The organism is Qipengyuania marisflavi, assembly GCF_005884405.1.
Lineage (GTDB): Bacteria > Pseudomonadota > Alphaproteobacteria > Sphingomonadales > Sphingomonadaceae > Qipengyuania > Qipengyuania marisflavi.
In genome coordinates this window covers 1-56299 of sequence record NZ_VCAO01000010.1, presented here as the reverse complement: position 1 = coordinate 56299, position 56299 = coordinate 1, and the positions used below count along the sequence as shown (strand labels likewise).

At 61.8% G+C, this 56299-nt stretch carries 54 protein-coding genes and 1 tRNA gene (1 of these 55 cut by a window edge); 22 read left to right on the top strand and 33 right to left on the bottom strand.

Annotated elements, in window-relative coordinates; all coding sequences use genetic code 11:
• Positions 1–168, bottom strand: the 5' portion of a protein-coding gene (locus FEV51_RS12360; RefSeq protein WP_138619388.1) for an S-(hydroxymethyl)glutathione dehydrogenase/class III alcohol dehydrogenase. Its footprint begins 939 nt before the window's first position; only the first 168 of its 1107 coding nucleotides appear in the window; it begins with the start codon at positions 166–168; the stop codon falls past the left edge of the window.
• A 100-nt stretch (positions 169–268) separates the two neighbouring features.
• Here FEV51_RS12360 and FEV51_RS12355 point away from each other — a divergent pair, with 100 nt between their 5' ends.
• From FEV51_RS12355 to FEV51_RS12345, 3 genes are all read left to right on the top strand, one after another.
• Complete coding sequence (locus FEV51_RS12355) at positions 269–640, top strand: hypothetical protein (RefSeq protein WP_138619386.1); 372 nt, start codon at positions 269–271, stop codon at positions 638–640.
• Between the two features lie 70 nt (positions 641–710).
• The gene (locus FEV51_RS12350; protein WP_138619384.1) at positions 711–1187 is read left to right on the top strand and encodes a hypothetical protein; all 477 of its coding nucleotides are present in this window, start codon (positions 711–713) and stop codon (positions 1185–1187) included.
• Positions 1188–1257: 70 nt separating this feature from the next.
• Entirely contained in the window at positions 1258–1929 is a 672-nt protein-coding gene (locus FEV51_RS12345; protein WP_138619382.1) for a glutathione S-transferase family protein, read from the top strand.
• A gap of 4 nt (positions 1930–1933) precedes the next feature.
• On the opposite strand, the gene mutM is transcribed toward FEV51_RS12345, so the two are convergent.
• Entirely contained in the window at positions 1934–2749 is an 816-nt protein-coding gene (gene mutM / locus FEV51_RS12340) for a bifunctional DNA-formamidopyrimidine glycosylase/DNA-(apurinic or apyrimidinic site) lyase (RefSeq protein WP_138619380.1), read from the bottom strand.
• A gap of 56 nt (positions 2750–2805) precedes the next feature.
• Here mutM and FEV51_RS12335 point away from each other — a divergent pair, with 56 nt between their 5' ends.
• Genes FEV51_RS12335 through FEV51_RS12325 form a run of 3 tightly spaced genes read left to right on the top strand, consistent with a single transcriptional unit; the run spans position 2806 to position 6234 of the window.
• Entirely contained in the window at positions 2806–3537 is a 732-nt protein-coding gene (locus FEV51_RS12335) for a class I SAM-dependent methyltransferase (protein WP_138619378.1), read from the top strand.
• Between the two features lies 1 nt (position 3538).
• Positions 3539–5095 (top strand): 2-polyprenylphenol 6-hydroxylase, encoded by a 1557-nt coding sequence (gene ubiB, locus FEV51_RS12330; protein WP_138619376.1) that lies wholly within the window; start codon positions 3539–3541, stop codon positions 5093–5095.
• A complete protein-coding gene (locus tag FEV51_RS12325; RefSeq protein WP_246034562.1) occupies positions 5083–6234 on the top strand; it encodes a hypothetical protein in 1152 nt (383 codons plus the stop codon). Before ubiB ends, FEV51_RS12325 begins: the two co-directional genes overlap by 13 nt.
• Here FEV51_RS12325 and FEV51_RS12320 read toward each other — a convergent pair.
• Complete coding sequence (locus tag FEV51_RS12320; RefSeq protein ID WP_138619375.1) at positions 6200–6589, bottom strand: hypothetical protein; 390 nt, start codon at positions 6587–6589, stop codon at positions 6200–6202. The two genes, FEV51_RS12325 and FEV51_RS12320, sit on opposite strands and share 35 nt — an antisense overlap.
• Before the next feature lie 123 nt (positions 6590–6712).
• Between FEV51_RS12320 and FEV51_RS12315 the strand changes: the two genes are divergently transcribed.
• Positions 6713–8467 carry a bifunctional phosphopantothenoylcysteine decarboxylase/phosphopantothenate synthase gene (locus FEV51_RS12315; protein ID WP_138619373.1) on the top strand — a complete coding sequence of 585 codons (1755 nt, stop codon included), beginning with the start codon at positions 6713–6715 and terminating at the stop codon, positions 8465–8467.
• Positions 8460–8921 (top strand): dUTP diphosphatase, encoded by a 462-nt coding sequence (gene dut / locus FEV51_RS12310; RefSeq protein ID WP_138619371.1) that lies wholly within the window; start codon positions 8460–8462, stop codon positions 8919–8921. The genes FEV51_RS12315 and dut overlap by 8 nt, the downstream gene beginning before the upstream one ends.
• A 22-nt stretch (positions 8922–8943) precedes the next feature.
• Here the strand turns inward: dut and FEV51_RS12305 are convergent, their stop codons facing one another.
• Positions 8944–9474 carry a hypothetical protein gene (locus FEV51_RS12305; protein WP_138619369.1) on the bottom strand — a complete coding sequence of 177 codons (531 nt, stop codon included), beginning with the start codon at positions 9472–9474 and terminating at the stop codon, positions 8944–8946.
• Positions 9475–9623: 149 nt separating this feature from the next.
• On the opposite strand from FEV51_RS12305, the gene FEV51_RS12300 reads away from it, so the two are divergent.
• On the top strand, positions 9624–10661 hold the full coding sequence (locus FEV51_RS12300) for a winged helix-turn-helix domain-containing protein (RefSeq protein WP_138619367.1): 1038 nt from the start codon (positions 9624–9626) through the stop codon (positions 10659–10661).
• Between the two features lie 60 nt (positions 10662–10721).
• Here FEV51_RS12300 and FEV51_RS12295 read toward each other — a convergent pair whose 3' ends face one another.
• The 4 genes from FEV51_RS12295 to secB form a co-directional block, all read right to left on the bottom strand.
• The gene (locus FEV51_RS12295) at positions 10722–11450 is read right to left on the bottom strand and encodes a DUF4136 domain-containing protein (RefSeq protein ID WP_138619365.1); all 729 of its coding nucleotides are present in this window, start codon (positions 11448–11450) and stop codon (positions 10722–10724) included.
• A gap of 155 nt (positions 11451–11605) precedes the next feature.
• Positions 11606–12661 (bottom strand): tryptophan--tRNA ligase, encoded by a 1056-nt coding sequence (gene trpS / locus FEV51_RS12290; RefSeq protein ID WP_138619363.1) that lies wholly within the window; start codon positions 12659–12661, stop codon positions 11606–11608.
• A gap of 18 nt (positions 12662–12679) precedes the next feature.
• Positions 12680–14290 carry a murein biosynthesis integral membrane protein MurJ gene (gene murJ, locus FEV51_RS12285; RefSeq protein ID WP_138619361.1) on the bottom strand — a complete coding sequence of 537 codons (1611 nt, stop codon included), beginning with the start codon at positions 14288–14290 and terminating at the stop codon, positions 12680–12682.
• Between the two features lie 26 nt (positions 14291–14316).
• Positions 14317–14862 (bottom strand): protein-export chaperone SecB, encoded by a 546-nt coding sequence (gene secB / locus FEV51_RS12280; RefSeq protein ID WP_138619359.1) that lies wholly within the window; start codon positions 14860–14862, stop codon positions 14317–14319.
• Between the two features lie 281 nt (positions 14863–15143).
• On the opposite strand from secB, the gene FEV51_RS12275 reads away from it, so the two are divergent.
• The 3 genes from FEV51_RS12275 to FEV51_RS12265 all read left to right on the top strand — a co-directional run bounded on the left by FEV51_RS12275 (position 15144) and on the right by FEV51_RS12265 (position 17631).
• Positions 15144–15803 (top strand): Tim44/TimA family putative adaptor protein, encoded by a 660-nt coding sequence (locus tag FEV51_RS12275; protein ID WP_171033133.1) that lies wholly within the window; start codon positions 15144–15146, stop codon positions 15801–15803.
• 23 nt (positions 15804–15826) lie between these two features.
• Positions 15827–17023, top strand: coding sequence for a murein transglycosylase A (mltA, locus tag FEV51_RS12270; RefSeq protein WP_138619358.1), 1197 nt, complete (start codon positions 15827–15829; stop codon positions 17021–17023).
• A gap of 191 nt (positions 17024–17214) precedes the next feature.
• The gene (locus tag FEV51_RS12265; protein ID WP_342773754.1) at positions 17215–17631 is read left to right on the top strand and encodes a Smr/MutS family protein; all 417 of its coding nucleotides are present in this window, start codon (positions 17215–17217) and stop codon (positions 17629–17631) included.
• On the opposite strand, the gene FEV51_RS12260 is transcribed toward FEV51_RS12265, so the two are convergent.
• From FEV51_RS12260 to ahpC, 5 genes are all read right to left on the bottom strand, one after another.
• Positions 17632–19164, bottom strand: a complete 1533-nt coding sequence (locus FEV51_RS12260; protein ID WP_138619354.1) for a catalase — start codon at positions 19162–19164, stop codon at positions 17632–17634. It abuts the gene before it with no gap.
• 87 nt (positions 19165–19251) lie between these two features.
• Positions 19252–19893, bottom strand: coding sequence for a Pr6Pr family membrane protein (locus FEV51_RS12255; RefSeq protein WP_138619352.1), 642 nt, complete (start codon positions 19891–19893; stop codon positions 19252–19254).
• Positions 19894–19983: 90 nt separating this feature from the next.
• Entirely contained in the window at positions 19984–22173 is a 2190-nt protein-coding gene (katG, locus tag FEV51_RS12250; protein ID WP_138619350.1) for a catalase/peroxidase HPI, read from the bottom strand.
• Positions 22174–22299: 126 nt separating this feature from the next.
• Entirely contained in the window at positions 22300–23889 is a 1590-nt protein-coding gene (ahpF, locus tag FEV51_RS12245; RefSeq protein WP_138619348.1) for an alkyl hydroperoxide reductase subunit F, read from the bottom strand.
• A 134-nt stretch (positions 23890–24023) separates the two neighbouring features.
• Positions 24024–24590, bottom strand: coding sequence for an alkyl hydroperoxide reductase subunit C (gene ahpC, locus FEV51_RS12240; RefSeq protein WP_138619346.1), 567 nt, complete (start codon positions 24588–24590; stop codon positions 24024–24026).
• Between the two features lie 253 nt (positions 24591–24843).
• Here ahpC and FEV51_RS12235 point away from each other — a divergent pair, with 253 nt between their 5' ends.
• Complete coding sequence (locus FEV51_RS12235) at positions 24844–25218, top strand: hypothetical protein (protein WP_138619344.1); 375 nt, start codon at positions 24844–24846, stop codon at positions 25216–25218.
• A 31-nt stretch (positions 25219–25249) separates the two neighbouring features.
• On the opposite strand, the gene aroC is transcribed toward FEV51_RS12235, so the two are convergent.
• Positions 25250–26332 (bottom strand): chorismate synthase, encoded by a 1083-nt coding sequence (gene aroC / locus FEV51_RS12230; protein WP_138619342.1) that lies wholly within the window; start codon positions 26330–26332, stop codon positions 25250–25252.
• 278 nt (positions 26333–26610) lie between these two features.
• On the opposite strand from aroC, the gene ruvA reads away from it, so the two are divergent.
• Both ruvA and FEV51_RS12220 read left to right on the top strand, forming a co-directional pair.
• Complete coding sequence (gene ruvA / locus FEV51_RS12225) at positions 26611–27213, top strand: Holliday junction branch migration protein RuvA (protein ID WP_138619340.1); 603 nt, start codon at positions 26611–26613, stop codon at positions 27211–27213.
• A gap of 5 nt (positions 27214–27218) precedes the next feature.
• Positions 27219–27764, top strand: a complete 546-nt coding sequence (locus tag FEV51_RS12220; protein WP_138619338.1) for a DsrE family protein — start codon at positions 27219–27221, stop codon at positions 27762–27764.
• Positions 27765–27805: 41 nt separating this feature from the next.
• Here the strand turns inward: FEV51_RS12220 and FEV51_RS12215 are convergent, their stop codons facing one another.
• A complete protein-coding gene (locus FEV51_RS12215; RefSeq protein WP_138619336.1) occupies positions 27806–28141 on the bottom strand; it encodes a GIY-YIG nuclease family protein in 336 nt (111 codons plus the stop codon).
• A 62-nt stretch (positions 28142–28203) separates the two neighbouring features.
• Here FEV51_RS12215 and ruvB point away from each other — a divergent pair, with 62 nt between their 5' ends.
• A complete protein-coding gene (gene ruvB, locus FEV51_RS12210) occupies positions 28204–29250 on the top strand; it encodes a Holliday junction branch migration DNA helicase RuvB (protein WP_138619334.1) in 1047 nt (348 codons plus the stop codon).
• A gap of 591 nt (positions 29251–29841) precedes the next feature.
• Here ruvB and FEV51_RS12205 read toward each other — a convergent pair.
• Together FEV51_RS12205 and acnA are read right to left on the bottom strand one after the other, a co-directional pair.
• On the bottom strand, positions 29842–30570 hold the full coding sequence (locus tag FEV51_RS12205; protein ID WP_222927462.1) for a hypothetical protein: 729 nt from the start codon (positions 30568–30570) through the stop codon (positions 29842–29844).
• Between the two features lie 127 nt (positions 30571–30697).
• Positions 30698–33370: an aconitate hydratase AcnA gene (acnA, locus tag FEV51_RS12195; RefSeq protein ID WP_138619328.1), complete on the bottom strand. Its 2673-nt coding sequence runs from the start codon at positions 33368–33370 to the stop codon at positions 30698–30700.
• Positions 33371–33580: 210 nt separating this feature from the next.
• Between acnA and FEV51_RS13195 the strand changes: the two genes are divergently transcribed.
• Complete coding sequence (locus tag FEV51_RS13195; protein ID WP_171033131.1) at positions 33581–33739, top strand: hypothetical protein; 159 nt, start codon at positions 33581–33583, stop codon at positions 33737–33739.
• Between the two features lie 19 nt (positions 33740–33758).
• Here the strand turns inward: FEV51_RS13195 and FEV51_RS12190 are convergent, their stop codons facing one another.
• Complete coding sequence (locus FEV51_RS12190) at positions 33759–34646, bottom strand: DMT family transporter (RefSeq protein ID WP_246034560.1); 888 nt, start codon at positions 34644–34646, stop codon at positions 33759–33761.
• Between the two features lie 170 nt (positions 34647–34816).
• Here FEV51_RS12190 and FEV51_RS12185 point away from each other — a divergent pair, with 170 nt between their 5' ends.
• Positions 34817–36244, top strand: a complete 1428-nt coding sequence (locus FEV51_RS12185; RefSeq protein WP_138619404.1) for a L,D-transpeptidase family protein — start codon at positions 34817–34819, stop codon at positions 36242–36244.
• Positions 36245–36295: 51 nt separating this feature from the next.
• Here FEV51_RS12185 and FEV51_RS12180 read toward each other — a convergent pair whose 3' ends face one another.
• Genes FEV51_RS12180 through ispG form a run of 4 tightly spaced genes read right to left on the bottom strand, consistent with a single transcriptional unit; the run spans position 36296 to position 40186 of the window.
• Complete coding sequence (locus FEV51_RS12180) at positions 36296–37003, bottom strand: murein L,D-transpeptidase catalytic domain-containing protein (protein WP_138619326.1); 708 nt, start codon at positions 37001–37003, stop codon at positions 36296–36298.
• A 42-nt stretch (positions 37004–37045) separates the two neighbouring features.
• Positions 37046–37567: a thioredoxin family protein gene (locus FEV51_RS12175; protein ID WP_138619324.1), complete on the bottom strand. Its 522-nt coding sequence runs from the start codon at positions 37565–37567 to the stop codon at positions 37046–37048.
• Positions 37568–37569: 2 nt separating this feature from the next.
• Positions 37570–39021 carry an NAD(P)-binding protein gene (locus tag FEV51_RS12170; RefSeq protein WP_138619322.1) on the bottom strand — a complete coding sequence of 484 codons (1452 nt, stop codon included), beginning with the start codon at positions 39019–39021 and terminating at the stop codon, positions 37570–37572.
• A gap of 37 nt (positions 39022–39058) precedes the next feature.
• On the bottom strand, positions 39059–40186 hold the full coding sequence (gene ispG / locus FEV51_RS12165; RefSeq protein WP_138619320.1) for a flavodoxin-dependent (E)-4-hydroxy-3-methylbut-2-enyl-diphosphate synthase: 1128 nt from the start codon (positions 40184–40186) through the stop codon (positions 39059–39061).
• Positions 40187–40432: 246 nt separating this feature from the next.
• Between ispG and FEV51_RS12160 the strand changes: the two genes are divergently transcribed.
• On the top strand, positions 40433–41443 hold the full coding sequence (locus FEV51_RS12160) for a zinc transporter ZntB (RefSeq protein ID WP_138619318.1): 1011 nt from the start codon (positions 40433–40435) through the stop codon (positions 41441–41443).
• A 7-nt stretch (positions 41444–41450) separates the two neighbouring features.
• Here the strand turns inward: FEV51_RS12160 and FEV51_RS12155 are convergent, their stop codons facing one another.
• Positions 41451–42413 (bottom strand): SDR family NAD(P)-dependent oxidoreductase, encoded by a 963-nt coding sequence (locus FEV51_RS12155; protein ID WP_138619316.1) that lies wholly within the window; start codon positions 42411–42413, stop codon positions 41451–41453.
• Between the two features lie 151 nt (positions 42414–42564).
• Positions 42565–43824: a mechanosensitive ion channel gene (locus tag FEV51_RS12150; RefSeq protein WP_138619314.1), complete on the bottom strand. Its 1260-nt coding sequence runs from the start codon at positions 43822–43824 to the stop codon at positions 42565–42567.
• A gap of 108 nt (positions 43825–43932) precedes the next feature.
• Here FEV51_RS12150 and FEV51_RS12145 point away from each other — a divergent pair, with 108 nt between their 5' ends.
• Positions 43933–44934, top strand: coding sequence for an isoaspartyl peptidase/L-asparaginase family protein (locus FEV51_RS12145; protein ID WP_138619312.1), 1002 nt, complete (start codon positions 43933–43935; stop codon positions 44932–44934).
• A 6-nt stretch (positions 44935–44940) separates the two neighbouring features.
• Here the strand turns inward: FEV51_RS12145 and bla are convergent, their stop codons facing one another.
• Positions 44941–45867 carry a class A beta-lactamase gene (bla, locus tag FEV51_RS12140; protein ID WP_138619310.1) on the bottom strand — a complete coding sequence of 309 codons (927 nt, stop codon included), beginning with the start codon at positions 45865–45867 and terminating at the stop codon, positions 44941–44943.
• A 2-nt stretch (positions 45868–45869) separates the two neighbouring features.
• Positions 45870–46763, bottom strand: coding sequence for a prephenate dehydratase (locus FEV51_RS12135; RefSeq protein ID WP_138619308.1), 894 nt, complete (start codon positions 46761–46763; stop codon positions 45870–45872).
• A gap of 131 nt (positions 46764–46894) precedes the next feature.
• On the opposite strand from FEV51_RS12135, the gene FEV51_RS12130 reads away from it, so the two are divergent.
• On the top strand, positions 46895–47557 hold the full coding sequence (locus FEV51_RS12130; RefSeq protein ID WP_138619306.1) for a c-type cytochrome: 663 nt from the start codon (positions 46895–46897) through the stop codon (positions 47555–47557).
• Positions 47558–47622: 65 nt separating this feature from the next.
• On the opposite strand, the gene FEV51_RS12125 is transcribed toward FEV51_RS12130, so the two are convergent.
• Positions 47623–48294, bottom strand: a complete 672-nt coding sequence (locus FEV51_RS12125) for an RlmE family RNA methyltransferase (protein ID WP_138619304.1) — start codon at positions 48292–48294, stop codon at positions 47623–47625.
• Positions 48295–49491, bottom strand: a complete 1197-nt coding sequence (locus tag FEV51_RS12120) for a Ppx/GppA phosphatase family protein (RefSeq protein ID WP_138619302.1) — start codon at positions 49489–49491, stop codon at positions 48295–48297.
• A gap of 213 nt (positions 49492–49704) precedes the next feature.
• Here FEV51_RS12120 and FEV51_RS12115 point away from each other — a divergent pair.
• Positions 49705–49778, top strand: a tRNA-Gln gene (locus tag FEV51_RS12115).
• Positions 49779–49840: 62 nt separating this feature from the next.
• Here FEV51_RS12115 and FEV51_RS12110 read toward each other — a convergent pair.
• The 5 genes from FEV51_RS12110 to FEV51_RS12090 all read right to left on the bottom strand — a co-directional run.
• Complete coding sequence (locus FEV51_RS12110; protein ID WP_138619300.1) at positions 49841–50929, bottom strand: hypothetical protein; 1089 nt, start codon at positions 50927–50929, stop codon at positions 49841–49843.
• Positions 50930–50940: 11 nt separating this feature from the next.
• The gene (locus tag FEV51_RS12105; RefSeq protein ID WP_138619298.1) at positions 50941–54180 is read right to left on the bottom strand and encodes a type I restriction endonuclease subunit R; all 3240 of its coding nucleotides are present in this window, start codon (positions 54178–54180) and stop codon (positions 50941–50943) included.
• Positions 54177–55442, bottom strand: coding sequence for a restriction endonuclease subunit S domain-containing protein (locus tag FEV51_RS12100; protein ID WP_138619296.1), 1266 nt, complete (start codon positions 55440–55442; stop codon positions 54177–54179). Before FEV51_RS12100 ends, FEV51_RS12105 begins: the two co-directional genes overlap by 4 nt.
• Positions 55439–55996: a hypothetical protein gene (locus tag FEV51_RS12095; protein ID WP_138619294.1), complete on the bottom strand. Its 558-nt coding sequence runs from the start codon at positions 55994–55996 to the stop codon at positions 55439–55441. The genes FEV51_RS12100 and FEV51_RS12095 overlap by 4 nt, the downstream gene beginning before the upstream one ends.
• 48 nt (positions 55997–56044) lie before the next feature.
• Positions 56045–56299 (bottom strand): IS3 family transposase (locus tag FEV51_RS12090; RefSeq protein ID WP_171033042.1); only part of this gene is annotated, 255 nt, incomplete at its 5' end.

Sequence of the window (56299 nt, the reverse complement as noted above, 5' to 3'; positions counted from 1 at the left end):
GAACAGCCCCTCGCTGTCCAGACCGTCCCGCGTATAGGCATCGGTGTGGCAAATGCCGGTGGCCATGATTTCGACCAGCACTTCGCCCGTTTTGGGGCCTTCGAGGTCAAGCTCGACGATTTCAAGCGGCTGCTTGGCTGCAAATGCGACTGCGGCGCGGGTCTTCATAAGCTTGGCATCTCCCTGATAGAGCGCCTGCGTAGGCGAGCGCGCACAGCGCCGCAAGTTCGTCGCTTGCGGTTAAGGCAGGGCGATATACAGAAGCGGGATGACCATGCTTCTTGCCCTCTCGCTGCTCGCCGTTCAGGCCGATGCGCCCGCTCCGCCGCCCGCCGTCACGATGGCGCCGGCACCCTTGCCGATCCAGCAGCAAACCGCGCTGCGCTGTTCGGTCGCGATTGCGATGGCTGCGGAACGGCAGCGTATGGGAAACGGGGCAGACCCCAGCTGGCCCGATCTGCGCGAACGCGGGCGCGAGTTTTTTGTCCAGTCGCTGGCCAAGCTGATGGATGAAACCGGCATGACCCGTGAAGGGCTGGCGCTGCAGGCTGGGCCGGTGGTGGCGGAATTGCAGCAGCCGGGAAAACTGGCCGAAATCATTCCCGCCTGTCTGATGATGCTCGACGCTTCGGGGCTGTAACAGGCCGTTCAGGCAAGTTTCAGGACGGGCTGACTATACAGCTGGCATCGCAGAACTTTTGGGAAATTCCATGCGCAAGCTGATCTTACCTGTCGCCGTCATCACTGCCGCCTTTGCCATGCCTGCCTATGCGCAGGATCAGGGCGCGCAGGATACCGATGCTCAGGCGCCGATGCAGGCTGACGAAACTGCGCCGCTGACCGAAATGGCGCGGCAGATGACCGATCCTGCGCGCCAACAGCAGATGGCGCTGATGGTCCGTGCTTTGTCCGAAGTGCTGCTTGATATGCCGCTCGCCCCGATGATGGAAGCAGTGGCGGAAATGGCGGGCGAGGATCCCGAAGCTGTTGATCCCGACGCCACGCTGCGCACCATGTCGCCCGAGGCAGAGCAGGTGCCCGAACAGATCGAACGCAATGTCCCGCGCGCCATGCAGGCGATGGGCGGGATGGCCGAAGGGTTCGAAGCGATGCTTCCCGCCTTGAAGGAAATGGCCAAGCGGCTGGAAGAAACCATGCCCGCAATGCGCGCCGATCCGTCCGACTGACACAAAATCGTCTGACATCTTCGCACCGCGCGGTTTACGCCGCGCCGCCTGTAAGGCATGAGCGCGCTTCATGTGGCAGCTCCACCAATTTCCCCTGTGCCCTTTCAGCCGCAAGCTGCGCCTGCAGATGGGCGAGAAGTCGGTCGCTTACGAGCTGATCCGCGAAAACCCGTGGGAGGGTAATGATGCCTTCCTGCAGCTGAACCCGGCGGGCCGCACCCCGGTGCTGCACGATCCGGGCCGCCGCGTGGCGCTGTGTGACAGTCAGGCGATCTGCGAGTTTCTGGAAGAGACGGTCGAGCGCAATCCGCTGCTGGGCGGCTCAGCAGTGGCGCGCGCCGAAGTCCGCCGCCTGATCGCGCTGTTCGACGAGAATTTCTACACCGATGTGACTCAGCCGCTGCTGCATGAACGCATGAAAAAGCGGCTGTTCCTGCGCCAGCCGCCCGATTCGCGGGTGCTGCGCGACACAATGCGGATGGCGCATGGCCATCTCGATTATATCGACTGGCTGGTCGACACCCGGCCCTGGATCGGCGGGGCGACACTCAGCCTGGCGGATCTGGCCTGCGCGGCGCAAATTTCAGTGGCCGATTATCTGGGCGGGATCGACTGGAAAGGTCACGAACAGGCGCGCGGCTGGTATGCGGTGATGAAAAGCCGCCCCAGCTTCCGCCCTTTGCTCAGCGAGAAGATGGAAGGCCTGCCGCCGCCGCCGCATTATGCCAAGGTGGACAGCTAGCGCGCTATTTCTGGCAGATCGGGCAGTACCAGCTGCTGCGCCCGCCCTGCACGATGCGCCGCACAACCCCGCCATCATCGCGGTGGCATGGCTCGCCCTCGCGCCCATAGACATCGAATCGCGTGGCGAAATAACCGAGATTACCGTCGGGCTGGGCAAAATCACGCAAGGTTGATCCGCCATCGCGGATCGACTGTTCCAGAACATCGCGGATCGCAGGCACTAGTCGGCGCAACTGGGGCAAGGTCACCTTGCCGCCAGCCCTGCGCGGGTTGATCCCGGCGCGCCACAGCGCCTCGCACACATATATATTGCCCAGCCCCGCGATCACCCGCTGATCAAGCAGCAGCTGCTTGATCGCGGGCACGCGGCCCTTGGTGGCGGCGCGCAGATGTTCGGCGGTCAGCAATTCGCCCAGCGGCTCCGGCCCCAGGGCGGCAAAGGCGGGCCATTGGTCCAGCTCGGGCGTCAGCAGCAGATCGACCGAGCCAAAGCGGCGCGGATCGTTCAGCGCAAAGCGGTGCCCGGCGGTTTCCAGCACCAGATGATCATGCTTGTCGTTATCCTCGGGGTCGATCCGCCAGCGCCCGCTCATGCCCAGATGGAATACCATTACGTGATCGCGGTCGGTATGGATCAGCCCGTATTTCGCGCGCCGCGACAGCCCTGAAACCCTCGCCCCGGTCAGCGCCTGCACCAGCCCGTCAGGGAAGGGTCGCCGCAAATCGGGGCGATTGAGCCGCACGCTGGTAATCCGCTCGCCCGTCATAAAACGGGCAAGGCCGCGGATGGTTGTTTCGACCTCGGGAAGTTCCGGCATGAAAAGGCCGGTATCAGTCTTTGCGCCCTCCCGAAACTCCCCTAAGGCGCTGCACCATGAGCGAAACAGTTTCCTTCGGGTATCAGGACATCGACGCGGCGGAAAAAGCCGGCCGTGTTGGCGAAATCTTTTCCAATGTCGCGGCCAAATACGACATCATGAATGATGCGATGTCTGGCGGGATGCACCGTTTGTGGAAAGACCGTTTCGTGCGGCGGGTCAAGCCGCAGCCGGGCGAAGCCATCCTCGACATGGCGGGCGGCACCGGGGACATCGCCTTTCGTATGGCCGCACACGGCGCCAGCGTGACGGTATCCGACATCAATCAGGAAATGCTCGACGTGGGCATTGAACGCGCGCTGGAGCGCGGGATCGACGGGCTGGTGTGGAGCCGCCAGAATGCCGAGGAGCTGAGCTATTCGCGCGGCACTTTCGACGCCTATACGATTGCCTTCGGCATCCGCAATGTAACGCATATCGCCAAGGCCTTGGCCGAGGCGCACCGCGTGCTGAACTATGGCGGGCGGTTTTACTGCCTGGAATTTTCGACCACCGAATGGCCGGGCTTCAAAGAAGCTTACGACCTCTATTCGCACAAGCTTGTGCCGCAGCTGGGCAAAGCGATTGCGGGCGATGAAGACAGCTATCGCTATCTGATCGAATCGATCCGCCGCTTCCCCGATATGCCCAGTTTCGAGGCGATGATCCGCGAGGCCGGTTTTGAAAACACGCGGGTCGAACCGATCATGGGCGGGCTGGTCGCGATCCACTCGGGGTGGAAGGTCTGACGTGACGCGCCCGATTACGCATATCTGGCGGCTCGGGAAATGGGCGCGCACTGCGGCGCGCCATGGGGCGCTGCGCGGGATTCAGCACGATCCCAACACCCCGCTGCCGGTCAAACGGCTGATCGGGTTTTTCAGTCTGGGCGCGCGCAAATCCAGCGAGCCCGATTATGCCGGCGCATTTCGCGATATCGGCCCCGCTGCGATCAAGCTGGGCCAGACATTGGCCACCCGGCCCGATATTGTGGGCGAAGATGCCGCGCGCAATCTGCTGACCCTGCAGGACAATTTGCCGCCAGTGGATTTCGCGCTGATCCGCCAGAGCATCGAATCCAGCTTTGACCAGCCGCTGGAAAGCCTGTTTTCCGAGATTGACCCGGTGCCGGTCGGCTCCGCCTCCATCGCGCAGGTCCACCGTGCTGTGACGACCGAGGGCCGCGAAGTTGCGATCAAGGTGCTGAGGCCCGGCATTCGCGAAAAATTCGCGCGCGACATCGCGACCTATGAATGGGCCGCCGCGCATGTCGAGGCGATGGGCGGCGAAGCCACGCGGCTGCGCCCGCGCCTGACGATTGCCAATTTCAAGCGCTGGACCTTGCGCGAACTGGACCTGCGGCGCGAGGCGGCGTCAGCCTCAGAACTGGCCGAGGCGATGGTGGGCACCGCCGGTTACTGCGTGCCCGATATCGACTGGGACCGCACCAATGGCCGGGTGATGACCATCGAATGGGTCGACGGGGTCAAGATCAGCAATGTGGACGCGTTGAAAGCCGCCGGGCACGATCTGCCCGCGCTGGCGCAGCGGCTGGTGCTGTCCTTCCTGAAACAGGCCATCGCCGCCGGGTATTTCCACGCCGATATGCACCAGGGCAATCTGTTCGTGCGCGCGGATGGCACCATCGTGGCGATTGATTTCGGGATCATGGGCCGCATCGACCGCCGCGCGCGCATGTGGCTGGCGGAAATTCTCTACGGCCTGACCACGGGCAATTACAAACGCGTCGCGGAAATTCACTTCGAAGCGCAATATGTGCCCAGCTATCACAATGTTGACGAGTTCGCGACGGCCCTGCGCGCGGTGGGTGAGCCGATGCGCGGCAAGCCGGTAAGCGAACTGTCGGTCGGGCAGATGCTTGACGGATTGTTTGCCATCACCCGCGATTTCGACATGCAGACCCAGCCGCATCTGCTGCTGCTGCAAAAGACGATGGTGATGGTCGAAGGCATCGCGACGCAGCTCGATCCGCAAATCAATATGTGGGACGTGTCCGCACCTTATGTGAAAAGCTGGATCCGTGACGAGTTGGGGCCCGAAGCGGCGATTGCCGACCGGATTCGTGAAGACACCGAAACGCTGATGCGGCTGCCGCAATTGATCCGCCGGATCGAAGACACCTATCCCGCCAAGGGCGGGGCGCCCGAACCGCCGCCGCTGCCCGACATCGAATTGATGTGGGACCGCAAGCTGCGCGAGCCGCGCCGCTGGCCGGGCTATCTGCTGGCTGCCGGGGCCGGTGCAGCACTCGTCTGGGGAGCGATGGCGCAGGGATGGATCGGCTGACATCAACAAATGCGGTGCCCGCATGGGACCGCTTTGCGCGCTGGCCGCCGCTGGCCGCGCGACTGGCGCTGGGCGCGCTGGCGCTGCTTTTGGTGCTTGCCGCGCTGACCCCGCTGTCAGCCAGCATGGATGGCACGGCCAGCGAAGTGCCCGAATTCAGCGTTGTGCCAGCGGATGATTCAACGCCCGCTGCCGTTCCCGAACGCGACGAAGACCTCGCCTTTTATGACCGCGTGATCGAGCGCGTTGCTGGCGGCGAGAACTATTACGACTTCGTGGTCGCGGAACAGCGCAGCCGCGATTATCCGGTGCGGCCGGGCATCGCCGTGCGCCTGCCGACGCTCGCTTACATTCACGCATGGCTGGGCAAGCCGGGCATGATTGCGCTGGCGGTGCTGCTGCTGGCGGCAACGATCTGGGCGTGGTGGCAGCGGCTGGGCGAGGAGCCGGGCGGGCAGCGGGTGCGGATTTTGGGCACTGCGCTGATGGCCATGGGCGGCGCGCTTGGGCTCAATCATTATTTTTTCGTGCTGCATGAACTGTGGGCAGGAATGCTGATTGCGCTGGCATTTGGCCTCCATCGTCCCGGTAAATGGCGTGCGGCATTGTTGGCCGCGGCATTGGCGCTGGCGATCCGCGAGCACGCGCTGCCCTTTGCGGGGTTGATGGGCGCAATGGCTGCGTGGCGGCGGGACTGGCGCGAGACTGCTGCTTGGGCGGCGCTGGTCGCAGTGTTCTTCGCGGCGATGGCTTGGCATCTGGCGCTGGTCGCCCCGCAGGTCTCGCCCGCCGATCCCGCCAGCCCGCCGTGGCTGGTACTGCGCGGACTGGGCGGCTGGCTGGGCAATGTCGTGCTGTCGTCGAATTTGCGCTTCCTGCCGCATGAAGTCGCAGGACCGATTGTGGTGTTGATGCTGGCGGGCTGGGCCGGCTGGCGGTCAAGCGCCGGGACCACCGGCACGCTGCTGTATGGCGGCTATGCGCTGGCCTTCATGCTGGCCGGGCGGGCCAACAATTACTACTGGGGCGCTGTGGTCGCACCGGCGATGTTTATCGGGCTGGCATTCGTGCCAATGGCGCTGCGGTCACTGTGGCGCAGTGCCTTCACACCCGCTGCGCAGAACCGCCCCACGCCCTGATCGCCAGCAGCATCACGATGATGTGCAGCGCCTCCACCGTCATCGGCAAATGCCAGCCATCGTAAGTGCCAACCGCCAGCAAATTCACCAGCCGCCCGGTAAAGGCGATGGCGAACAACATCAGCGCCGGGATCAGCACCGCGCCGCGGCGCTTCCACGCGCCCCATGCCATGAACACCGCCGCCACCACGAAAAACGCGGTCATATCGCCGCGCAGCGTCGAACTGCCATGCGTGCTGGCGACATCCAGCCCGAAATCCGCCCCGGCAGAAACAGGGTTAAGAAAGAAACCAATTCCTAACACCATATCCAGTATGGCGAGCAGAAGGATGATTGCGCTTAATATCAGGTGCATTCGCCTGTCCCGGTTATTCCTGTGGCCCCAGCCATAGGTTCCAATCGCGGTGCGGGCAAATTGTCGGTGCAAGTGTGCTGGCATTACATAACGGGGGGCGCTAGCAAGCGCTTTGATGAGACGATGGGATTGCATTCGCCGATCAGCACGGACCACCGTGCAGGAACAAGCCAGCGGCGGGACGGGCGCGTGAGCAGCCCGAAGATCCTGCTTGTCATCGGCGGCGGTATCGCTGCCTACAAATCATGCGAGCTGGTGCGTCTGATCCGCAAGGCCGGGGGCGAGGTTACTTGCGTCCTGACCGAGGGCGGACAGCAATTCGTCACTCCGATGACATTGGCCGCCTTGTCCGAGAACAAGGTCTATACCAGCCTGTTCGACCTGAAGGACGAGGTCGAGATGGGGCATATCCAGCTGTCGCGTCAGGCCGACCTTGTGGTGGTGTGCCCGGCAACCGCCGATTTGCTCGCAAAAATGGCGGCAGGCATCGCCGATGATCTGGCGACCACGCTGATTTTGGCGACTGACAAGCCGGTGATGACTGTGCCCGCCATGAATGTGCGGATGTGGGAAGCCCCGGCGACGCAGCGCAATGCCGACTGGCTGCGTCAGGCCGGCGTCAAGGTGATGGACCCTGATGAAGGCGCAATGGCCTGCGGCGAATATGGCGCTGGCCGCCTGCCCGAATCCGCCGCGATCCTGGCGGCCATCGCGCAGGAACTTGATCTCGACATCGACCTGCCCGAACTGGCCGCTCCCCCTGCGTCTCAGACACAGCAGGCCGCGCTGCCCGATCTGGCCAGCGAAGCGCTGGAGCCGGAGCCTGATTACGAGGAAGAGGAAGAAACCTCCAAATTCGGCCTCGGCAGCCTGCTATCCGCGATTATCCCGCGCAGCACCGCCAAACGCAGCCACGAAATCATCGAAGAAGAGCTCGAAGAAACACCCGAGATTGAAGAGCCCTTCGACGCGGAAAGCTTTGTCGAGGAAGTGGCGTTCAAGCCCGATATGGGCGGTCCGTTGCTGGCCAAGAAAGGCGGCGCTGCCTCTGCCCCGTCAATCGACCCGGAAGCTATCAATCACGAAGTTGCCAGACAGGATGGTCGCGCGCGCCCGCAGCCGATGGCTGATGACGGCGGTGCCGTGCTGGCCGCAGACCCGCTGGATGGGCAGGGTGCGTTCGACCAGAACCCCGAACACCGTCCGCTGTATGGCAAGCATGTGCTGGTTACTGCCGGTCCGACGCATGAACCGATCGATCCGGTGCGCTATATCGCCAACCGGTCGAGCGGGAAGCAGGGCTTTGCCATCGCCGCCGCCGCCGCCGCAGCGGGCGCGCGGGTGACGCTGGTCACCGGGCCGGTGCATCTGCCGACCCCGCCGGGCGTGGACCGCATCGACATCGAAACCGCAGACGATATGGCGACCGAAGTGCGCAATGCGCTGCCCGCCGATATCGCCTTTATGGTTGCCGCTGTGGCCGACTGGAAGAGCCGCCATATCGCTGGCGAAAAGATGAAGAAACGCGGCAGCGCGCCGCCCGCGCTGATCCTGGCAGAGAATCCCGATATTCTTGCCGCTGTGGCTGCGGGGCGGAAACGTCCGGCACTGCTGATCGGCTTTGCGGCGGAAACCGAAAATGTCATCGAAAACGCCAAATCCAAGCGCAAGCGCAAGGGTGCCGACTGGATCATTGCCAACAATGTTGCCGGGGCTGCTGGCGACAGCGTGATGGGCGGGGATCTCAACCAGATCCACATCATCACGTCCTCCGGCGTCGAAAGCCTGGCCGAAATGCCCAAGGAAGATGTCGCTTTCGCGCTAATCGAACGCGCGGCAGAGCTGATTAACGCACCGCCCGAGGACGAGCATGACTGACCCTGTCGGCGTGCGGATCAAGCGCCTGCCACATGGTGAGGGGCTGGATTTGCCCGCCTATGCCACGCACGGCGCCGCCGGAATGGATGTGGTCGCGGCAGAGGATGCCTTGCTCGCGCCGGGCCAGCGGCACGCGGTCGCAACCGGATTGGCGCTGGCGATCCCGCACGGTTACGAAGTGCAGGTCCGCCCGCGTTCAGGCCTCGCGCTCAAGCACGGCATCACGGTGCCCAACACGCCGGGCACCATCGACAGCGATTATCGCGGCGAGCTGAAAGTCATCCTGATCAACCACGGCGATGCCGATTTCGCCATCGCGCGCGGAGACCGGATCGCGCAGCTGGTGCTGGCGCCCGTGGTGCAGGCGGCATGGGAAGAAGTGGCCACGCTGGACGACACCGCCCGCGGCGCAGGCGGCTTCGGCTCGACCGGCGGTCACGCAAAGCTGGTCTGACCCCGCGCCCCCGAGGCCGGTCTCACCACGCTCGCGCGCTGTAGAACAGGATCGCAGGGAGCAGCCACAAGCCTGCGACAAACACCACCGGCCCCCAATCGGGCTGGCCGGTCAATTCGGCAAACAGCCCCACCGCCAGTTCAGCCGCCACGATGCAGCCTGCGATCAGCAGCATAGCGCGCGGGCGGAAACACACGATCACGCTCGCCGCCACTGCTGCGAGGATGATCGCGAAGAAGGCGATATTGATCGGCCCCTCGCGAATGATTCCGACCGACGCATTGATCCAGATCGTCAAAAATGCCGCAAGCGCCGACATCACGAGGCCGGCCATGTGCGTGCCGCTACGGGAGACCTTGACCGCCATTTCGACCCCGCCGCCCAGAGCGCCCAGCAGGACGGCGGCGAACACGAAGTCCCCCGCCGTCCATTCGACTTCGCCGGTCAGCGCCATGGTTATCGCCGGCAGCGTGAGCAGCGCCAGCAGCGCCCCCCATCCGGCGATGCGCCAGCCGTTGAGCAGGCGGGAGCGGGTTGGTATCGGTTCGGTCATGACAAGTGCTTCCTGATGCGGTTTGGATGCCTTCCTTGTGGCCCGCACTCCGGCTGAGCGGCATGAGCAATTCGTGAGCAATCGCTGAAAATCTTCCCTTGCGGCCGGGTGGTGGCATAGGAGCCGGTGCAAAGGGGACGTTACCGGGAATGATCGACAGCACGAACATCTTGCGATTCGGCGAGTTCGAGCTGGACATTGCCAATCGGCAGTTACGCCGCGCGGGCGCCGCCATCGACCTTGGCAGCCGTTATTTTGACGCGCTCCTGCTGTTGGTGAGCGAGGCCGGTTCGCTGGTTTCGAAAACCCGCTTCATGGACGAGGTCTGGCGCGGTATTCCGGTTACCGACGAGGCGCTGACCCAATGCATCCGCACGCTGCGCCGCGCGCTGGGCGATGATGCGGCAAACCCGCGTTTCATCGCGACCGTTCCAAAGCACGGCTATCGGTTTCTAGTGCTGCCCGAGGGCGGAGAAGACCCGATTCCTCAGCCAGTCGCCGCGGCGCGCTGGTCGGGCGATATGCCGGGCGCGATTGCGGGGGCCACCACCCTGGCGGGCGGTGTTGCGGGCGCGCTGGGGGGAATGTTCTACGGGCTTGCCGGTACGGCAGGCGGCGCTGCGGTGGTGCCGGTGCTGGCCGCAATGGTCGCTGCGCTAGGCATATTGGGCGGGGCGGGGGTAGGTCTGGGCCTAGCCACCGCGCGGGTGATGAGGCCACAGGTTGCTGCGCTGCTGGTGGCGGGCGGCGCAGTGGGCGGAATGGCGGTGGGCGCGCTCGGCAATTTACTGGGGCAGGACGGGCTCGGCCTGCTCACCGGGCAGCGTATCGGGCCGGTTACCGGCGTTTTTGAAGGCTTGGTGCTGGGGACCGGCGCGGGTCTGGCCGCGTGGCTGATTATGACCCGCCTGGACCCTCGGCCTGCGGCTCGCCTGCTGGGGATCAGCGCCTGCATCGGCGGCTGCGCGGGACTGTTCCTTCATGCAGCTGGCGGCCGACTGCTTGGTGGGAGCCTGCTGCTGGTTCAGCAATTGCTGCCTGATACGCAGCTCGCACTAGGGCGCGTGGCGACCCTGTTTGGCGAACAGGAGTTCGGCGCGCGCAGCCACGCCATCAGCGCAATCATCGAAGGGGCAGTTTTCACCGCCGCCATCGGCGCGGCACTGCTCTTGCTGAAACGGCGTTAGCGCATACAAAAAGGGCGGCCCACACGGACCGCCCTTTCATTCCGTTCTGTAACCGGCCGCTTAATCGACGCGGCGTACGGTGGTCTTTTCCGGTGCGATCGAGATGCGCAGGGTTTCGCCCGAATTGCCGGGGAAATCGGTGAACATCGCTTCGACCAGATTGGGCACCAGATAGGGCAGGCGGGGCGATGTGGACATGGCCTGCGCCTTACCCTCGAACAGCCGTTGCCCGTCAGCCGCGCGGTCGATCTTCAGATCGACGCCGCTGGTGTAGACCGTGTAGCTGTCGATCTGCGATCCGCCGAACCACGGATCATAGAACCCGTAACCCCAGCGGCTGCCAAACGAACGCGGGCGGTAAAAGCTGGTGCGGCGGCCATAACCGAAGCGCGAACCAAAACGCGATCCGCGATAAGGGCTATAACCGTACCAGGGCGAATAGAATGGGTCATGGAAGCCGGTTGAACGCACGCGCTCCCGGCCGTTGTCGACACCGTAATCGAAGCGGACCAGCATGGTCGCCGCTTCGGCACTGGGTGCCTCGGCATAGCCCAGCCGCGCCATCTGCGCTTCGACCAGATCGGCATATTGCGAGAATTCCAGCCCGCCGGACAGCGACGGATCATCCGCGACAACAAAGAAGCTTTCGCCCTGCGGCGCCGGCAGCTGCGTCTGATAACGCGAGACGTCGGCGTTGAACGGAGTGGCACAGGCGGCAAGGCCTGCAATTAACAGCGGGACAGAGGCCAGCTTGAGCTTGCGCCCCCAATCCTGAGTCAGGATGGTCATGCTCGATTCCTTTCGAAACGAATCTGGTCGAAACGGGTCTGGTCAGCCGGGGTTTCCCCTATCCGGCGTGGCCACGATGCACATTTCCTACGCGCGCGGCAATGAACCGGCTTTGAATATCGCGATTCACAAATGTTACAGTCGCTTGCGCGCGATCAGCCGCGAACCAGCCCCAGCGCATCATAGGTTGCGCGCAATGTCGGTGTCCCGATCTCACGCGCCCGCGCCGCACCGCGCGCCAGAATTGCATCAAGTGCTTCGCGGTCTTCGAGCAATGCGGTCAGCCGCTGCGATATCGGGCGCAGCGTTTCGACCATCAGCTCGCCCAGCGCAGGCTTGAAGCTGCCGAAGCCTTGCCCGCCATATTCGCCCAGCACGTCGTCAATCGAACTGTCGGCCAGCGCGGCGTAGATTGTGACCAGATTGAGCGCTTCGGGGCGGCCGCCCAGCCCTGCCTGCTCGCTGGGTAGTGGTTCGGGATCGGTCTTGGCTTTCTTGACCTTGGCCATCACCGTGTCGGCATCGTCAACCAGATTGATCCGGCTGCGCTCCGACGGGTCCGATTTGCTCATCTTCGCCTGTCCATCCCGCAGCGACATGATCCGCGCGGCTTGCGGCGGGACAATCGGGTCGGGCAGGGTGAACACGGGCGCGTTGTCAGGCGCGAAATCATTGTTGAACTTCTGCGCAATATCGCGGGCCAGCTCCAGATGCTGTTTCTGGTCTTCGCCCACCGGCACATGCGTGGCCTGATACAGCAGCACGTCGGCAGCCTGCAGCACGGGATAGCCGAACAGCGCGACCGACTGGCCTTCGCGGTTCTTGCCTGCCTTGTCCTTCCACTGCGTCATACGGTTGAGCCAGCCCATCCGCGCGGTGCCGCCCAGCAGCCATTGCAGTTCGGCATGGGCAGGAACCTGTGCCTGATTGAACAGCACCGAGCGCTGCGGATCGATCCCGCACGCCACCAGCGCTGCGGTCATTTCCAGCGTGCCGCGGCGCAGCTCTGCCGGATCATGCGGCATGGATATGGCGTGCAGATCGGCCAGGAAGAACAGACATTGGTTTTTGTCTGCGCCATCGCCAGCGGCGGCTTGAGCGCGGTTATCTTCCTCGACTGTATCCTGCATCCGCACCCAGTTGCGGATCGCGCCAAGGTAATTGCCGAGGTGAAGATTACCGGTGGGCTGGATGCCGGAGACAACGCGCATGATGAGATCCGTACTCGCTTATTCAGAAAAATTGGGAGGTGAGCTGTCCGTAATTGTGGCGGGCTTGCGGCGCAGCTGCGCCAGCAGATCCTTGTCGAGCGCGCCCAGCAGATAGGCTGCAGTGAAGAACACTCCGGCGCCCGCAATTACCAGCGCGGCCAGCGACCAGATTCGCTCGATCGCATCACCGGTCCAATATGGGCGCAAGGCCGGGGTAAGGAAATAAAGCACCGCACCCATCACAACCGTCGCCAAGGCCTGGCGCAGGATTTTCCCCGCCAGCGCGCCGGAAAAACGGAACCACCCACGCCATTGCAAAATGGCGAACAATGTCGCCACGTTCAGCGTTGCCGTAATCGCCGTGGCAGCTGCCAGGCCGACGATGCCGTAACGCGGCACGACATAGAAGTTCAGTGCGATGTTGACTGCCAGCGCACCGGCGGCCACGAACACGGGTGTGCGCAAATCCTCGCGGCTGAAGAAGGCGGGCTGAAAGACCTTTATCAGCACATATGCAGGCAGGCCGGCGACCAACGCGATCACGATGCGGCCCATCAACAGCGTGTCGTCCAACGTCATTTTTCCGCCCTGGAATATACCGGTAGTAAACGCTTCGGCACAGATCGACAGCGCTATGGCGCAGGGCAGACACAACAACATGGCGATTTCTATGGCATTGGTCTGCAGCCGCTGCGCCTGGCGGTCATCGCCCGACTGGATGTGGCGAGCCAGCATGGGCAAAATGGCAGTGCCCAATGCGATGCCGAAAATGCCCAGCGGCATCTGGTTCAGCCGGTCGGCGAATTTCAGCAACGACAGCGATCCTTGCGGCAGGCTGGTGGCAAAGAAAGTGTCGACCAGCTGGCTGATCTGATAGATCCCGGCGCCGAATGTCGCAGGCAGGATCAAGACACCCAAACGCTTGACCTGTGGCGTCATGCGCGGCCGCGTTACTTTCAGGCTGACCCCGGCGCGCCTGACCGACCACCACATGTACAACAGCTGGGCAAACCCTGATACCGTCAGCGAAGCAGCCAGCGCCCAGGCAACGATGGTATCATCACCGTTGTCACCGCGCAGATACCAACCCGTCATGATGCCGGCGATCATCACGATGTTCAGCAACACCGGGACAAAAGCACCAGGGGCAAACCGACTGCGGGCATTGAGAACCCCGGACAACATCGCAACCAGGCTGACCAACGCCAGGTAAGGGAAGGTCATGCGGCTGAGATAGACAGACAGTTCGAATTTGCCCGGAACGGTCTGATATTCGCGCGCCAGCAGCCAGACGATCCCGGGCATGAAGATCATGCACAATGCACTGAAACCCAGCAGCACCCAGACAAACACCGACAACACATCACCGGCAAATTCATCCGCGGCTGCCTCGCCGCCGTCAGTCTCTGCGTGCAATCGCCGGGTGTACATCGGCACGAAGGCAACGCTGAACGCGCCTTCGGCAAACAAGCGGCGAAAGGTGTTGGGCAGCGTGAAAGCCAATTGCCAGGCGTCGGCGGCCAATCCCGCGCCCAGCACGCGCGCCAGCAGCATATCCCGGACAAAGCCAAACACCCGGCTGACCAGGGTCAGGCCACCAATGGTGCCGACGTTCTTGACCAGGCTCATGGCCTGAACTCTGCGTCGCTAGCCGCTCAGGCTTCGCCAGCCGGATTGGCCATCGCACCGGCCTGCTGTTCCTGCGCGCGCTGGGCGAGCTGGTTCTGGTACAGAGCGGTAAAGTCGATAGGCTCAAGCATCAGCGGCGGGAAACCGGCATTGCGAACCGCATCGGCGATCACGGCGCGGGCAAATGGGAACAGCAGCCGCGGCGATTCTGCAAACAGGAATGCGTGGGCGTGTTCATCAGGCATATTGCGCAGGCCGATCAGGCCGCAATAGGCCAGCTCGACAAGGTACAGATTGCCCTTTTCCGCCTTGGCGGTGACGACAACTTTCAGCTCGACTTCGTGAATCTCGGGTTCGACCTGAGTCGATGCAATGTTGAACTGCAGGTCGATCTGCGGCTGGTCGGTCCATTGGAACGATGCCGGAGCATTGGGCACTTCGACCGACAGATCCTTGACATATTGCGTGATCATCCCGGCGGCGGGCGAGGTGTCTTCGCCATTGGCGCCCGCTGCGGGGTCCATCACGGGGTCCATGTTCAAATCGGTGAGAATGTCGCCTTCGTCGGCCATGTTCTTTTGCTTTCTGTCAAAGGGGTGGGCGTACCATCCGGGGGGATGGAGCCATCGGGCGCGCGCCTAGCATTGTGCGTGGCCCGTAGCAATCCGCTGCGCACCAACCTGCCCTGCGCGCGCCTGCCGGATGGCGGCAATTTCCGACGCCGCGCGCGCAAGGATCTTCACTGCCGGGCCATTGCCGGTTTGTAATTCCTGCCTATCTAGGGCAGGGGTAACAGGAATTGTCGGGACGTTTTGCCCTGTCCGGCGTTCTTTCGCAAAGCAGGCCATTTATCGTGATAACCGAAATCGTCATCCTCGCCATGATCGCAGCCTTTCTGGGGCTGCGACTCTATTCCGTGCTCGGCCGCCGGTCGGAACATGAAGAAGAAATCGTGCCGCGCGGCTATGAACGCACCGATCCGCCGCAGGAGCGCGCCGGCACCGAACAGCCGCGTATCGCGCCCGCCATTGTCGGCCTGCGTCCCACTGACAACAATGCCTCGGCCAATGAACGCGGGGTTCGCGCCATTGCGACTGCCGATCCGCAGTTCGATCTGCTGGCCTTTGTCGAAGGCGCCAAGGGTGCTTACCGCATGGTGCTGGAGGCGTTCTGGGAAGCCGACCGCGAAACGCTGCGCGAACTGTGCGACGATGATGTTTATGCCAGCTTCATGGCCGCCCTCGATGCGCGTGAGGCTTCGGGTGAAACGCTCGACAACCGGCTGATCCGGATTGAGGATGCCAATATCCATTCTGCTGAACTGGATGGCCGTCTGGCGCGGATTGCCGTGCTGTTTGTGGCGGATATTGCCTCGGTCACTCGCGACAAGGATGGCGCTCTGCTTGCCGGTTCGCTCGACGATGCAATTGAAAGCCGCGATGTCTGGACCTTCTCGCGCAATGTTGACGCGGCGGAGCCGAACTGGGTCCTCGACGAAACCGACGAAGGCTGACGCCAGCGCCGGGGAGGACTTTGATGCGTATCCTTGCAGTTCTCGGGGCTACCCTTCTGCTCAGCGCCTGTGCGGGCATGGTGCCCGAAGCGCGTCCGCCCGAAAGCACCGGCGCGGTCGAGCCACCGCCCGCGCTGCCTGCCGCGCAAGCGCTGGCCGCCGGCGTGACCCGCGGACCCGCAATCAGCGCGCTGGCATTGCGGCACGATGATGCGCTGGGTGCGCTACGCAGTTTTCGCGAATCCTGCCCCAAGCTGCTCGCGCGCGAGGACAAGAGCGGGCTGACACTGCGCAGCGAATGGCAACCCGCTTGCATGGCCGCCGCCAATTGGTCTGACAGCGATGCGCGCGGGTTCTTCGCCGCCCAGTTCGACACTGCGCGTGTGGTTGACGGCAAGGCCTTTGCCACCGGCTATTACGAACCTGAAATTCGCGGGAGTCTGGTGCGCGCGCCCGGCTATGACGTGCCCGTGTACAAAATGCCGCCCGAACTGGTGCGTGGCTGGCCCGCTGACATGCCCGAGGCCGAACGCACCGGACGCGCACCACTTGGCCGCTATGACGCCAGCGGCAATTTCGTACCGTTTTACGAGCGCGCCGAGATCGAACAGGGCGCGCTGGCCAATCGCGGGCTGGAGATTGCCTGGGCCGCTGATCCGGTCGAATTGTTCTTCCTGCAAATCCAGGGCTCGGGCCTGCTGCGGCTGCCCGACGGGTCGCTGACGCGGATTGGTTATGCCGGGCAGAATGGCCGTGAATATGTCGGCATCGGCGGCGTGATGCGCGAACGCGGGCTGCTGGGTGACGGGCCGGGCCAATATGCCGGATCGATGCAGGGTATCATGGCCTATATCCGCGAACATCCGCAGGCTGGGGCTGATCTGATGCGGCTCAACAAGAGCTGGATTTTCTTCCGCCCGCTGACGACCGATGGTCCGCTAGGCGCATTGGAAGTGCCGGTGCGCGGCGAATCTTCGGTGGCGGTCGATCCCAATTTCGTGCCGCTGGGTGCGCCGGTCATGCTCGACATGGACCGGGCCGAGGCGGACGGGTTGTGGATCGCGCAGGATACCGGCGGCGCAATCAAGGGCGCTAACCGGTTCGACACATTCTGGGGCAATGGCGCAGACGCGCGCACCATCGCGGGCGGGATGAGTGCCCGCGGAGAGGCGTTGCTGCTGCTCCCGAAGGGAACGCTGGCGCGGCTCGGCGTGCGATGATGCCCCCGCGCGGGCTGTCCTCTGACGAGGCCGACGCCTGGGCGCGGCTGGCCGCAAGCGTAACCCCGCTGAATCCTCGCCAAACCGCGCAGCGGGACCATCCAAAGGCTGTTGGCGCGCCCCGGAAAAACGCTCCACCCGCCAAACTTTCAAGCCCCGCCCCGACGTCTGCTGAAGAATTGCGCGCGGCTTTGGCAAGACCGCGCACTCCTATCCAGACCCGCCCGGCGGTTATCGCGCCCTTGCCACGAACCAAGCCCGAACCCGGCCTCGATGGGCACTGGGAACGCCGCATCAAGGGCGGCGCGATCTCCCCAGATTTTACGCTCGATCTGCATGGCCTGGGCCTCGATGCCGCATACCAGCGCCTGATGGGCGGCGTAACGCAGGCGCGGGCGATGGGCGCGCGGACAATCCTGCTGGTGACCGGAAAACCCCGCCCAGTCGACGCTGCCGATCGCGGCAGCAAGCGCGGCGCGATCCGCGCCAAGGTGCTGGACTGGCTAGCCGCTTCCAGCCACTCCAGCAGCATCGCCGTCATCCGCAAAGCGCACCGCCACCACGGCGGTGACGGTGCGCTCTATATCGTCCTTAAACGCGGCGGCTGACTATTTGGCGTTCATCGCTTGCTTGATCGATTCCGCTGAGGCCATGCCCGGCGCCTTGGACTTTCCGCCCAGCTTGTCACGAACGCCCTTTTCGACCTTGTCGCCAGTCTTCTGATCGATCGCGCGCCAGTAATCGAAGGCGCGTACCAATACTTTTTCCGACACCCCGTCACACAGATGGCCGACGATGTTTTCGACCAGCCGCTTGCGCTGCGCATCGTCCATCACCTCGCGGATCAGGATACCGGGCTGGCTGACATCATCATCGTCTTCGCGCAGTGTATAGGCCTGCCGCACCATGTCGCCATCACTGTGCCATTGACCTGCATCGTCGGTCAGCGAAGGGTCGGCAGCGGGGCCGCCATAGCTGTTCGGGGCATAGACCGGGTCCACGGCGTTCACTGTCCGGCCAGCGCCATCCTTGCTGTAACTGTGCACCGGAGCCTGCGGAGCGTTCACCGGGATCTGCTTGTAATTGACGCCCAGCCGGTGGCGATGCGCATCGGCATAGGAAAATCCTCGCGCCAGCAGCATCTTGTCCGGGCTCAGGCCGATCCCCGGGACCATATTGTTGGGCTCGAACGCGGCCTGTTCGATCTCGGTATGGAAATCGGTGGGATTGCGGTTCAGCGTCAGCTTGCCGACCTCGATCAGCGGGTAATCCGCATGCGGCCAGGTCTTGGTCAAATCGAAAGGGTTGTAGCGATAGGTCTTGGCGTCCTCAAACGGCATAATCTGCCATTTCAGTGTCCAGCTGGGATGATTGCCCTTGGCGATATTGTCGAACAGGTCGCGGCGGTGAACATCGCCGTCCTGCCCGGCCATCTTGTCAGCTTCGGCCTGCGTGTAATGCGCGTTGCCATCGCCCTGATCTGTGTGGAAGTGGAACTTCACCCAGAACTTCTCGCCCTCGGCGTTCACCAGCATATAGGTGTGGCTGGAATAGCCGTTCATTTCGCGCCAGGTCTTGGGAATACCCCGATCACCCATCAGGTACGTGACCTGATGCGCGCTTTCCGGGCTGAGCGTCCAGAAATCCCACTGCATATCGTGATCGCGCAATCCGTTATCGGCGCGCCGTTTCTGGCTGCGGATAAAGTTCTGGAACTTGATCGGGTCACGGATGAAGAAGATCGGCGTGTTGTTGCCGACCATATCGAAATTGCCATCCTCGGTGTACATCTTGACCGAAAAGCCGCGCGGATCGCGCCAGGTGTCAGGGCTGCCGCGCTCGCCAGCGACGGTTGAAAACCGCATCAGCACATCGGTCTTGGTGCCCTTCTGGAACACCTTGGCCTTGGTGTATTTGCTGACATCCTTGGTTACTTCGAAATGGCCAAAGGCGCCGCTGCCCTTGGCATGGGGCTGGCGTTCGGGAATCCGCTCCCGGTTGAAATTGGCCATCTGCTCCAGCAGGTAGTGGTCGTGCAGGACAATCGGGCCATTGGGGCCGACAGTCAGCGAATGCTCTTCACTGGCGACCGGGATACCCCCGTCAGTGGTGGTCGGGGGAGCCTTGGTCTTGCCGGTCATAGCGAATAATCCTGATGGTTGAGGGAGCTTGCCCTATCAACGCCTCAAAGCGATTGCCGGTTCCTTTGTTGGGGAGGTTTCCGGCGGTCAGTCCGCAACTGCCGTGCCGGTGCCTCGGCTGCGCAATTTCAACAGCCTGCGCACCACCATCAGCACTGCGCCAATCGCCATGAAGCCGACCCCCAGACCGACCAGATTGAGCAGTACCTGCGCCCAGCCAAAGGTGGCGGCGTCGAGGAAGAAATAGGGATAGAACCCGCTCACCTGCGCGGCGGCCAATGCGAAAGCGGAATAGGCAATCGGGGCGATGGTCACCAGCGGCAACGCGCGCCAGCCCGCCGATACTGGCGGGGCAAAGGCCAGCCACCAGCCAACCATCGCCAGCGGCGCGGCGCTGTGCAGGCCCTGATCGGCTACCAGTCCCCAGCCAGTCTGCGGATTATAGACCGCCAGCAGAGCGTGATAGACGAGAGCGACCACCGCAATCGCAGTGGCCAACGCGAACAGCACTGTGGCGACAACGCGGCGTCCCATTGCCACCAGCGCCATCGTGATGCCGACCGCCAGATTGGTCCAGACGGTGAAATATAGCGACAAATTGCCCATCGCCATCAGCACAGACCCATCGGCGCGGGCGCTCAGCCCGATCTGGAGGGTCAATGCGCCCAGCGCGATGGCGGAAACCAGCGCGGCGGCGGCGCGGGCAAGGGTCGGGGTGCCGGTGATCATGGCGCGCGCAATAGGGCACAGCGCGCCGTGCGCCTATACGAAAAAGGGCCGCGGGGATCGCCCGCGGCCCTTGGTTCATTCGGCCAGTGCTCAGCCCATGTCGTAGCGGTCTGCGTCCATCACCTTGGTCCAGGCTTTGACGAAATCGCGCACGAATTTCTCCTCGTGCCCTTTCTCGGCATAGACCTCGGCAACGGCGCGCAGCTGGCTGTTCGATCCGAAAATCAGATCGGTGCGCGTGGCCCGCCATTTTTCCTCGCCGCTGGCGCGGTCGGAGCCGACGAATTCCTCATCGCCGCTGGTGTCCACAACCTCCCAGGCGGTGTCCATGTCGAGCAGATTGACGAAAAAGTCGTTGGTCAGCTGCCCCTTGCGATTGGTGAGCACGCCGTGGGCCGCATCCTGATAGTTCGCACCCAGCACGCGCAGGCCGCCCAGCAGAACCGTCATTTCCGGTGCGGACAGACCCAGCAGGCTGGCCCGGTCGAGCATGATTTCCTCGGTCTTCACGCTCATCTTGGTCTTGAGGTAATTGCGGAAAGCGTCGGCTTCCGGCTCCAGCGGTGCGAAGCTGTCGGCATCGGTGTGCTCGTCGCCCGCATCCCCGCGTCCGCCGGTGAAGGGGACGGGCACACTGAAACCGGCATCCTTGGCTGCTTTCTCAACCGCCGCCGTACCCGCCAGCACAATGGCATCGGCCATCGACATTCCGCCGCGCAGATCATCGATCTTGGCGAGGACACGCTGCAAAGCGGCGGGTTCGTTGACCGCCCAGTCCTTCTGCGGGGCCAGCCGGATACGCGCGCCATTGGCACCGCCGCGGTGGTCCGATTTGCGGAAGGTCATGGCCGAGGCCCAGGCCGTCTTGACCAGCTCACCCACCGGGAAGCCAGCGTCGAGAATCGCTGATTTGAAGCTGGCGATAGCGCTGTCCGACGGGGCGCTGCCTGCCGGGACGGGGTCCTGCCAGATCAGATCTTCCGCCGGAACGTCAGGGCCAAGGTAACGCGCCTTGGGCCCCATGTCGCGGTGCGTCAGCTTGAACCAGGCGCGCGCAAAGGCGTCCTTGAAAGCCTCGTGGTCATTGCGGAAACGCTCTGAAATCTTGGCGTATTCCGGGTCCATCTTCAGCGCCATGTCCGGCGTGGTCATCATGGTCGGGACTTTTTTGGAAGGATCATGCGCGGCAGGCGCCATGTCCTCTTCCTTCTGGTTTACCGGTTGCCACTGCCTGGCCCCTGCCGGGCTGGTCACCAGCTCGTAATCATAGTCCAGCAGCAGGCGGAAATAGTTCTCGCTCCACGATTTGGGGGTGTTGGTCCACGATCCCTCCAGTCCCGAAGTGATTGCATGTTCGCCGCTGCCGCTTTCAAAACCGCTGGTCCAGCCCAGCCCCTGAAACGCGATATCCGCGCCTTCGGGATCGGCACCGATCAGGCTGGCATCGCCTGCACCGTGGCATTTGCCAAAGGTGTGGCCGCCTGCCGTCAGCGCCACGGTCTCCTCGTCATTCATCGCCATCCGGTCGAATGTCATGCGCATATCGCGGGCCGATTGCAGCGGGTCGGGATTGCCGCCCGGCCCTTCGGGATTGACGTAGATCAGGCCCATCTGGATCGCCGCGAGCGGGTTTTCCAGCGCCATCTCCTTGTCGGGCTGGATACGGGTTTCCTCACCCTCCACCCAGTTCTCTTCTGTGCCCCAATAGATATCGGTTTCCGGCTCGAACACATCGGCGCGCCCGCCGCCAAAGCCGAACACAGGTCCGCCCATGCTTTCAATCGCGACATTGCCGGTCAGCACAAACAGATCAGCCCAGCTGATGTGCTTGCCGTATTTCTGCTTGATCGGCCACAGCAGCCGCCGGGCCTTGTCCAGATTGGCATTGTCGGGCCAGCTGTTGAGCGGGGCAAAGCGTTGCTGCCCGCTATTGGCGCCGCCGCGTCCATCAGCCGTGCGATAGGTGCCCGCCGCGTGCCATGCCATGCGGATAAAGAACGGGCCGTAATGGCCGTAATCGGCGGGCCACCACGGCTTGCTGTCGGTCATCAGTGCGGTCAGATCGGCCTTCAGCGCATTGTAATCCAGCGCATTGAACGCCTCGGCATAATCGAAATCGTCGCCCATTGGATCGGGACTGCGCCCGCCGGTCTGCAGAATTTCGAGCTGCAAGGCATCGGGCCACCAATCGCGGCTGGTGCGGCCCAGCAGGCTGCGCGTGCCGCCATCGCCAGTAAAGGGGCAACCGCCCCCGGGTACGCTTCCGGTTGCTACATCCATCGAAATTCTCCTCTCAAAGATCGGGGTTTGTCCCGTTTACGAGAGGATAATGCGCGCTCTCCAGTAATTCGTCCAATCGATTGATTGGGATGAATTGATAGAGCGTGCCGATTATGCGCCGCGGCGTCAGGCGGCCTGCGCGATGTCGCCAGTCGCCTCGTTGCGGATCAGATAATCGAAGGCGGACAGCCCCGCCTTCGAGCCATCACCCATCGCCACCACAATCTGTTTGTACGGCACAGTCGTCACGTCGCCAGCGCCCAGAATGCCGGGCAGATTGGTGCGGCCTTCGCTGTCGGTGACAATCTCGCCATGGGGCGACAGTTCCAGCCCGCTATCGGCCAGCCATTCGGTGTTGGGCACCAGCCCGATCTGGATAAACACGCCCTCCAGCGCGATGCGCCGTTCTTCGCCGCTGGCGCGGTCCTTGACCACCAATCCGTCAACCCGGTCGCCATCGCCGCTGATCTGCGTGGTCTGGCCCGAGGTGATAATCTCGACATTGCCCATGCTTTGCAGCTTGGCCTGCAACACCGCGTCGGCACGCAGATGGTCGTCATATTCGATCAGCGTGACATGGCCGACAATCTTGGCGAGATCGATGGCTGCCTCCACCCCCGAATTGCCGCCGCCGATCACGGCGATGCGTTTGCCCTTGAACAGCGGCCCATCGCAATGCGGGCAATAGGCCACGCCCTTGTTGCGATATTCCGCTTCGCCCGGCACACCCAGATTGCGCCAGCGCGCCCCGGTGGCCAAAATCAGACTGCGCGCCTTGAGCGAAGCACCATTGCCCAGCTCGACCGTGTGCAAACCGCCATCCTGCGCGGCGGGGACCAGCCTGACCGCCTTGGCCAGATTCATCACATCAATGTCATATTGCCCGACATGTCCCGCCAGCTCGCCGGCCAGCTTGGGGCCTTCGGTATAGGCGGTGCCGGGCAGGTTCTCGATCCCCAGCGTGTCATGCAGCTGCCCGCCAAAGCGTTCGGCTGCGATGCCGGTGGTGAAGCCCTTCCGCGCGGTATAGATCGCGGCCGCTGCGCCCGCCGGGCCGCCGCCGATCACCAGCACTTCGAACGCATCCTTCGCGGCGAGCTTTTTGGCTGCCTTGGCATCGGCTCCTTTGTCCAGGCGCGCGAGAATCTCGGCCAGCTCCATCTTGCCGTTGTAGAAGCTCTCGCCGTTCAGGAAGGTCGCGGGCACAGCCATAATACCGCGCGTTTCGACCTCGCCGGGAAAAGTGCCGCCTTCGATCAGCGTGGCAGAGATGCGCGGATTCTCCAGCGCCATCAGCACCAGCGCCTGCACCACATCGGGGCAATTGTGGCAGCTCAGCGAAAAATACATCTCGAACTCGAAATCCCCCTCAAGCCCGCTAACCTGCTCCATCAGATCGGCGTCGACCTTGGGCGGGTGGCCACCGGCCCATAGCAGCGCCAGCACCAGCGAGGTAAACTCATGCCCCATCGGCAAGCCTGCAAACCGCACCCATTTTTCCGCATCGCTGGCGCGGCGGATGATGAAGCTGGGGCGGCGGCTATCCTCCCCGTCAAAGCGCGTGCTGACCATGTCATGCAGCGCGGCGATTTCCACCAGCAGCTCGCGGGTATGGCCCGACTTCGCGCTATCATCCAGTGCGGCGACAAGCTCGATCGGCTCGCGCAGATTTTCCAGATAGGTTTTCAGCTGGGCGGTCATCGCTGCGTCGAGCATGGCGGGCTCCGGTTTCGGGAGTGGGGAAGAGTCAAAAGGCCCGGAGCGGGGGGGGGGATGCCCCGGGCCTTCCAGCGACCCGGGGCAGTGCCCGGGCTCTATTACCGGGACGCCGTAACGCCCCGGATCACAGTTTAGATTTTGCCTACGAGGTCGAGCGATGGGGCCAGCGTGGCTTCGCCTTCTTCCCATGCCGCCGGGCAGACCTGACCGGGATTGGCGCGGACATATTGGGCGGCGCGGATCTTGCGCACCAGTTCATTGGCATTGCGGCCCACACCTTCGCAGGTCTGTTCGACCAGTTGGATCACACCATCGGGATCGACCACGAAAGTCGCGCGGTCGGCCAGGCCGGCCCCGTCACGCAGCACGTCGAAATTGGTGGCGAGCGTGTGGTTCTGATCACCCAGGAAGGCGAACTTGAGCTTGCCGATCTTGTCGCTGGTGTCGTGCCATGCCTTGTGGCTGAAATGGGTGTCGGTCGAAACGCCGTACACTTCCACGTCCAGCTTCTGGAGCATGTCGTAATGCTCGCCCAGATCTTCCAGCTCGGTCGGGCAGACGAAGGTGAAGTCTGCGGGGTAGAAAAAGAACACCGCCCACTTGCCGCGCACATCCTCGTCGGTGACGAGGAAAAAGTCCTTGCCGGCCTGGAAGGCGGTGGCGTTGAACGGTTTGATCTGACTGCCGATGATACCCATGGGTTTGCTCCGTTGTTGGGATGAAACTGATGGGCGTCAGATAGGGTATGTTGCGCCGCACAAAAGCGATTTTGTGCGATTGCGAACATCGAAATTATCAATCAGTGGCGGGGAACTTTTGGAAAGTGGGAGTGCGCGGAGATATTGCTACGCTTCGCGCCGGACGCCGCAAAGCTTGTCAGCAAGAGAGCGGCAGAAATTGGGGTGGGCAACGGACCTTTGGTGTTTCCGATAATTCCGCTAGATTGGCCCCATGGACGAAGTGGCAATTTCCGTGGGGCTAGCTGGAGATGGGGATGAAATTTCGGCAATCTATGATGTCGAAAACGCATTCAACATTAAATTTGACTACGATTACGTACGCAATTGGATAACCGCTGGCGACTTGTTCGCGTCACTCAAAAAGACGCTATCTGACAGCGAGTTGGCTGAAATCGGCCTTTGGGATCGTTTCGCCATCGCCCTATGTCAGGAAACTGGTGTCGATCCCAAGGCGCTAAAGCCGGAAAGCCTTTTGATTTTGGAGGGGCATTCTTGGCGCCGCATTCACGACGCATTGTCTTGGCTATGGGTTATCGGCTTTGCACTGATCGCCCTTTTAGGCGTTGCTGCATACATTCTTAGCTAGCGTCCGCCACTGGATCGTTAGCTGCCCCCAGCTACCCACACTGTGCCCGGTGCAGCAGCTTATGATCCGCCAGCACCAGCGCCATCATCGCCTCCACCACGGGTGTGCCGCGAATGCCGACGCAGGGGTCGTGGCGGCCTTTGGTGCGCACTTCGGCGGCGTTGCCGTCGCGGTCTACGGTTTCGACCGGGGTCAGGATCGAACTTGTCGGCTTGAACGCCACGCGCACCACCACCGGCTGGCCGGTTGAGATGCCGCCAGCAATCCCGCCTGCATGATTGGCGGCAAACTCTGGCACATCCTCGCCGGGCCGCATCGGGTCGGCGTTCTGCTCGCCGGTCAGCCGCGCCGCGCCAAAGCCGTCGCCGATCTCCACGCCTTTGACCGCATTGATGCCCATCATGGCCGCCGCCAGATCGGCGTCCAGCTTGGCATAGACCGGCGCGCCCCAGCCTGCCGGAACGCCGGTGGCCACGCATTCCACCACTGCGCCGAGCGAGGAACCGGCCTTGCGCGCATCATCCACCAGCGCCGCCCACCGCTTGGCCGCTGCCGCGTCGGGGCACCAAAAGGGGTTGCCCGCAATCTCTGCCGCGTCGAAATTTGCCGCGTCCGCCGCATCGCCGCCGATCTCCGCGACATAGGCGATGATCTGCACTTCGGGCAGCACCAGCCGCGCCACCGCGCCCGCCGCCACCCGCGCCGCCGTCTCGCGCGCCGATGACCGCCCACCGCCGCGATAATCGCGAAAACCGTATTTCGCGTCATAGGAATAATCGGCGTGACCGGGGCGATAGGTTTTGGCGATCTCGGAATAATCCTTTGACCGCTGATCGGTGTTCTCGATCATCAGGCTGATCGGCGTGCCAGTGGTCTGCTGTTGTCCATCTGGACCTTCGAACACGCCCGACAGGATACGGACAAGATCCGCCTCCTTGCGCTGCGTAGTGAATTTGCTTTGCCCCGGTTTGCGCGCGTCGAGGAATGGCTGGATCGCCCCCTCGTCCAGCAGCAGCCCCGGCGGGCACCCGTCGACCACCGCGCCCAGCGCGGGTCCGTGGCTTTCGCCCCATGTGGTGAAGCGCAAAACGCGTCCGAATGTGTTCCAGCTCATGCGCGGCGATTGTAAGCCTGCGCCGCAACTTGTCGAGCGGCACAGGGCAAAGATTTCCTACACTCCTGCGAGCTGACACAGTGTGCGGATGACCTTGCCGAGCATCCTTCCCGAGCCATTTGCGCCGCCGCCGCAACAGCCGAATTTTTATCCTCCAGGACTGTGTAACACCCGGTCCATGTCTCGGCATTACATCGGCCTGCGGAACGCCGCAGGATGGGTCTGGCCAAAGGGGCGCTGATGGTTCAGGAACAAAGCATGATTGCAGGACGCGACACATGATTGCCAAGCTCAAGGGATTGCTCGACGATACCGGCGCGGACTGGGCGGTGATCGACGTGGGCGGCGTGGGCTATCTGGTCCACTGCTCCTCGCGCACGCTGGCATCGCTGGGCGAGCCGGGGGAGGGGTGCACGGTCTATACCGACCTTCAGGTGAGCGAAAACGATATGCGGCTGCTCGGCTTTGCCGACGCGGCGGAGCGGGACTGGTTCCGGCTGCTGACACAGGTGCAGGGCGTGGGCAGCAAGGTGGCGCTGGCGATCCTGTCGGCGCTGACCACTGGCGAGGTGCAGCAGGCCTGCGCTCAGGGTGACGCCGCCATGGTGGCGCGCGCCAACGGGGTGGGGCCGAAACTGGCCGGGCGGATCGTCAACGAGCTGAAAGACAAGGCAGGCGCACTGCCAGCCGGTCCGGGCGGCGCGGCAATGGCGGCGATCCCGGCTGGCGGGGCAAGCGCCGATGCGGTCAGCGCGCTGGAGAACCTCGGCTTCAAACCCGCCGTCGCCGCCCGCGCCGTGGCACTGGCACAAGGCGAGCTGGGCGAAGGTGCGGGCGAGGGCGAATTGATCCGGGTGGCATTGAAAAGGGCTTCGGGGTGAAAAACATGAAAATTTATGCAGCAATGGCCTCGGCGGCACTGATCCTTGCTCCCCCCGCCTCGGCGCAGGATATGAGTGTGTTCAGGACCGGGCCGGTGTTCACCGATTTCGGCCCGCACGCCCCGGTGGAGGGGATTGGCGAAGTGCCCGCCGATACTGAATTCTCAGTCGCCTTCGACGTTGCCGAGGGGGCGGAAGACGGCAAGCGCAACCGCGCCATCGAAAGCGCCGCGCGGTTCATCAATATGCATGTTGCCCACGGCGTGCCTGAGGAAAACCTGCGCATCGAGGTGGTGGTGCATGGCAAGGCCGTGCTCGACCTGCTCGGGCCGGAAGGCTGGGCGGCGCATGGCAAGGAAGGCGACAATCCCAGCGCCGCCATGATCCGCCAGATGCTCGACCACGGGGTGCGCTTCATCGTCTGCGGCCAAAGCTCCGCCGCGCAGGGCGTCAGCGAAGCCGAACTGATCGCCGGCACCGAAACCGCACTCTCCGCCATGACCGCCTTCGCCCTGCTCCAGCAGCGCGGCTATACGGTGAACCCGTTTTGAGCGGGGCAACCACCTTTTCCACCCGTCATCCTGAACTTGTTTCAGGATCCATTGGGCGCAGTGCGCGGAGGCATCGGGTCAAGTCCCAAACCAACAGCAAGATCACGCCATTCGGGATTTTCGGCGTTGATCAAATTGATTTTCCATTGCCGTCGCCAGTTCTTGAGCTGCTTTTCGCGCAGGATCGCAGGCTCCATTTCGCCGAACATCTCGAAATGGACGAGACGATGGACTGCGTAGCGGCTGGTGAAACCGCCCGTGATGCCTTCACGGTGCTGGACCATGCGGGCCAGCAAGTCGCTGGTGACGCAGATGTAGAGCGTGCCGTAATGTCCGCTCGCCAGAATATAGACGCAGGGTTGGCGCTCTTGCCGCATGCTCCGCCCGTAGCCGGGCAATGGTTGCTGAAACAAGTTCAGCATGACGGCAGGGGTGGAGAATGACCGAGCCCGCCCCCCTCCACACACCCGACCGCCAGCCGGAAGACCCCGACGCGGCGCTGCGGCCGAAATCGCTGGGCGAATTTGTCGGGCAGGCGGCGGCGAAGGACAATCTTGCGGTGTTCATCGCGGCGGCGAAATCGCGCGGCGAGGCGATGGATCATGTGTTGTTCTTTGGCCCGCCCGGCCTGGGCAAGACCACGCTGGCGCAGATCGTCGCCAAGGAGCTGGGCGTCGGCTTTCGCGCCACCAGCGGCCCGGTGATCGGCAAAGCGGGCGATCTGGCGGCCCTGCTGACCAATCTGGAACCGCATGATGTGCTGTTTATCGACGAGATTCACCGGCTCAATCCGGTGGTCGAGGAAGTGCTCTATCCCGCGATGGAGGACCGCGCGCTCGATCTGATCATTGGCGAGGGGCCATCGGCCCGTTCGGTGCGGATCGATCTGCCGCCGTTCACACTGGTGGGGGCGACCACGCGGCAGGGGCTGCTGACCACGCCGCTGCGCGACCGTTTCGGCATTCCCGTGCGGCTCAATTTCTACACCGAGGACGAGCTGCTGCGCGTGGTGACCCGCGGGGCGCAGCTGCTGGGCATGGCGATCGAGGAAGGCGGCGCGCGCGAGATTGCTCGCCGTAGCCGCGGCACGCCGCGCGTGGCCGGGCGGCTGATGCGCCGCGTCCGCGATTTCGCCCATGTCGCGGGCGATGGGAAGGTAACCGCGCAGGTTGCGGACGAATCGCTGACCCGGCTGGAGGTCGATACGCTGGGGCTGGACGCGATGGACCGCCGCTATCTCACCATGATCGCCACCACCTATAAGGGCGGCCCCGTAGGCGTTGAGACGCTCGCAGCGGGTCTGTCAGAGCCGCGCGATACGGTTGAAGAGGTGATCGAACCCTATCTGATCCAGCTGGGCCTGATCGCCCGAACCGCGCGGGGACGCTGCCTGAACGAAGGGGGCTGGGCGCATCTGGGCCTGACGCCGCCGTCGGCGCCGCCGCCCGTAACGCCGCAGTCCGGCTTGTTTGACGAAGAGGGTTGATGCGCCGTTAGGGTTTGCCGCCAATGTGGTCCCAAGGCGGGACAGCATCGCCGCAAGCCTCGCTTTTCCGGTAAAAATTTACATTCTTGCCGCAAGGTGCGATTGGTAAACACATGCGAGCACCCGAAGCACAGGGGATTCGCTCTGTTCATTCGGATCGCAGCCGGGCGTTATGTCAGGCGGGAAGCAGCGGAAAGTTCTTACGATGTCGGTTAAATCAGCTCTTGCGAAATTGTCGGCCACCGCGGCAGGTGGCGCGTTGCTGGCGGGCGGCGCGGTGCATGTCGCCGAAAAGCCGATCACCGATTCGCCCAGCTACAAGACCAAGCAGATCAAACAGGTGAAGCAGGTCAAGGCCGTGCCGCGGGCAATCCCGCGCCGTCCGGTCCGCCAGGCGCGCAGCATTCCGCGCCGCCCGGTTGAATGCGTCCCGGCAACATCGCCGCAGGCCGCTTACCAGCCGAACAATGTCTGCCCGCAGGCCTATCAGGCCGCGCTGGCCCCCGTGCCGGTTCCCCCGCTTCCAGCAGCTGCGCCCGTATCGGGCGGCGGCGGCGTGCGCTCTATTCCCGGTGGCGGATACGGCGGCGGTTATGGCGGCGGCGGTGGTTTCGGCGGCGGCTTCTTCGGCGGCTTCTTCAGCGGTTCAAGCGGTGGCGGCGGCCGTGTGGTCGTCAATTCGACCACCACCACTGGCGGCGAATTGCCCGATATCGACATCGATGTCAGCACCTCGACCTCGACCGGAGGCAGTTCGACCTCAACCTCGACCGGTGGTAGCTCGACCAGCACATCGACCGGCGGGATTAGCTCGACCACCAGCACGGGTGAAGTGACCACTTCCAGCTCGACCAGCACGGGCGCGGTATCGACCTCAAGCTCGACATCGAGCAGCACCGGCGCGGTTTCGACCTCCACTGGCGCAGTGTCCACTTCAACCGGATCGGTATCCACGTCCACCGGTTCGGTATCGACTTCAACCGGTGCGGTTTCGAGCACGACGACCAGCTCAAGCTCGGGCGATGTGTCCAGCTCGTCCTCGGGCGATGTCTCAAGCAGCACCTCGACCTCGGGCGACGTCTCAAGCAGCACATCAACCTCGGGCGACGTATCGACCAGCACTTCGACATCGGGCGATATCACATCGAGCACCAGCTCTTCGAGCAGCACCTCGACGTCCTCCAGCTCCTCCTCCTCGTCCAGCAGCTCGACCTCGGGCGATGTCAGCACCACCAGCGGCACCGATGTGCCCGCCCCGCCGATGATGGCGCTGTTCGGCTTTGCCGCCGCAGCGATCCTTGGACGGCGCAAGTTCCGCATCAAGCGCAAAGCCTGATCCTCCAATCAGGCACACCGCGCTAAAAGGGCGGCCCCCGCAGTGGGAGCCGCCCTTTGTTGCGTCTAGCGTAACCTTGTCCCGCGCAGCCGGGGCGCGACCCCACCACCCTCAGGCGGCGAGGTTGCGCAGCACGTATTGGAGGATGCCGCCATTGCGGTAATATTCCATCTCGTTGGCAGTATCGATCCGGCACAGCGCGGTGAAGCTGAATGTCGAGCCATCTTCGCGCGTCACGGCCACTTCGACATCCTGACCCGGGGTCAGCGTGGCCAGCCCCAGTATCGAGAAGCTATCCGTGGCGGTCAGGCCCAGGCTGGCGCGGGTGTCGCTACCGCGGAATTGCAGCGGCAACACGCCCATGCCGACCAGATTGGAACGGTGGATCCGCTCGAAGCTTTCGACGATGACTGCGCGCACACCCAGCAGGATCGTGCCCTTCGCGGCCCAGTCGCGGCTCGATCCGGTGCCATATTCCTTGCCGCCGACAACCACCAGCGGAGTGCCGTTTTCCTTGTGCTTCATGGCGGCGTCGTAAATCGCCATCTGCTCGCCATTGTAGGTGGTGAAGCCGCCTTCGACGCCGGGGACCATTTCGTTCTTGATGCGGATATTGGCAAAGGTACCGCGCATCATCACCTCGTGATTGCCGCGGCGGCTGCCATAGGAATTGAAGTCCGCCTTCGCGACCTGATTTTCCATCAGATATTTGCCAGCGGGGCTGTCTTCCTTGATCGAACCAGCGGGGCTGATGTGATCGGTGGTGACAGAATCGCCCAGAATCGCCAGCGGCTTGGCATCATTGATGTCGGTGATCGGCGCGGGCGTCATGCCCATGCCTTCGAAATAGGGCGGGTTGGCGACATAGGTCGATCCGGGACGCCACTGATAGGTGTCCGAAGCCTCGACGGTGATGGCCTGCCAATGCTCGTCACCGGCATAGACATTGGCATAGCGGGTTTCGAACATCTGGCGGTCGATTGCGCCCGACCGCACCCGGGTGATTTCTTCATTGCTGGGCCAGATATCGGCCAGCATCACATCATTGCCCTGCTGATCCTGCCCGATCGGGGTGGTGGTGATGTTTTCGGTCACTGTGCCCTTCAGTGCATAAGCGACGACCAGCGGCGGGCTGGCGAGGAAGTTGGCGCGCACATCGGGGCTGACGCGGCCTTCGAAATTGCGATTGCCTGACAGCACGCTGGCGGCGACGATGTCATTGCCATTGATCGCCTTGCTGATCGGTTCGGCCAACGGGCCGGAATTGCCGATGCAGGTGGTGCAGCCATAACCGACCAGATCGAAACCCAGATCGTTGAGGTGGGTCTGCAATCCGGCCTTGTTCAGATAGTCAGTGACCACCTGTGATCCGGGGGCAAGGCTGGTCTTGACCCACGGCTTGGGCCTCAAGCCCAGCGCATTGGCCTTCTGCGCGACCAGACCGGCGGCCACCATCACATCGGGGTTCGATGTGTTGGTGCAGCTGGTAATCGCGGCGATGACCACATCGCCATCACCGATATCGTGATCCTTGCCATCCACGGCCACGCGGAGCGGCGCATCCTTCTTGTACATGGTCTTGAGGTCCGCATGGAACAGCTCGTCCACTTCGGGCAGCGCAACGCGGTCCTGCGGGCGCTTGGGCCCGGCGAGGCTGGCGACAACCGTGCCGACATCCAGTTCCAGTGTCTTGGTGAAGACCGGCTCTGCGTCCGGTTCGAACCACATGTCCTGTTCTTTCGCATAGGCTTCGACCAGCGCGATGGCGTGCTCGTCACGCCCGGTGAGGCGCATATAGTCGATGGTTTTTTCGTCGATGCCGAAGATGCCGCAGGTCGCGCCATATTCGGGGGCCATATTGGCGATGGTCGCCCGGTCGGCCAGGCTGAGCGTTGACACGCCGGGGCCGTAAAATTCAACAAAGCTGCCCACCACGCCGACTTCGCGCAGCATTTCCACGCAGGTCAGCACCAGATCGGTGGCGGTGATGCCTTCGGACATCGCGCCGGTCAGCTTGAAGCCAACGACCTGCGGGATCAGCATCGATACCGGCTGGCCCAGCATCGCGGCCTCGGCCTCAATCCCGCCGACGCCCCAGCCCAGCACGCCCAGACCGTTGATCATGGTGGTGTGGCTGTCTGTACCGACACAGGTGTCGGGATAGGCGACCATGGCGCCATCGGCATCTTCGCTGGCCCACACGCCGCGGGCGATATGCTCCAGATTGACCTGATGGCAGATGCCGGTGCCGGGAGGCACGGCGGAGAAATTCTGGAAGCTTTTGGAGCCCCATTTCAGGAAGTCATAGCGTTCCGCATTGCGGGCATATTCAAACTCGACATTGTGTTCGAACGCCTTGGGATGGCCGAATTCATCGACCATCACCGAATGGTCGATCACCAGATTGACCGGGACCTGCGGATTGATTTTGCCGGTATCGCCGCCCAGACCCGCAATCGCATCGCGCATCGCGGCAAGGTCGACCACGCAGGGCACCCCGGTGAAATCCTGCAACAACACGCGCGCGGGGCGGTACTGGATTTCCTGTCCGGTGGCGGGGTTCTTCTGCCAGTCGGCCACGGCGCGGATGTGTTCTTCACCCACGGTAAAGCCGCCATCTTCGAACCGCAGCATGTTTTCCAGCAGGACCTTGAGGCTGAATGGCAGTTTCGACACGTCGCCGATTTTCGCAGCCGCCTTGGCGAAGGAATAGTATGCGTAATCCTTACCTCCGACCGTGAGCGTTGAGCGGGTTGAGAGCGTGTCCTTGCCGACCTGGGTCATGCGTGTGCCATTCCTTATCTAGCGTGAAACCGACCCCGGCGCGGGCGCGCGGGGACAGGTATTATTTGCCGCGCACCTGCGCCGAATGCGCCCAAAAATCAAGGGCCACAGCCGCTTTTGGGGTGCTGCGGGAACCGACGAGTCGTGCGCAGCGTTGATAGGGCGAAAACAAGGCGCGCGCATGGCGCGGCCGATCTCAGGGACGCAACCATGAACTCGCTTTTGGAAAACAACACCGGCAAGCATCAGAAAGTGCGGATGGCCGTGATCGCCGCCTCGCTGGCGGTTATCGGCTGCTTCACAGCCGCGCTGACGCTGGTCGAAGAACCTGTGCAGGCGGCTCCGGTCAAAACCGCAGCGGCGCGCTAAACCCGCAAATCCCTCCACTTCAGAGCGCGGTCATTTCTGGCCGCTTTTTGCGTGTTGCGATCCAGCATCCGCATACGATCATCAGCGCGCCGACCAGCAGTGACGGCGTCAGCGCCTCGTCAAAGAACAGCCAGCCCAGCAGCGCCGCCCACAGGAATCCGCTGTATTCGATTGGCACCAGCACCTGTGCCTCTGCGCGCGCATAGGCCCATGACAGGCACAGCAGCGCCCCCACCGCCAGCACTGCAGCCGCGCCAATGGGCAGCCACAGAGACGGTTCTGGCCATTGCAGCAGGAAGGGTGCGGCGGGGAGCAATACCAGCGCGATAATGCCGTGCTGGATCGTGCTGATTTCCTCGGGGCTTGCCACCAGCGCCAGGCGGCGTTGCAGCACCAGATTATACGCGTAGAGACAGGCCGACACCAGAATTGCTGCGACGCCCCATTGCGCCTCGTCGCTCATCGTTTCGCGCCCGATCTTGCCGCCGATGATCACCACCACGCCCGCCAGCCCCAGCAGCGCCGCGACAATCGCGCGCGGTTCGATCCGCTCGCCCAGCAGGATTGCGGCCAGTCCCAGCGCGATCAGCGGGGCGATGAAGGAAATGGCGATAGCCTCGGCCAGAGGCAGGCGGATCAGCGCGAAGAAAAAACTCCACCCCATGAACGCCACCACCACGCCGCGCAGGATATGGATGCGCATTACCGACGGTTGCGGCCAGCGCCCGCCGCGCCGCCACCATACCGGCCCGATCAGCGCGGTGCCCAGAATACAGCGGAGCAGGAAGGCGCTGTAAGCCCCGATCCCCAACGCTGCGATCTTCATCGCCGCATCCATGCCCGAAAACAGCGCTATCCCCGCCAGCGCGGCAAAGATCGGACGGATGGGGGCAGTCGCGGCGCTCACATTTCCCGGCATAGGATCACGGCGGCGGTGCGTCATCCACAATTGCCGGTGATTTTAGCGGGGCGCAATTCAGGCTGACGAAAGCCGGGATATTGGATGATCGCTGTGCATTGACGTATAGAACTGCCGCAAGCCTTCCGTTTCGGAAGGCGGCATAACGGGTGGGCATGATGACCAGGTCTTATTTATCTCTGACAACCGCGCTGGGTACGGCGCTTTTGGCGAGTGCCGCGCTGGCGCAGGACGCGCCTGAGGACTTGCTGCCGCCCGAGGCAGAGACGGTTTCCGAACCGCTCCCCGATTACACCGCCACCCCTGCGCCGAAACCTGCAACGCAGCAGCCCAGCGTCGACGAGGCGTTTGGTGATATCGCCGTGCAATCGGGCGAAGTTGTGCAGGAAATTCCCAGTCTGATGGGCGAATGGTCGCCTGCTCAGGCCGAAGCGCTGCTGGCGTTTATTCCGACAGTATCTGCCGAAGGGCTTAATCCTGCGGATTACACCCCCGGCGAATTGCGCGCCGCCATTGATGCGGGCGCAGGTGATGCGCTGAACGATCTGGCCAGCCGCGTGTTTGTGTGGCTGGTGGAGGATCTGCGCGATGGCCGCACACCGATGGAAGCACGCAAGCAATGGTTTGTGGTCGATCCCGATCCCGACCGGATGCCAACGCACCGCCTGCTCGAAAGCGCGCTGGAAAGTGATGACATTGCAGGGACGCTGACCGCGCTCAATCCTGTGCATCCCGACTACGCCCTGCTGAAACAGGAGCTGGCGAGCACCAAGGACGGCGCGAAGAGCAAGCTGATCCGTGCCAATATGGACCGTTGGCGGTGGCTGGCGCATGATCTGGGCAAGAAATATTTGCTCACCAATGTGCCCGAATACCAGCTGCGGCTGACGGTGAATGACAAGATCATCAAGAACTACCGCGTGGTGGTGGGCAAGCCGGGCCGCACTGCGACCCCGCAGCTGTCCGAAATTGTCGAAGCGGTGATTTTTAACCCGACCTGGACTGTGCCGCAATCAATCGTGAAGGGCGAGGGTCTGGGCAATAAGGTTCTCAGCAATCCCGCCTGGGCGCGCCGGGCCGGTTATAAGGCGACCAAGGGCGCCAATGGATGGGTCAGCGTGGTTCAGCAGCCGGGGCCAAGCAATTCGCTGGGCCTGATGAAGCTTGATATGCCCAATGAACACGCAATCTTCCTGCACGACACACCCTCGCGGCATCTGTTTGCGCAGGACAATCGCGCGCTGTCACATGGCTGTATCCGCGTGCAGGGCGCGCGCGAGCTGGCAATGACGATGGCGATGCTGGGCAATGCCAGCAGCCGTGAGGATATTCCTGCAATCCAGGCCGAAGTGGCGGAGATTACGGCGGGCCGCACGTACACGCGTTATCCCATGCTCAAGCAGTGGCCGGTATACATCACCTATTTCACCATGGCGCAGGATGTGAATGGCGAGCTACGCAGCTTTGCCGACATCTATGGCCGCGATGCCCCGGTGCTGGCCGCACTGGACGCCCCGCGCCAGCGTGACCGCGCCCGCGAAACCAGCGAGGAAGCCGTCGAGATCATCGACGATATGCAGACTTGATTTGATTTTGGTATCGCCCCGGAGCTTGTGCTTCGGGGCTGCCAGACCGGATTAGTAAACGCCCGGATTGGTCCGTTCGAATGTGCCGCCATATTCGTTTCGCAGCAATTCGGTTTGCGGCATCGGCGGGGATATCGTGCTGCCGTCATCGGCCAGCCCAAGGCTGTCGCAATATAGCAGCCGTCCGCCCGACAGATCGATCAGCGCACGGTCGAATTGCTCCGGCCCCATTGCAAAACAGCCGTTTGAGCGGCCCAGTCGGCCCCAGCGTTCGACATGTTCGGGCGTGGCGTAATTCGCCTTGTGCATGACAATCGCGCGCGGCAGTGCGGCGGAATTGGTCGGGTCGAGCCCGTCCAGCCGGATCGAGGTGCCATAGCGGCCGCTGTACCAGCTGCGCGTCATATAGGCGCCGCGGCTGCTGGCTTCGGACCCTTCGATATTGGAATAGCGGTTGAGCCAGCCGTCATGTTCGGGATCGGAGCCGGTGCCGTGGCTGACGTGGTAATTTTCCACCCGGTTGTTGACGACATCAACGAAGTAAAAGCGCCGCTGCGCCGAATGCACGCCGAAATCGGCAATGGCCACGATATCCTGCCGCCAGACGCGCGATCCCACGCGCGCCAATTGCTCGCGCGCAATGGTGAGCAGCTTGGTGTCGCGCACTGAAGTCGGATTGACCTGCGCAAACAGGCGGGTGGGCAGCGCGGTGAACGCTCCGGCAGCAAGTGTGCCCTTGATCAGATCGCGGCGGTTCATAATTTCACTATAGTAGCACAGGGCTATCGCGCAGGTGAACGACTATTGCGCGACCTGCGCAAAGCTTTGCAATTCGGTGAAAATCGCGTCCTCGCTGCGGCTGGCGGCATTGCGCCAGCTGGTGGCGGTGTCGGGATTCAGCAGCGTGCCATCAGGTGCGACCACCAGCAGGTTCGGCGTGCCGGGCAATTCTTCAAGGCCATAGCGGCGCGCGATCTCAAGATTGTGGCCATCGCCGGTTTGGGGCATCCCGATATTGACGAACACCAGATCGAAATTCTGCTCCACCAAAGCAGCAAAGCGCGGGGTTTCCAGCCAGCCCGCAAGCGCGCGGCTGTCATGGCACCAATTGCCCCCCATCACGATCAGCACATTGCGGCCGCTCTGCGCCGCGCGCGCCAAAGCGGCATCTACATCGGCGCTGGCATCGCTCGCGGCATCATAGCTGCGCGCCTCCGGATGCGCGGGGGCGGCGGTTTGCGCCACGCGCTGATCAGCTGCTGCACATCCGCCTAGTAATGAGGTGGCAACAACAAGCGCCGCGGGCAGGGTAAGATGACGCATGATCATGCCGCGTCGTGCTCTATCTTCCCGGCAGCGGCGAGCCGTTGCAGGCTGGGAAACGCCTCCATCGCGGCTTTCTGGAACTTGCCCATGATCGCCAGCTTGGGGCTTTTCTCCTGCACCAGCCGTGCCACAGTCGGCCCCGAGGGATCGAGCCGCGCCGTGGCCAGCCAGCCCCTGATCTTGTCATTCTGCGCCCACGCCATGCGGTTCATCAGATTGGTCAGCAATGCCACCGGATAGGTGTTGGGCGTGTCGGTCAGCGGCCCCGGAATACCCAGCGCATTTCTAGTCGCGTCATCATCGAAATTGACCTCCAGAAACGCGGTCAATGCGGCGCTGAAAGTGACCAGCGGAACGTGCAGCGCCTGCAAAATGATGGTGTCCCCGTCAAACTGCGGCTTCAGCGCATTATAGGCGTGGAAGTCGACCGCAGTGGCGGTGCAATCGATATACAGTGCGCCGCCCGGCACCGCAGTCTCACCACCCGCAAACAGCATCTTGCCCGGCTCGATCGACTGCACGCGGCCCTGGCGCACGACGTTGGTGATCTGCCGCAGTAAGGCAATCTCGCCTTCGGAAATGGTCGCGTAGTGGAACATCTCCGGCTTGGTTTCCGGGTCGATGCGCAGCATGTGGCCGTCGACCTCCAGCGCCGCAAACATCGCGTGGCCATCTTCGGCATCCCTGGCAGCGTCCAATTGCGCGATCTGGCTGGTGACTACATCCTCGAAGAAATCGGAACCCGGCTGGGTATAGCGGCGGTTGATCAGCCACGAATCGCGCGGGCGGACCCAGATGATTTTGTCGGGGTGGACGCCCGCTTCGAGCAGCCACACGCCGGTATCCATCGCGGTCTTGCCGGCGCCCAGGATCACGAAGGTGGTGGGGATGTCGCCGCCCTCCATCCACAAATCGGGCAGCTTGCCCGGAATGGTGATGCGAACATTGTCAGCGACCGAGAACTTGCGCTTGTGCGTGGCCGGGACCGAGGTTTTGTAATTGGTCGCATCGACCAGCTTGCGGCGCACTTTTACCTGTGTCTCGTCGCCTGAGAACACCGAGGCAAAGGTGTGACCGCCGTCCTCCGCGCCGCCCTTGTATTCGGACAACGGAAAATAGCGCACCCGCCCGCTGGGCAGGAAATGCCGGTTCATCACCTGCTCGAAATAGGCGGAGACTTCGGTGCCGCTGGCCAGCGGATACAGCCCGGAGTTGGGACCATGATCGTCGATCCGGTCTTCGCCAAGCTCACGCGAATTGACGCCGTAAAAGGCAGATGGCTGGTGCAGCGCGACGAAGGAATAGGCGTCATTCCAGTGCCCGCCGGGTTTGGCGTGCTTGTCCACCATAGTGATGTGGCAATCGGGGTCCTCGGCCAGCAGCGTATCGGCAAAGGCCATCCCCACCGCACCCGCGCCGATGATCAGATAATCTGTCTCGAAATCGGCCACGCGCAGGTCTCCAGCAAGGTTTCGGCAGTAAGAGGGGTTACGCGGCGGCTTCGCTCAGTGCGGCAGCTTCGGCATCCAGTTCGGCGGCCTTTTTCTCGACCAGGCTGACGATGTGGTCCAGCATGGCGTCACTTTCGATATGGTGATCCTTGACCCCAGACAGATAAACCATGTGCTTGCCATTGCCGCCGCCGGTCAGGCCGATATCGGTTTCGCGCGCCTCACCGGGGCCGTTGACCACGCAGCCCAGCACAGACAGCGACAGCGGCGTCTTGATGTGCTCAAGCCGCTTCTCCAGCGCCTCCACCGTGCGGATTACGTCGAAGCCCTGCCGCGAGCATGAGGGGCACGAAACCACCCGCACACCGCGCGTCCTGAGGCCCAATGCCTTGAGCATTTCGAAGCCCACGCGGACCTCCTGCTCAGGCTCGGCGGACAGTGACACGCGGATGGTGTCACCGATGCCCGCCCACAGCAGGCTGCCCATGCCGATCGAGCTTTTAACCGTTCCGCCGATCAGCCCGCCCGCTTCGGTAATGCCCAGATGCAGCGGGCAATCCACTGTCTCTGCCAGCCCGTGATAGGCGGCAACCGCGAGGAACACGTCGCTGGCCTTCACCGCCACCTTGAATTCGTGGAAATCATGGTCCTGCAACAGCTTGATATGGTCCAGCGCGCTTTCGATCAACGCCTCAGGGCAGGGCTCGCCGTATTTTTCCAGCAAGTCACGCTCCAGCGATCCGGCGTTGACGCCGATGCGGATAGCGCAGCCATTGGCCTTTGCCGCGCGGACCACTTCGGCGACCCGTTGCGAGGAGCCGATATTGCCCGGATTGATCCGCAGACACGCCGCACCCTTGTCGGCAGCTTCAAGCGCGCGTTTGTAATGGAAATGGATATCGGCCACGATCGGAATGCTCGCGGCGCGGGTGATCTGGTCAAAGTTGGCAGTCGATTCCGCAGTCGGGCAGGACACGCGGATGATATCGGCACCGGCATCTTCGCAGCGGCGGATCTGGTCGATGGTCGCGCGCACATCTTCTGTCGGCGTGTTGGTCATGGTCTGCACCGTAATCGGCGCATCGCCCCCCACGGGAACATTGCCGACCATGATCTGGCGGCTCTTGCGGCGCTCTATCGTGCGCCACGGACGGATTGAGTTCATTTAACCGGCCACTTTCCTGAAACATGGACCGCATGTTACACAGTCCAGAGAATAAAAAACCGCCTCTGCCCAATGCGGGATATTGTGCCAATATGGTGTTGCGGCGGCAGATTGCGAATTGGGGCCCATGGCGGGGAGGATAGCGCGCGCAGCTACAGTAGGAAAGGGCGGTCGGTACGCGCAATCTTTCGCGAACCGGTGCGTGCACCATAGGCAAGCAGCGTGCGATCCGGCATAACTGCGCCTATGGATGCACAGACCCTGCTGACCGACGATTCCGAAATCTCCACTCCGCTGCTGTTCGGGCGGGTGCTGGATGGCAAGGGCGGCGGCAGTGAGATATCCTGGGACGAAGCGCAGGGGTGGCGGCCATCGGCGCCCGGCGAGGTGATATGGCTGCATGTTTGCCGCACCCGCCCCGAAGTCGAAGGGTGGCTGCAAAGCGAATTTGCCATTCCCGAACCCACCGCAGAATTGCTGACCAGCGATCAGACGCGCCCGCGCGCTTTCCGCGAACGCGACACTTTGGTCGCAACCTTGCGCGGCATCAATTTCAACCCGGGGGCGCAGCCAGAGGACATGGTTTCGCTGCAATTGTGGTGCGACGGCCCGCGCCTGATCACGCTGCGGCGATTGGCCTTGCAGACCCCGCGTGAGGTGCTGGCGCGGATCGATGGCGGGTTTGGTCCCAGTGATGCGGGCGCGACAATTACGCTGCTGGCCGAATTGATGATTGCGCGGATGAACCAGTCGATAGTCGACATGAACGATGTGCTCGACCAGCTTGAGGATCTGGATCAGGAATCCGAAGCCGAGGCCATGCTCCCGCGAATTTCCACGATCCGCCGCAATTGTCTGGCGTTGAAACGCCATATGTCGCCGCAGCATGAGGCGCTGGAGCAGATCAGCCGCGATGCGCCGGACTGGTTCGAGGATCACGACCGCCGCGAAATCGCCGAAAGCATCGCCCGGCTCAGCCGCTATCTGGATGACATCGACATCAGCAAGGAAAGCGCGCTGGTCCTGCAGGACGAATTGCGCGCGCGCAGTCTGGCGAGCAGCGAACACGCCACTTACATGCTGACTATCGTGGCGGGCATCTTCCTGCCGCTGGGCTTCCTGACCGGATTGCTGGGCATCAATGTCGGCGGAATGCCGGGCACCAATGACCCCAACGCGTTCTGGGGCGTGGTGGCGCTGTGCGGATTGCTGTTGACCGCAATACTGGTGGTGTTCCGGCGGCTGCGCTGGCTGTGACGCGCGCTTAGTAAGCGAAGCTTTCGCCGACCAGTTTTTCGGACAGTGCCCACAGCCTGTCGGCATTGCCTTTGTCGATGGCATAGCTGCGCACGCCCGATTGCGGCGATGTGTCGTCCTGATCGGCGACATGGCAATCTTCGCAATACAGCCCGCCGGCATTGTCCAGCTCCGCAGCGGTGGCCGCCCAGCAGGTGGTCGCGGCGCCTTGCGGGATGGTCTTGAAAGGCTGCGGCTCCTGCCCGCTTTCCTCGGCGCTTTTGCGGATGCGCGTCATCAGTGCGGCCATGTCATCTTCGGACATGTGCCGCGAAAGATTGGTCATGATCCCGCCGGGATGCAGCGAATAGGAATGGATGCCGCGTCCGCCCAGCCGCTGCTCCAGCCCCACGGCGAACAGGACATTGGCGGTTTTGGACTGGCCGTAAGCCTGCCATTTTTCGTAATCGCGGTCCTGATAATTGGGATCGTTGAAATGCATCTGGTCGATATGGTGGCCCCGGCTGGAGAGATTGACGATCCGCGGATCCGCGCCCTTTTCGACCAGCGGCATCAGCAGATTGGTGAGCAGGAAATGGCCCAGATGATTGGTGCCGAACTGCATTTCAAACCCGTCGGCGGTGCGGCTGAGCGGGCAGGCCATCACCCCGGCATTGTTAATCAGCAGATCGATCTTGTCGAACCGCGCCAGCGCGTCTTTCGCGGCTGAGCGGATGCTGGCCAGCGAAGCAAGGTCGCAGACCAGCGTATCGACCTTGGCCCCGGTGGCCACGGCAATCTCATCGGCGGCAGCGCCCAGCTTGGTCGCATCGCGGCCCGACAGGATGACATGCGCGCCCTTGGCTGCCATCGCCCGCGCGGTTTCCTTGCCCAGCCCGGAATAGCCGCCCGTGATGAAGGCGGTGCGACCGGTCAGGTCCTGATCTGCCAAAACCTGGTCAGCCGTGCTCTCAAATCCGAATTGCGCCATGATCACATCCTCTCTCTTGGCGAAAATCTAGCGGTTGCTGGGGAAAAGCCCAGTATAATAATCTGCGCGGTAGCCTGCCCATAAGAATGGGGGCGCGGGACCGAAATCCCGCGCCCCCATTTGTGCGCTGCCCAAAAGGCTCCGCGGCGTCTTACGCGCCGGGTGGCAGCGGTTCGTTGCTCTTGGGTGCAGCCGCAGCGCGGCGGGCCGCCGGCTTGGGCACTGTGGTTGCAGGCGGAGCAGCGTTCTGTGCCGCCTCGTCCATCTGCTCCAGCTTCCTGGCCGCCCAGTCACGGCCGCCCAGCCCGAACGCCAGCGCGCCCGCCACCGAGATGCCCGCGATGATGACCGTTAGGGCGGTGCCGGGGATCATCCCGCCGATACCGGTGAACTGCAGACCCATGAAGGTGAACATCACGATGGTTGCCCATTTGACGATGGTCGCCGCGGTTCCGTTCTCTCCGTCGCCGCTGATCAGGCGGGCCAGCAGATTGGCGATCAGGAAGCCGAAGGCGATGACCACCGCACCAAAGATCACCCGTCCGCCCAGCTCAAGCAGCTGGTCGAGGATGGCCGTCAGTTCAGGGAAGTTCAGCAGCCGCGTTGCCGCAATGGCGAAGAACAGCAGGATTGCCACCTGAACCACACGGGCGATGACAGTCGATGCCTTGGTGCCTTCGCTGACCAGTCCGGTGTCTGCCAGCGCGCGATCAACGCCCAGACCGGGCAGAACTTCTTGCAGGATCTGCACCACGAACTTGCTGATCAGATAGCCGATGCCCAGCAACACTGCCGCTGCAATGATGTTGGGAATGGCGGCAAAAATCATCCGCAGCATATCCGACGCCGGGCCAGAAATGCTTTCGATGTTGAGTGCGTCCAGTGCCATGATCGAAACGAACACCACGATCACTGCATAAACGATGGTGGCAATGGTGCCGCTGATTGCGGTGTTGCCGGTAACACTATCCACCCCGCCGCGATTGGCCCATTTGTCGAAATCGACCGTGCGCAGGAAGGTCGCCACGATGTCGCGCACAATCCGCGCCACCATCATGCCGATAAAGAAGATCAGCCCTGCGCCGACAATGTTCGGAATGAACTCGACCACGTTTTCAAGCAGGCTATCAACCGGTCCGGCAACCGCACCAAGGCCCAGTACCTGCAGGATAACCAGCAGTCCAAACAGCCAGATCAACAGTGCCACAATCTTGCCCAGCGATTCCCCCAGCGAGGCCCCGCTGCCGGTGCCGCGCTGGAAGAAGGACACATTGTCCACCAGCTTGGCAAAGGCCCATTTGGCGGCCCGCGCCAAGGCCCAGGTGACGATCAGCGCCAGCAGCGCCAATCCGATCTTCTGGAGTAGCACCATCGCTACATTCTCGTCGAAACGGTAATTTCCAATTTGCATGAAACCTCTCCCCATTTGGTTTCCAAAGCGTGAAGCTACCACGCGGCGGAGGATGTATAAAGCGCAACCGTCTAGGCAAGTGGATAACCGACCTGCTAACACCCGCACATGAAACGATTTACCACCTCGATCGCGCGGGCCATTGCGGCCCTGTCCCTGATTATCGGAGCACCGGTGATGGCGCATGAGGAAGCGGGCTGGTCGCTGGCAATCCACGGCGGTGCGGGCACGCTCAACCGCGATGACATGACGCCGGAACGCGACACGGCCTATCGCGCCTCGTTACAGGCGGCGCTGGATGCTGGGTCGGCAGTGCTGGCCGATGGCGGCAGCGCGCTCGACGCGATTACGGCGGTGATCACCCGACTTGAAGATGATGAGCGGTTCAACGCGGGCAAGGGCGCCGTCTTTACCTGGGACGAACGCAACGAAATGGACGCCGCGATCATGAACGGCACAGACCGCAGCGCGGGCGCGGTCACGGGGGTCACCTCGGTCAAAAACCCCGTACTGCTGGCGCGCAAGGTGATGGATGACGGACGCCATGTGTTCCTGTCTGGTGCAGGGGCGGAGGAATTCGCTGCTGATCATGGGCTGGAAACCGTCCTGCCCGGCTATTTCGAAACGCAGCCGCGCAAGGATGCATTGGAGCGGATGAAAGCAGAGAAACTGTCTGCGCTGGATGTCGATCTGAAATTCGGGACCGTTGGCGCGGTGGCGCTCGACAAATCCGGGCACCTTGCCGCCGCGACTTCGACGGGCGGGATGACGGGCAAGCGCTGGGGCCGCATTGGCGATGCCCCGGTGATCGGCGCAGGCACCTATGCCGATGACCGCGCCTGCGCTGTTTCAGCTACCGGCTGGGGCGAATATTTCATCCGCGTGGGCGTGGCGCAGACGATCTGCCACCGGATGCAGATGCTGGGCGAAGATGCGCAGGCCGCGTCTGACGCCGTGATTGCCGATGTCGGCCAGCTGGGCGGCGACGGCGGAGTGATCGTGGTCGCGCCCAATGGCGATGCAATTTTCAGCATGAACACCAGCGGGATGTACCGCGGCCGCGCCACCAGCAGCGGCGTGAACGAAGTCGCGATCTACGCCGACGAGTGATGCGGGTCAGGTAAGCACGATAGTCCAGTTGCGCCGGATCCATCCGGTCAATACGCGGCCCACCTCCGCAAAAGTCCTACTGATCTCGGTTTGTGGCGGCGGGGCATCGCGATCCGCACGGTAATACAACGCGAACATCACCGGGGTGCCGCCCGGTGACAGCGTATAGCCGATGTCAGCCCGGGCAATTCCCGCGCCGGGCCAGTCTGTTGCGCCGGTCTTGTCCCCTGCTTCCCAAGCCGGTGGCAGACCCGCGCGCACCAGCTTGGAGCCTGTCGCGGTGTCCTGCATCCATTGCCGCAATATTGCCTGACGCTGCGCCCCAAGCGGCGTTTTGCTGTCGCTCGCAATCAGCTTTGTCAGCGTGCTGACCATGGCCGCAGGGGTGGTGGTATCGCGCAGCTCGTCCTCGGCCACGGCGTTAAGCTGCGGCTCCATCCGGTCCAGCCGCGAGACATCATCGCCCAGCGCGCGCCAGAACGCGGTCAGCGCCGCAGGTCCGCCAACGCGGTCCAGCACCAGATTGGCGGCGGTATTGTCCGACGCGACCTGTGCCGCACGTGCCAGCTCCAGCAGCGTGGCGCCTTGCGCGCCTCGCTCCCGCGTAAAGGGTGCGTGCGACAGCAAATCGCTGTCCTGCCAGGTCACATGCTGCGACGTGTCGAGCGTGCCGTTCTGCTCCATCATCAGCACCATCGCGGCGAGCGAGAATTTGAAGGTCGAGCATAGCGGGAACCGCAGTTCGGCATTGTGCGTCAGGGTCAGCCCCTGTTCGACATCGTAAAACGCCGCTCCCAGCGTCCCGCCAAGGGCGCGTTCGAGAATTGCCAGCTTGGCCGCCAATCGGCCATCGGGGCTCTGATGCAATGGCACACAGGCACTTCCGGCCAGTGCGACTGCTCCCGCCAATACTCCGCGCCGATCAAACCCCATGCTCACCCCCGCTTGCGCGCTTGTGCGTAACTGCCCAGCAGACGCACCGAATTGCACTGAAATGCCAGCTCCTCCAGCGCCGCATCGACGCGCGGATCGCCTAGCGCGCCTTCGATATCGGCATAGAACATGGTGGCGGCGAAACTCGCGCCCTTCTGATAGCTTTCCAACTTGGTCATGTTGACCCCATTGGTCGCAAAGCAGCCCAGCGCCTTGTACAGGGCGGCGGGAATGTTCTTCACTTCGAACACCAGCGTGGTCATCGCCTGTGTGTCCGCCAGATGCGCGGGATCGAGCGGCTGTTTCGCCAGCACGACAAACCGTGTGGTGTTGTCATGCGCATCCTCCACAGCATCTTCGATGATCTTCAGGCCATAAAGATCGGCGGCCATCGGCGGGGCCAGCGCTGCGATGGCGGGATCCTGCCGTTCCGCCACAAAGGCCGCCGCGCCTGCGGTATCGGCATGGCTCATCGGCACGATGCCGCGCGCGCGCAGATATTCGCGCGACTGGCCCAGCGCTTGGGGATGGCTGTAAGCTGCCTGGAACGGGCCGTCGCCCACCGCCATCAGCGCATGGGTGATGCGCATGAAATGTTCGGCCACAATGGCCAGCCCGCTTTCGGGCAGCAGGAAATGGATATCCGCGACTCGCCCGTGCTGTGAATTTTCAATCGGGATCATCGCGCAGCCCGCGGTGCCCTGTTCCACCGCATCCAACGCGTCCTCGAACCCCAGAAACGGCAGCGGCAATGCCTCGGGCGCGAATTGCATGGCCGATTGGTGCGAATTGGAGCCGGGAGCGCCCCCGAACGCGATCGCGCGGTCCGGATCTCTGGCGGCGGCGGCGCGCATGGTGTCGACCATCGCGATGGCGGGCTTGGCAAAATTGCGCATCGCAGCGCCTGCTATCGGGGCGCAAGTCAGGCCGCAAGCGCAATTCGCGCCGCGCCCACTTGCGCGAAAGGCGCGCGCTGACTAGAGCGGCGCGCAAACCTCGCACCCAATGATACAGCAGGCTTTCACGCATGGATGACCGTTTTAACACTGCCGCCGGATGGGTCCTGTTTGCCGGGATCGTCGCGCTAGGCTCCTCAATCGTCAGTGGCATGTATTTCGGCGCCGACAAAGAACACCATCTGGAGGAGCCGGGCTTCTTCATCGAAGGTGAGGCCGAAGGCGGCGGCGAACAGGCCGGACCAGACCTTGGTACGTTGCTGGCCGCAGCCGATGCAGGCGCGGGCGAAAAAGTGTTCGCCAAATGTATTGCCTGCCACACCATCAATGCGGGCGGCGCGGCCGGAATCGGTCCCAATCTTAACGCGATTATCGGCAAGCCGATCGGCAAGCACGCCGCCGGTTTCGCCTATTCCTCCGCATTATCGGGGCATGGCGGCAATTGGGATTACGCCAATATGGACGCCTGGCTCGCCAATCCGCGCGGCTTTGCCAATGGCACCAAGATGAGCTTTGCCGGCCTTTCCAAGCCTGAAGATCGCGCCAATGTGATCGCCTATCTCAAGGCAAATGGCGGCGGCCCCGAATATCCCGCGCCGGTCGTTGCGGAAGCCGACGAGGTGCTTGAGGCCGAGGCCGCTACGGTCGAGGGCGAAGCACCAAGCGAGGCGGAAGCTGCGGGCGCAATGTCGGCGGACGAGCCGGTTGCGACGGAGCAGGGCGCAACGCCGTAATCTCCGACCAGCCAATGCTTATGTGAGTCGAAAGGCCTCGCTTCAGCGGGGCTTTTCTTTGCCTGCTATCCCTCAGCGCGGCCCTTGAAGCCTGCGGCGATGACATACCATTCGCTGCTGTCCTTGCGGCTGGCAGGCGGCTTGGCGTGCTTCACGCTGCGAAAATGCGTCTTGAGCAGCGTCAACAGCGCGGTGTCGGTGCCGCCCGCCAGCACCTTGGCAAGATAGGTCCCGCCCGGCGCCAGTGTTTCGATGGCAAACCATGCGCCTGCTTCCACCAGCCCCATTGTACGCAAATGGTCGGTCTGTTTGTGCCCCACAGTGTTGGCCGCCATATCGCTCAGCACCAGTTCGGGCGGTCCGCCCAGCGCCTCTTCCAGCAGGGCGGGTGCAGCATCGTCGAGGAAATCCATCTCGAAAATGGTGACGCCGTCGATGGGTTCCGTAGGCAGCAGATCGATCCCGACAATCGCCGCCTTGGGGGCGCGCTTGCGCACCACTTGCGCCCAGCCGCCCGGCGCTATGCCCAGATCGACCACGCGGGTGACGCCTTTCAGCAGCGAATATTTGTCGTCCAGTTCGCTCAGCTTATACGCCGCGCGGCTGCGATAGCCGTCGGCCTTCGCCTGCTTGACGTAAGGATCGTTAAGCTGCCGCTGCAACCAGCGGGTGGAGGATGCGGTGCGCTTTTTCGCGGTCTTTACCCGCGTGTCGCGGTCTTTGCCTGATCTGCTCACTTAAACATCCTGTTCTCGCATCCGCTGCAACGCGGCGCGGCTCCGCTCGCCTTCGACATCGGCGGCCATCAGGCTGCGCAGGATACCCTCACGGATGCCCCGGTCGGCCACCCCCAATGTGGGCGATGGCCAGATGTCGAGAATCGATTCCAGGATTGCGCAGCCCGCGACGACCAAATTCGACCGGTCATCACCGATACACGGCAATTGGCGGCGATCCGGCCCGCTCATCCGTGACAGCTTGGCGGAGATATCACGCATCGACACCGCCGGCACGATCAATCCGTCAACCGCGCGCCGGTCATATTGCGGCAGCTCCAGATGCAGGCTGGCCAGCGTGGTGACGGTGCCGCTGGTGCCCAGCAGGCGGATCGTATCCGCCTCCCGCGCAGTGTCGCGAATGCGTTCGGCAAAGGGGGCAAAACTGTCCGACACAGTGCGCCGCATCTGGCGGTAACGTTCCAGCCTTGTCTGTTCGGTCTCGTCCGAACCGTCCACCGTATCGGTCAGCGAAACCACACCCCACGGCACGCTCAGCCAGTCAAGAATACGCGGCACCGGGCCACCCGGTTCGATCAGCACCAATTCGGTGGAGCCGCCGCCGATATCGAAGATCACCGCCGGGCCTACGCCGTCTTCCAGCAGAATGTGACAGCCCAGCACCGCCAGCCGCGCCTCTTCCTGCGCGCTGATGATGTCGAGCGCGATACCGGTTTCTTCGCGCACCCGTTCAATAAACGCGGCCCCGTTCGACGCGCGGCGACAGGCTTCGGTGGCGACCGAACGCGCCAGATGGACATTGCGGCGGCGCAGTTTTTCAGCGCAGACGTGCAGCGCTGCCAGCGTCCGCTCCATCGATTCGTCAGACAGGCGGCCGCTGGCGGACAGCCCTTCGCCCAGCCGCACCACGCGGCTGAAAGCATCGATAACGGTGAAGTTTTCACCCTCGGGCCGGGCGATCAGCAGGCGGCAATTGTTGGTACCCAGATCCAGCGCGGCATAGGCCTGACGCCGTTTCGGGGCAGCCGTATGGCCGCCAGATTGCATATCCCGCCGCCGCAGATCGGCCAGCGCATCATGTTGGCGTCGTTCGGGCCGGTGGGGACGTTTGTAGCGGAAATCGGCTACCTTGCCGGACTTGTCGCCCCGTTTTGTACCGGTCTTCCTGTTACCGTCCGGCGGAAAAACATCCGCCATCACTATCACTTTCTGTTTATTCCTCCCGCGCAACCACCGGCGCGGGGACTTGGCGGCGATGCTACAGAGCATGCGCGCGCGGGGCAAGGGCGCAGGCATGGCAGGGGGCAGGCGGGTTAACGACCAGACTTGACCTTGGGGCCGTGCGAAACTAGATGGCCGTCCTCTGCCGGACAGGCCGCGCCCCCCGCGCGCACCCGCCCGTATGGCTGATGCCCCGTCGTCTAACGGTAAGACTACGGACTCTGACTCCGTCTATTGAGGTTCGAATCCTCACGGGGCATCCATTTCTCCGACATTATGGCGCAAAGGAACCAATCCCGATGCGGGGTAGGCAGCTCTTTTCGGTTTACGCTGGCTTGGCGATGATCCGATTCATGAAACGCATTTCTTCATCGAGAATGAAGCTAGTTTGACCCTTCAGGATTTCAGCGGCCACGTCTTCTGGTGAGTTTGTGTCGTTGACCTGAAGGTTTCCCATGAAATTCTGCAGGGCAAAGGCCATTATCTCTCCAAGCTGCTCAGCGTCTAAATCTTCACACTCAAGAGTAGGATCGGGTTGCACACAGATTGCCACTCTTGGCGGCTCTTGGCGGCGATCTACCGCTGTATAGAAGTGAGGCTTATTGAGCAGCTGCCGGTTCGCAAGTGCAAGCCTCGCTCCAAGCTCTCTCAATTGGACCATCGTTAAAGTTTTGCCGCGCACCTCCGACAGGACATCCCGCAGCATTAAGCTGCATTTTCCAGCGTCGGTGAGCACAGCGACAATACCAATATCACCAATTCTGAGCACAATTGTGCTGTCATAGGTCAGGTCGAAATAGTCAAATTCATCAGCAACCATATCGTCCTGGATGCGAAACCAAGCCATGGTGCCAATCAATTCCGAGCAGATCTCTCCTCCAACATATGGGAACCGCGCTACACAGTGAATGTGGTGCAACATCTGCCAGACGTATTGGTCAGCTATCTTTTGTGAGCCAATGCGAGGATCCAGATGCTGTTGAAGTTCCTTGTCCTTTAGGTGCGTCTTTATGAAGAGCAAACATAACCAGACGTAGAGAGCTTTCCTCCTCAGGGAGCCATAGACAGGATCCATCAGCTGCAGGTTTATTCCGTCGAATCCCCCTGATAGCATTTCACTGGTTGGCTGCTCGAGAGACTCGCCGAGAAGGCTGTTACAATTAGCACAGCATTTCATCTTATAGGTGCCATAACGATGCTGCTCGCCGTTGGGGAGAGTGATGCTCTTCCCGAATAGATTGAACCGCTTCAACAGCCAGTTCGGAATGACGTGTTCGTCATTGAAGGAGGTCGTGCCAGGTTGTGCTCCGCATACAAAGCAGCTTTTGCTGTTACAGATACGCTCGACAAAATCCTCGACACTGAAGACGAGCACTTTGCCATCGTTGCCAATCAAGGTCTTACTTTCGCCCATGAACTTGGACCTTAATCAAGATCGAGAGCGTCGGTATCCAGCTTGTCGCCAGACTTGAGAATGTCGTAGATAATGTTGGTCAGGATGCCCATTGCCTGACGGTCTTCTTTGAGCAGCAGTGAAGCCAAGCTCTTGTTTGATGTTAGCGACCGGCTGACTGCATTTTCCACGGACCCTGGCAAATTGCCTTTCATGGCAAGCTGCTTGTCGCTCTGTTTTACCTGAGCCATCACAGTTTCGTTCTCTTGAGCGATTGAAGCGATCTGGTTCACAAAATGCGCTTGATCGCGAAGCGGCGCTGCCTCACCAAACAGGCTGTTCAATCGTTTGATGATTTCCTGCAGATAAACTGACTTGCTTCCTGGCATTGGCGAACCGCCAGCGCCGACGGGCTTCAAGGCGATGTTTTCTTCCGGATCGAAAGGCCCACTTCCAGTGTCATCTCGATCCTTGATCTCAAAACCGGTCAGAGTGATGCCCCTGAGATCAACAGCTTCGGGCGGAACACCGTCTAGACGCTCTGCCAAAAGTTTCGCGAACGTGGCGTAATTTTCCAGCTCTGGATCGCCCAGCTCTACCAGCTGTGAAATGTAGGCATAGGTCCGTGCGAACCGCGCCAGCCCTGCCTTAAAGTCCGTCAGACCGCCAATCTGTATCGACGCCTGCTCTTTGCGATGATCGGCACCCTTCTGGCCGTCTTCGTCGCCTTTTTCCTTCGCATTTTGATATTCTACCTCAGCTGCCTGAACTTCTCGCCGCGCATTCTTAAGCATGGAGTTGTAAGTCTCTGTCGGCTCCTGTGTCGCAGCAAAGAGGTCTTTATGCTGAGCACCTTTGCTCGACACGATTGCCTTTGCAGTGCGGAACCTTGCAATTTTGAACGTTTCCAAATGACTATCATGATAGATGCGCGCCTCATCAAGCTGATCGCGCATCTCGTAAATGACGTTCAGATCCTGCACTTCCTCGATTTTGGCGCCGTCGTCGTATTTGGCAAAGGCCGCGCGCACCGCAACAGGATCGTTGACGAAATCGATAACGAACGTTCGGTTCTTGCCGGGGAACATACGATTGAGACGGGAGAAGGTTTGGACGATCTCGACCTCATTGGCGATCTTCTTATCGATATACATCGCGACCAGCTTGGGTTGATCGAATCCCGTCTGAAATTTGTTCGCCACGAGCATGACGCGGTATTCCGGCCGGTCGAATGCAAGGCGCAAATCCTGACCGCGAACCGCCGGGTTCATGGATGCTTCGGTAAATTCATCCTCGTCATCAACGATTAGCTGCTCGCCAACTCCAGAACCATCGCTGTCGTGCATAATCTCTTTGCCGGTCAGTTTGCCCGAGAAGGCCACCAGCGTGTGAACGTCACTGTATTGTGGGTTCTTCTCAATGAACGCGTCGAAAGCCTTCTTGTAGCGCACAGCGGCCGCCCTAGAGCTGGTTACGACCATTGCCTTAGCTTTGCCGTCTAGTAGCTGGGCCACGTTCTTGGAAAAGTGCTCCATGATGAACTGGACTTTTTGGGTCACATTCGTCGGGTGGAGGGACATCCATTTGGCTAAAGCGCGCTTCGCAGCCTTGCCGTCAACGCGCTTGTCATCGACCATATCCTTGCCGAGATTGAATGCCGTCTTATAGGGAATGTAGCCCTCCAGAACATCCCGGATGAAACCTTCATCGATCGCCTGGCGCATTGGATATTTGTGGAAGGACACCGGTTGGTTGTCGTCGTCCATCGGCTTAGACGGGTCTTCAGGCCGGCCGAACAACATCAAGGTTGAATGCTTCGGCGTCGCCGTAAAGGCAAACTGCGAAATGTTTTTGGGTCTCGCTCGTGAGTTCTGAATTTCAGTCAGAAGGTCTTCGATGGTCATTTTGTCCATCGAATATTTCGAGCTCAACGCAAGGGTCGCCTGGAGCTTTGAAGCCGTTGAGCCTGTCTGCGAATTATGTGCTTCATCGATGATGACCGCGAAATTCTTTTCCTTGAGCGACTTCTCGGTCAAGATTGCTTCCATTGCGTATGGGAACGTCTGGATCGTAACAACGATGATTGGCACGCCCTTGAGCAACGCTCCAGTAAGCTGTTCGCTTTTCGATTTCGAACTCGTCTCACGGTCGATTGCTGCGATGAGGCCGTCCTGATGGTCGATCTGCTGGACGGCGTCCTGCAGCTGGCTGTCGAGAATATTGCGATCGGTCACAATGATAGCGGCATCAAAGATCGGCGTGCCGTCGTCTTGCCGTAGCTTGACGAGATCATGCGCTGTCCAAGCGATGGTCGACGTCTTGCCGGATCCGGCGCTGTGCTCACAAAGGTATGCCTGGCCTGGGCCATTTACCTTGGCGTCTGCTATCATCTTGTTCACCGCAGACCATTGATGGAAGCGGGGGAAGATGAGCGTTTCTTTCTTGGTCCAATTACCCTTAAGATCGACCACGTCCTTCTTCTCAACATAGACAAAGCTATGGAAAATACGCAGCCATGCATCGCGCTGCAGAACTTGCTCCCAAAGGTAACCAACAGGGTATTCGCCATCTTCCCGTGAGGGATTGCCAGCGCGTCCAGCATGACCCTGATTGAAAGGCAGGAAGAAGGTGTTATCGCCGGCCAGCTTGGTAGCCATCCAAATTTCGCTATCGGACATTGCAAAATGAACCACGGCGCCGCGTTTGAACGTGAGCAGCGGCTCCTTGCGCTTCGTGCGAGGATCGACCGGGAGACGGTCTTCTCGATATTGCTGCTTTGCCGCTTCCGCCGACTGGACGAAATCGGTCTTCAGTTCGACCGTGGCGACCGGCAATCCGTTGATGAAGAAGACGAGGTCGATCTCATAGTCCACGCTGTGGTGATATCGAAGTTGCGGGACCACGCGCAGCCGGTTCGCTGCATAGCGGGCGACCACATCTTGATTGCGTTGATCCTCCGGCGCCGCCTCGCTCACGTCGATGTGGCCACAGCCAGCGATGTCGAACCCGCGGCGCAGGATCTGGACGGTCCCGTGCTTTTCCAGCGCTTGGTCGAGCCGATTGTTCAGCACCTTGAGGGCATTGTCTCCGTTCAGTGCGACGAGCTTGTCCCACTTGGCCGGTTGCGTTTCCTTAATCCATTCGACGAGGTCGTCGGTGTAGAGCGCGAAGTCCTTGTCGTATTCGGACGACACACCAACGAGCCAGCCCTGCTTGTCGAGTTTGTCGACGATATAGGCTTCGAGGTGCTTTTCGTGGTGAAGGTCGCTCATGCGGCATTCCTGACGTCGATCTTGCCGGTCACGGCGGCGGTGATGAGGGCGGTGCGGTGCTCACGAAGCAGTTCGATACTGCTGGTTACCTTTTGAACTAAGCTATCAATTCGCACGGTTTCACGATCAAGAATGTTGATGATATCAATCTGTTCGTCCCTCGTAGGAAGCAAGATAGGCATCCGCTTCACGTCATCGTAATTCAAGGACTGACGAAGACCCCCACCCATTGCGTAGAACACTTTATGCAGATCGTAGGCGCGCATCAGGTAATTGAAATACGCAGGCACGATCCCCTTCAAGGCAACTGCTAAGTAAGCAGATGTGATTATACCCCTTTCGGTCGATATAGCTGATCGCAAACTGCGCTTATCATTCTGCAAGTCTGTAAAACGGAAAATGACATCGTCACGTTCAATTATCTGATAGGTTTCGAAAGATGCCGGCAACAAGCCGTCGTTCGTATTGATGTCTTTGCGAACGATTTTTCCATAGCTTAGGGAAAGAAGATTATTTTCCCGCATTCCCATATTTTTCGTCTTACGCTCTTCAGAAACAGCGGAAAATGGCGCTTCCGACCAATGCCTTGGGATGGCGCTCAACCAAGAAGCTTTGGCTGACCTTGTTGCGCCCGACGGATTTAGTCCTTTTGTCACTATGCGTGAAATCATTGCATCACGTTTTTCCTTGAGAAGTTGGACCAGCCCCTGTTTTTTTACGATAAGTTCATCAATTCGGCAGGTTTCCCGATCGATATAATCGGCGATTAGCGACTGCTCATCTAACGGTGGTAAGACCCACTTGCAGTTGCCGATGTCACTGAAGCCTATCGTTTGTCGGATCCCTGCACCCAAGGTCTTCATATGTCGAATGTCGAAGATATGAAGTAGGTATTTGCCATACCGGGTATCTAACTTCGCTTCATTGGCACGAAGAACAATGTATGCAGGGCTGACTACTACGTTGAGCTCAGACAGAGCTGTGCGAAGACTCACTAAGTCGTAGTTGAGATTGATGGGATTGATTAGAAACTCACCGGCGCGAACCTCTTGATAGGAAGCGAGCGTTTCCGGCAGGATTTTCTCGCCATCCTTTTCAACTACCCGGCCATAGCTAATCGCTCCAGCGGGCAACCCACTTGCGATTACCTTGCTCCTCTCGGACAAGCTGAACTTGATCCTCTCGACGTCCCAATGCGCTGGAATCTGTCCGATCCAACCCGCAGGAGAAGGTTGATAGTCGGCGTAAGGAGCGAGCGTCATTCCGTCACCTCGTCCAAGAGCGCCGCGATGTCTGCCTCAACGGCTTTTAGATCAGCGTCGATCTCTTCAAGACCGCGCGGCGGCTGATACTGATAGAAGTAGCGATTAAAATTGATCTCGTATCCGACGATCCCGACACCTTCGTCCTGGTCATCGCAGTAGCTCTGATCGACATAGGCATCGCCTGCCCAAGGCAACACCTCGCTATCCATGTAGTCCTCGATGGAGGTGCCGAGCGGCACGTTCTCGAAATCGGTCAGACCGTCATCGGGAACGATGTTGCCCTTCCCGTCCCGCACGGGCTCAACATCGGGATCGCGCACGCCGAAAGCGCCGACGAACACCTTGATGAGCGGCTTTCCAACCTTGCCGAGCGAAGCGTTCTTCTTCGCTGCGGACTTGGCGAAGGGTTCGAGCCAATCGTATTCGTGTTCCTGTCCGGCATGCGCGATGAGGGCCGAAGTCCAGGCTTCCTTTTGGGTATCGGACAGCTTGTTCCACGCCTTGTCGGTGCCGAGGCTGTCGAACCCTTCCTCCGTGATCACGATCTTCATCCGGAGCGGTCTGGACTTGTAACGGTTTTGTGCCGGTCACTGATCTCATTATGCCACTTTGGCTTCGAATGCGAGCGGGCTGATGCCGCCCAGATATGAATGGCGGCGGCGGGTATTGTAGAACCCGTTGATGTACTGGAAGATGGCGGCCTCGGCTTGTCGCCGTGTTGGCCAGCTCTGCCGCCAGATTAGTTCCGCCTTCAGGCTTTTGAAGAATGTCTCGACAGAGGCGTTATCATAGCAATTACCCTTGCCGCTCATCGATGGCCGCAGGCCGTAAGCCTGCAGCATCTTTTGATAATC

Coding starts and splice junctions, on each gene's coding strand:
- FEV51_RS12160 (WP_138619318.1), top strand. CDS start 40,433: ATGGATGCACAGACCCTGCTGACCGACGATTCCGAAATCTCCACTCCG.
- FEV51_RS12180 (WP_138619326.1), bottom strand. CDS start 37,003: ATGAACCGCCGCGATCTGATCAAGGGCACACTTGCTGCCGGAGCGTTC.
- FEV51_RS12130 (WP_138619306.1), top strand. CDS start 46,895: ATGGATGACCGTTTTAACACTGCCGCCGGATGGGTCCTGTTTGCCGGG.
- secB (WP_138619359.1), bottom strand. CDS start 14,862: ATGGCCGACGAAGGCGACATTCTCACCGATTTGAACATGGACCCCGTG.
- FEV51_RS12345 (WP_138619382.1), top strand. CDS start 1,258: ATGTGGCAGCTCCACCAATTTCCCCTGTGCCCTTTCAGCCGCAAGCTG.
- aroC (WP_138619342.1), bottom strand. CDS start 26,332: ATGAGCTGGAACACATTCGGACGCGTTTTGCGCTTCACCACATGGGGC.
- katG (WP_138619350.1), bottom strand. CDS start 22,173: ATGGATGTAGCAACCGGAAGCGTACCCGGGGGCGGTTGCCCCTTTACT.
- murJ (WP_138619361.1), bottom strand. CDS start 14,290: ATGAGCCTGGTCAAGAACGTCGGCACCATTGGTGGCCTGACCCTGGTC.
- ahpC (WP_138619346.1), bottom strand. CDS start 24,590: ATGGGTATCATCGGCAGTCAGATCAAACCGTTCAACGCCACCGCCTTC.
- mutM (WP_138619380.1), bottom strand. CDS start 2,749: ATGCCGGAACTTCCCGAGGTCGAAACAACCATCCGCGGCCTTGCCCGT.
- FEV51_RS12355 (WP_138619386.1), top strand. CDS start 269: ATGACCATGCTTCTTGCCCTCTCGCTGCTCGCCGTTCAGGCCGATGCG.
- bla (WP_138619310.1), bottom strand. CDS start 45,867: ATGGGGTTTGATCGGCGCGGAGTATTGGCGGGAGCAGTCGCACTGGCC.
- FEV51_RS12155 (WP_138619316.1), bottom strand. CDS start 42,413: ATGGCGCAATTCGGATTTGAGAGCACGGCTGACCAGGTTTTGGCAGAT.
- FEV51_RS12110 (WP_138619300.1), bottom strand. CDS start 50,929: ATGGGCGAAAGTAAGACCTTGATTGGCAACGATGGCAAAGTGCTCGTC.
- FEV51_RS12135 (WP_138619308.1), bottom strand. CDS start 46,763: ATGCGCAATTTTGCCAAGCCCGCCATCGCGATGGTCGACACCATGCGC.
- FEV51_RS12335 (WP_138619378.1), top strand. CDS start 2,806: ATGAGCGAAACAGTTTCCTTCGGGTATCAGGACATCGACGCGGCGGAA.
- FEV51_RS12175 (WP_138619324.1), bottom strand. CDS start 37,567: ATGCGTCATCTTACCCTGCCCGCGGCGCTTGTTGTTGCCACCTCATTA.
- FEV51_RS12260 (WP_138619354.1), bottom strand. CDS start 19,164: ATGACCGGCAAGACCAAGGCTCCCCCGACCACCACTGACGGGGGTATC.
- FEV51_RS12220 (WP_138619338.1), top strand. CDS start 27,219: ATGAAAATTTATGCAGCAATGGCCTCGGCGGCACTGATCCTTGCTCCC.
- FEV51_RS12320 (WP_138619375.1), bottom strand. CDS start 6,589: ATGCACCTGATATTAAGCGCAATCATCCTTCTGCTCGCCATACTGGAT.
- ahpF (WP_138619348.1), bottom strand. CDS start 23,889: ATGCTCGACGCAGCGATGACCGCCCAGCTGAAAACCTATCTGGAAAAT.
- ispG (WP_138619320.1), bottom strand. CDS start 40,186: ATGAACTCAATCCGTCCGTGGCGCACGATAGAGCGCCGCAAGAGCCGC.
- FEV51_RS12120 (WP_138619302.1), bottom strand. CDS start 49,491: ATGGCGGATGTTTTTCCGCCGGACGGTAACAGGAAGACCGGTACAAAA.
- FEV51_RS12350 (WP_138619384.1), top strand. CDS start 711: ATGCGCAAGCTGATCTTACCTGTCGCCGTCATCACTGCCGCCTTTGCC.
- dut (WP_138619371.1), top strand. CDS start 8,460: ATGACTGACCCTGTCGGCGTGCGGATCAAGCGCCTGCCACATGGTGAG.
- mltA (WP_138619358.1), top strand. CDS start 15,827: ATGCGTATCCTTGCAGTTCTCGGGGCTACCCTTCTGCTCAGCGCCTGT.
- FEV51_RS12315 (WP_138619373.1), top strand. CDS start 6,713: ATGGGATTGCATTCGCCGATCAGCACGGACCACCGTGCAGGAACAAGC.
- FEV51_RS12325 (WP_246034562.1), top strand. CDS start 5,083: ATGGATCGGCTGACATCAACAAATGCGGTGCCCGCATGGGACCGCTTT.
- trpS (WP_138619363.1), bottom strand. CDS start 12,661: ATGCGCGTTGTCTCCGGCATCCAGCCCACCGGTAATCTTCACCTCGGC.
- FEV51_RS12105 (WP_138619298.1), bottom strand. CDS start 54,180: ATGAGCGACCTTCACCACGAAAAGCACCTCGAAGCCTATATCGTCGAC.
- ruvA (WP_138619340.1), top strand. CDS start 26,611: ATGATTGCCAAGCTCAAGGGATTGCTCGACGATACCGGCGCGGACTGG.
- FEV51_RS12215 (WP_138619336.1), bottom strand. CDS start 28,141: ATGCGGCAAGAGCGCCAACCCTGCGTCTATATTCTGGCGAGCGGACAT.
- FEV51_RS12300 (WP_138619367.1), top strand. CDS start 9,624: ATGATCGACAGCACGAACATCTTGCGATTCGGCGAGTTCGAGCTGGAC.
- FEV51_RS12305 (WP_138619369.1), bottom strand. CDS start 9,474: ATGACCGAACCGATACCAACCCGCTCCCGCCTGCTCAACGGCTGGCGC.
- acnA (WP_138619328.1), bottom strand. CDS start 33,370: ATGACCCAGGTCGGCAAGGACACGCTCTCAACCCGCTCAACGCTCACG.
- FEV51_RS12185 (WP_138619404.1), top strand. CDS start 34,817: ATGACCAGGTCTTATTTATCTCTGACAACCGCGCTGGGTACGGCGCTT.
- FEV51_RS12095 (WP_138619294.1), bottom strand. CDS start 55,996: ATGAAGATCGTGATCACGGAGGAAGGGTTCGACAGCCTCGGCACCGAC.
- FEV51_RS13195 (WP_171033131.1), top strand. CDS start 33,581: ATGAACTCGCTTTTGGAAAACAACACCGGCAAGCATCAGAAAGTGCGG.
- FEV51_RS12150 (WP_138619314.1), bottom strand. CDS start 43,824: ATGCAAATTGGAAATTACCGTTTCGACGAGAATGTAGCGATGGTGCTA.
- FEV51_RS12100 (WP_138619296.1), bottom strand. CDS start 55,442: ATGACGCTCGCTCCTTACGCCGACTATCAACCTTCTCCTGCGGGTTGG.
- FEV51_RS12295 (WP_138619365.1), bottom strand. CDS start 11,450: ATGACCATCCTGACTCAGGATTGGGGGCGCAAGCTCAAGCTGGCCTCT.
- FEV51_RS12205 (WP_222927462.1), bottom strand. CDS start 30,570: ATGCGGAACTTGCGCCGTCCAAGGATCGCTGCGGCGGCAAAGCCGAAC.
- ruvB (WP_138619334.1), top strand. CDS start 28,204: ATGACCGAGCCCGCCCCCCTCCACACACCCGACCGCCAGCCGGAAGAC.
- FEV51_RS12145 (WP_138619312.1), top strand. CDS start 43,933: ATGAAACGATTTACCACCTCGATCGCGCGGGCCATTGCGGCCCTGTCC.
- FEV51_RS12235 (WP_138619344.1), top strand. CDS start 24,844: ATGGACGAAGTGGCAATTTCCGTGGGGCTAGCTGGAGATGGGGATGAA.
- FEV51_RS12255 (WP_138619352.1), bottom strand. CDS start 19,893: ATGATCACCGGCACCCCGACCCTTGCCCGCGCCGCCGCCGCGCTGGTT.